This is a genomic window from Exiguobacterium sp. s138 (assembly GCF_018618775.1).
In the GTDB taxonomy this organism is placed as follows: domain Bacteria; phylum Bacillota; class Bacilli; order Exiguobacteriales; family Exiguobacteriaceae; genus Exiguobacterium_A; species Exiguobacterium_A artemiae.
The window spans coordinates 258,516-316,186 of sequence record NZ_JACSMW010000001.1 but is presented as its reverse complement, the minus strand read 5'-3'; the positions used below and the strand labels follow the sequence as shown (position 1 = coordinate 316,186).

Annotated in this window: 54 protein-coding genes, 1 riboswitch and 2 other annotated features (1 of these 57 only partly in view); of the genes, 17 read left to right on the top strand and 37 right to left on the bottom strand. The window is 48.7% G+C overall.

Going from position 1 to position 57,671, the window contains the following annotated elements; all coding sequences use genetic code 11:
- Together KNP91_RS01615 and KNP91_RS01610 are read left to right on the top strand one after the other, a co-directional pair.
- A protein-coding gene (locus KNP91_RS01615) for an ABC transporter permease (protein ID WP_214848279.1) crosses the window boundary here: on the top strand, positions 1 to 818 show its 3' portion. 313 nt of this gene lie to the left of the window's left edge; only the last 818 of its 1,131 coding nucleotides appear in the window; the start codon falls outside the window, past its left edge; its stop codon occupies positions 816 to 818.
- Positions 819 to 964: 146 nt separating this feature from the next.
- Positions 965 to 2,143, top strand: a complete 1,179-nt coding sequence (locus tag KNP91_RS01610; RefSeq protein WP_214848278.1) for an MFS transporter — start codon at positions 965 to 967, stop codon at positions 2,141 to 2,143.
- Between the two features lie 73 nt (positions 2,144 to 2,216).
- Here KNP91_RS01610 and KNP91_RS01605 read toward each other — a convergent pair whose 3' ends face one another.
- From KNP91_RS01605 to KNP91_RS01585, 5 genes are all read right to left on the bottom strand, one after another.
- Positions 2,217 to 3,254: an MFS transporter gene (locus tag KNP91_RS01605; RefSeq protein ID WP_251135869.1), complete on the bottom strand. Its 1,038-nt coding sequence runs from the start codon at positions 3,252 to 3,254 to the stop codon at positions 2,217 to 2,219.
- A gap of 260 nt (positions 3,255 to 3,514) precedes the next feature.
- Positions 3,515 to 6,085 (bottom strand): HAMP domain-containing sensor histidine kinase, encoded by a 2,571-nt coding sequence (locus KNP91_RS01600; protein WP_214848274.1) that lies wholly within the window; start codon positions 6,083 to 6,085, stop codon positions 3,515 to 3,517.
- A gap of 394 nt (positions 6,086 to 6,479) precedes the next feature.
- On the bottom strand, positions 6,480 to 7,010 hold the full coding sequence (locus tag KNP91_RS01595; RefSeq protein ID WP_214848269.1) for a hypothetical protein: 531 nt from the start codon (positions 7,008 to 7,010) through the stop codon (positions 6,480 to 6,482).
- A gap of 70 nt (positions 7,011 to 7,080) precedes the next feature.
- Positions 7,081 to 7,497 (bottom strand): hypothetical protein, encoded by a 417-nt coding sequence (locus KNP91_RS01590; protein WP_012369866.1) that lies wholly within the window; start codon positions 7,495 to 7,497, stop codon positions 7,081 to 7,083.
- Positions 7,497 to 9,614, bottom strand: coding sequence for a DNA topoisomerase III (locus KNP91_RS01585; RefSeq protein WP_214848266.1), 2,118 nt, complete (start codon positions 9,612 to 9,614; stop codon positions 7,497 to 7,499). The genes KNP91_RS01590 and KNP91_RS01585 overlap by 1 nt, the downstream gene beginning before the upstream one ends.
- A gap of 43 nt (positions 9,615 to 9,657) precedes the next feature.
- On the opposite strand from KNP91_RS01585, the gene KNP91_RS01580 reads away from it, so the two are divergent.
- Positions 9,658 to 10,551, top strand: a complete 894-nt coding sequence (locus KNP91_RS01580) for a DMT family transporter (protein ID WP_214848264.1) — start codon at positions 9,658 to 9,660, stop codon at positions 10,549 to 10,551.
- Positions 10,552 to 10,605: 54 nt separating this feature from the next.
- Here KNP91_RS01580 and KNP91_RS01575 read toward each other — a convergent pair whose 3' ends face one another.
- Positions 10,606 to 12,066, bottom strand: a complete 1,461-nt coding sequence (locus tag KNP91_RS01575; RefSeq protein ID WP_214766037.1) for an MDR family MFS transporter — start codon at positions 12,064 to 12,066, stop codon at positions 10,606 to 10,608.
- A 156-nt stretch (positions 12,067 to 12,222) separates the two neighbouring features.
- Here KNP91_RS01575 and KNP91_RS01570 point away from each other — a divergent pair, with 156 nt between their 5' ends.
- Positions 12,223 to 13,035, top strand: coding sequence for an SDR family NAD(P)-dependent oxidoreductase (locus tag KNP91_RS01570; protein ID WP_012369862.1), 813 nt, complete (start codon positions 12,223 to 12,225; stop codon positions 13,033 to 13,035).
- 63 nt (positions 13,036 to 13,098) lie between these two features.
- Here the strand turns inward: KNP91_RS01570 and KNP91_RS01565 are convergent, their stop codons facing one another.
- The 7 genes from KNP91_RS01565 to rnz are packed head-to-tail and all read right to left on the bottom strand — an operon-like array spanning position 13,099 to position 17,881.
- Positions 13,099 to 13,473, bottom strand: coding sequence for a hypothetical protein (locus KNP91_RS01565; RefSeq protein WP_214766038.1), 375 nt, complete (start codon positions 13,471 to 13,473; stop codon positions 13,099 to 13,101).
- Positions 13,474 to 13,505: 32 nt separating this feature from the next.
- Positions 13,506 to 14,072, bottom strand: a complete 567-nt coding sequence (locus KNP91_RS01560; protein WP_214766040.1) for an ECF transporter S component — start codon at positions 14,070 to 14,072, stop codon at positions 13,506 to 13,508.
- Positions 14,063 to 15,028 (bottom strand): ATP-binding cassette domain-containing protein, encoded by a 966-nt coding sequence (locus KNP91_RS01555; protein WP_214848262.1) that lies wholly within the window; start codon positions 15,026 to 15,028, stop codon positions 14,063 to 14,065. The genes KNP91_RS01560 and KNP91_RS01555 overlap by 10 nt, the downstream gene beginning before the upstream one ends.
- Positions 14,991 to 15,689, bottom strand: a complete 699-nt coding sequence (locus tag KNP91_RS01550) for a hypothetical protein (protein ID WP_214848260.1) — start codon at positions 15,687 to 15,689, stop codon at positions 14,991 to 14,993. Before KNP91_RS01550 ends, KNP91_RS01555 begins: the two co-directional genes overlap by 38 nt.
- Positions 15,667 to 16,077, bottom strand: coding sequence for a DUF4430 domain-containing protein (locus KNP91_RS01545; RefSeq protein WP_214766047.1), 411 nt, complete (start codon positions 16,075 to 16,077; stop codon positions 15,667 to 15,669). Before KNP91_RS01545 ends, KNP91_RS01550 begins: the two co-directional genes overlap by 23 nt.
- On the bottom strand, positions 16,074 to 16,970 hold the full coding sequence (locus KNP91_RS01540) for a hypothetical protein (protein ID WP_214766049.1): 897 nt from the start codon (positions 16,968 to 16,970) through the stop codon (positions 16,074 to 16,076). The genes KNP91_RS01545 and KNP91_RS01540 overlap by 4 nt, the downstream gene beginning before the upstream one ends.
- 5 nt (positions 16,971 to 16,975) lie before the next feature.
- Positions 16,976 to 17,881 carry a ribonuclease Z gene (gene rnz / locus KNP91_RS01535; RefSeq protein ID WP_214766051.1) on the bottom strand — a complete coding sequence of 302 codons (906 nt, stop codon included), beginning with the start codon at positions 17,879 to 17,881 and terminating at the stop codon, positions 16,976 to 16,978.
- 108 nt (positions 17,882 to 17,989) lie between these two features.
- Between rnz and KNP91_RS01530 the strand changes: the two genes are divergently transcribed.
- On the top strand, positions 17,990 to 18,169 hold the full coding sequence (locus KNP91_RS01530) for a hypothetical protein (protein WP_012369854.1): 180 nt from the start codon (positions 17,990 to 17,992) through the stop codon (positions 18,167 to 18,169).
- Positions 18,170 to 18,226: 57 nt separating this feature from the next.
- On the opposite strand, the gene KNP91_RS01525 is transcribed toward KNP91_RS01530, so the two are convergent.
- Positions 18,227 to 19,351: a M20/M25/M40 family metallo-hydrolase gene (locus KNP91_RS01525; protein ID WP_012369853.1), complete on the bottom strand. Its 1,125-nt coding sequence runs from the start codon at positions 19,349 to 19,351 to the stop codon at positions 18,227 to 18,229.
- 228 nt (positions 19,352 to 19,579) lie between these two features.
- Entirely contained in the window at positions 19,580 to 20,533 is a 954-nt protein-coding gene (locus tag KNP91_RS01520; RefSeq protein ID WP_012369851.1) for an aromatic acid exporter family protein, read from the bottom strand.
- 78 nt (positions 20,534 to 20,611) lie between these two features.
- On the opposite strand from KNP91_RS01520, the gene KNP91_RS01515 reads away from it, so the two are divergent.
- The 4 genes from KNP91_RS01515 (at position 20,612) to KNP91_RS01500 (ending at position 24,406) form a co-directional block, all read left to right on the top strand.
- Entirely contained in the window at positions 20,612 to 21,697 is a 1,086-nt protein-coding gene (locus KNP91_RS01515) for an N-acetylglucosaminidase (protein ID WP_214766053.1), read from the top strand.
- A gap of 56 nt (positions 21,698 to 21,753) precedes the next feature.
- Entirely contained in the window at positions 21,754 to 22,689 is a 936-nt protein-coding gene (locus KNP91_RS01510; RefSeq protein ID WP_214766054.1) for a manganese-dependent inorganic pyrophosphatase, read from the top strand.
- Positions 22,690 to 22,777: 88 nt separating this feature from the next.
- Positions 22,778 to 23,542, top strand: coding sequence for a 2,4-dienoyl-CoA reductase (fadH, locus tag KNP91_RS01505; protein WP_214766056.1), 765 nt, complete (start codon positions 22,778 to 22,780; stop codon positions 23,540 to 23,542).
- A 150-nt stretch (positions 23,543 to 23,692) separates the two neighbouring features.
- Positions 23,693 to 24,406, top strand: coding sequence for a ZIP family metal transporter (locus tag KNP91_RS01500; RefSeq protein WP_012369847.1), 714 nt, complete (start codon positions 23,693 to 23,695; stop codon positions 24,404 to 24,406).
- Between the two features lie 45 nt (positions 24,407 to 24,451).
- Here KNP91_RS01500 and KNP91_RS01495 read toward each other — a convergent pair whose 3' ends face one another.
- From KNP91_RS01495 to KNP91_RS01470, 6 genes are all read right to left on the bottom strand, one after another.
- On the bottom strand, positions 24,452 to 25,057 hold the full coding sequence (locus tag KNP91_RS01495) for an HD domain-containing protein (protein ID WP_214766058.1): 606 nt from the start codon (positions 25,055 to 25,057) through the stop codon (positions 24,452 to 24,454).
- Between the two features lie 60 nt (positions 25,058 to 25,117).
- Positions 25,118 to 25,840: an amino acid ABC transporter ATP-binding protein gene (locus KNP91_RS01490; RefSeq protein ID WP_041261856.1), complete on the bottom strand. Its 723-nt coding sequence runs from the start codon at positions 25,838 to 25,840 to the stop codon at positions 25,118 to 25,120.
- Positions 25,841 to 25,853: 13 nt separating this feature from the next.
- Entirely contained in the window at positions 25,854 to 26,510 is a 657-nt protein-coding gene (locus KNP91_RS01485) for an amino acid ABC transporter permease (protein ID WP_214766060.1), read from the bottom strand.
- 60 nt (positions 26,511 to 26,570) lie between these two features.
- Positions 26,571 to 27,347 (bottom strand): transporter substrate-binding domain-containing protein, encoded by a 777-nt coding sequence (locus KNP91_RS01480; protein ID WP_012369843.1) that lies wholly within the window; start codon positions 27,345 to 27,347, stop codon positions 26,571 to 26,573.
- Positions 27,348 to 27,650: 303 nt separating this feature from the next.
- Positions 27,651 to 28,076 carry a BrxA/BrxB family bacilliredoxin gene (locus KNP91_RS01475; RefSeq protein ID WP_012369842.1) on the bottom strand — a complete coding sequence of 142 codons (426 nt, stop codon included), beginning with the start codon at positions 28,074 to 28,076 and terminating at the stop codon, positions 27,651 to 27,653.
- A 34-nt stretch (positions 28,077 to 28,110) separates the two neighbouring features.
- Complete coding sequence (locus KNP91_RS01470) at positions 28,111 to 29,295, bottom strand: class I SAM-dependent methyltransferase (protein ID WP_214848258.1); 1,185 nt, start codon at positions 29,293 to 29,295, stop codon at positions 28,111 to 28,113.
- Positions 29,296 to 29,411: 116 nt separating this feature from the next.
- Between KNP91_RS01470 and KNP91_RS01465 the strand changes: the two genes are divergently transcribed.
- Complete coding sequence (locus KNP91_RS01465; RefSeq protein ID WP_214848255.1) at positions 29,412 to 30,185, top strand: sporulation protein; 774 nt, start codon at positions 29,412 to 29,414, stop codon at positions 30,183 to 30,185.
- Positions 30,186 to 30,252: 67 nt separating this feature from the next.
- Here the strand turns inward: KNP91_RS01465 and tenA are convergent, their stop codons facing one another.
- A complete protein-coding gene (tenA, locus tag KNP91_RS01460) occupies positions 30,253 to 30,948 on the bottom strand; it encodes a thiaminase II (RefSeq protein WP_214848252.1) in 696 nt (231 codons plus the stop codon).
- A gap of 74 nt (positions 30,949 to 31,022) precedes the next feature.
- Positions 31,023 to 31,128, bottom strand: a riboswitch (TPP riboswitch).
- A gap of 191 nt (positions 31,129 to 31,319) precedes the next feature.
- Here tenA and KNP91_RS01455 point away from each other — a divergent pair.
- The 6 genes from KNP91_RS01455 to KNP91_RS01430 all read left to right on the top strand — a co-directional run bounded on the left by KNP91_RS01455 (position 31,320) and on the right by KNP91_RS01430 (position 40,200).
- Positions 31,320 to 32,201 (top strand): DUF1002 domain-containing protein, encoded by an 882-nt coding sequence (locus KNP91_RS01455; RefSeq protein ID WP_012369838.1) that lies wholly within the window; start codon positions 31,320 to 31,322, stop codon positions 32,199 to 32,201.
- A gap of 278 nt (positions 32,202 to 32,479) precedes the next feature.
- Positions 32,480 to 34,345 carry a ribosomal protection-like ABC-F family protein gene (gene abc-f / locus KNP91_RS01450; RefSeq protein ID WP_214848249.1) on the top strand — a complete coding sequence of 622 codons (1,866 nt, stop codon included), beginning with the start codon at positions 32,480 to 32,482 and terminating at the stop codon, positions 34,343 to 34,345.
- Between the two features lie 214 nt (positions 34,346 to 34,559).
- Positions 34,560 to 36,035, top strand: a complete 1,476-nt coding sequence (locus tag KNP91_RS01445) for an alanine/glycine:cation symporter family protein (RefSeq protein ID WP_214766068.1) — start codon at positions 34,560 to 34,562, stop codon at positions 36,033 to 36,035.
- Between the two features lie 117 nt (positions 36,036 to 36,152).
- Entirely contained in the window at positions 36,153 to 37,043 is an 891-nt protein-coding gene (locus KNP91_RS01440; RefSeq protein WP_214848246.1) for a diacylglycerol/lipid kinase family protein, read from the top strand.
- Positions 37,044 to 37,369: 326 nt separating this feature from the next.
- Positions 37,370 to 38,086 (top strand): peptidoglycan DD-metalloendopeptidase family protein, encoded by a 717-nt coding sequence (locus tag KNP91_RS01435; protein ID WP_214766072.1) that lies wholly within the window; start codon positions 37,370 to 37,372, stop codon positions 38,084 to 38,086.
- A gap of 125 nt (positions 38,087 to 38,211) precedes the next feature.
- A complete protein-coding gene (locus KNP91_RS01430; protein ID WP_214848244.1) occupies positions 38,212 to 40,200 on the top strand; it encodes a penicillin-binding transpeptidase domain-containing protein in 1,989 nt (662 codons plus the stop codon).
- Between the two features lie 68 nt (positions 40,201 to 40,268).
- On the opposite strand, the gene trpA is transcribed toward KNP91_RS01430, so the two are convergent.
- The 15 genes from trpA to KNP91_RS01355 form a co-directional block, all read right to left on the bottom strand.
- The gene (gene trpA / locus KNP91_RS01425; RefSeq protein WP_214848242.1) at positions 40,269 to 41,048 is read right to left on the bottom strand and encodes a tryptophan synthase subunit alpha; all 780 of its coding nucleotides are present in this window, start codon (positions 41,046 to 41,048) and stop codon (positions 40,269 to 40,271) included.
- On the bottom strand, positions 41,048 to 42,247 hold the full coding sequence (gene trpB / locus KNP91_RS01420; protein ID WP_214766078.1) for a tryptophan synthase subunit beta: 1,200 nt from the start codon (positions 42,245 to 42,247) through the stop codon (positions 41,048 to 41,050). The genes trpA and trpB overlap by 1 nt, the downstream gene beginning before the upstream one ends.
- Positions 42,247 to 42,822 (bottom strand): phosphoribosylanthranilate isomerase, encoded by a 576-nt coding sequence (locus KNP91_RS01415; RefSeq protein ID WP_214766080.1) that lies wholly within the window; start codon positions 42,820 to 42,822, stop codon positions 42,247 to 42,249. The genes trpB and KNP91_RS01415 overlap by 1 nt, the downstream gene beginning before the upstream one ends.
- Positions 42,809 to 43,585: an indole-3-glycerol phosphate synthase TrpC gene (trpC, locus tag KNP91_RS01410; protein WP_214766082.1), complete on the bottom strand. Its 777-nt coding sequence runs from the start codon at positions 43,583 to 43,585 to the stop codon at positions 42,809 to 42,811. Before trpC ends, KNP91_RS01415 begins: the two co-directional genes overlap by 14 nt.
- Positions 43,582 to 44,601, bottom strand: coding sequence for an anthranilate phosphoribosyltransferase (trpD, locus tag KNP91_RS01405; RefSeq protein ID WP_214766084.1), 1,020 nt, complete (start codon positions 44,599 to 44,601; stop codon positions 43,582 to 43,584). The genes trpC and trpD overlap by 4 nt, the downstream gene beginning before the upstream one ends.
- Before the next feature lie 5 nt (positions 44,602 to 44,606).
- Positions 44,607 to 45,173: an anthranilate synthase component II gene (locus KNP91_RS01400; protein WP_214766086.1), complete on the bottom strand. Its 567-nt coding sequence runs from the start codon at positions 45,171 to 45,173 to the stop codon at positions 44,607 to 44,609.
- Positions 45,170 to 46,564, bottom strand: coding sequence for an anthranilate synthase component I (trpE, locus tag KNP91_RS01395; protein WP_214766088.1), 1,395 nt, complete (start codon positions 46,562 to 46,564; stop codon positions 45,170 to 45,172). Before trpE ends, KNP91_RS01400 begins: the two co-directional genes overlap by 4 nt.
- Before the next feature lie 49 nt (positions 46,565 to 46,613).
- Positions 46,614 to 46,856, bottom strand: a binding site (T-box leader).
- Positions 46,857 to 46,903: 47 nt separating this feature from the next.
- Positions 46,904 to 47,137 (bottom strand) — a binding site (T-box leader).
- A gap of 61 nt (positions 47,138 to 47,198) precedes the next feature.
- Positions 47,199 to 48,482, bottom strand: a complete 1,284-nt coding sequence (locus KNP91_RS01390) for a dihydrolipoamide acetyltransferase family protein (protein ID WP_214766090.1) — start codon at positions 48,480 to 48,482, stop codon at positions 47,199 to 47,201.
- A 13-nt stretch (positions 48,483 to 48,495) separates the two neighbouring features.
- The gene (locus tag KNP91_RS01385) at positions 48,496 to 49,479 is read right to left on the bottom strand and encodes an alpha-ketoacid dehydrogenase subunit beta (RefSeq protein ID WP_012369824.1); all 984 of its coding nucleotides are present in this window, start codon (positions 49,477 to 49,479) and stop codon (positions 48,496 to 48,498) included.
- Positions 49,476 to 50,489, bottom strand: coding sequence for a thiamine pyrophosphate-dependent dehydrogenase E1 component subunit alpha (locus tag KNP91_RS01380; protein ID WP_012369823.1), 1,014 nt, complete (start codon positions 50,487 to 50,489; stop codon positions 49,476 to 49,478). The genes KNP91_RS01385 and KNP91_RS01380 overlap by 4 nt, the downstream gene beginning before the upstream one ends.
- Positions 50,490 to 50,502: 13 nt before the next feature.
- Positions 50,503 to 51,924: a dihydrolipoyl dehydrogenase gene (gene lpdA, locus KNP91_RS01375; RefSeq protein WP_012369822.1), complete on the bottom strand. Its 1,422-nt coding sequence runs from the start codon at positions 51,922 to 51,924 to the stop codon at positions 50,503 to 50,505.
- Positions 51,894 to 52,997, bottom strand: a complete 1,104-nt coding sequence (gene buk / locus KNP91_RS01370) for a butyrate kinase (protein WP_012369821.1) — start codon at positions 52,995 to 52,997, stop codon at positions 51,894 to 51,896. Before buk ends, lpdA begins: the two co-directional genes overlap by 31 nt.
- Positions 52,998 to 53,013: 16 nt before the next feature.
- Positions 53,014 to 54,138 (bottom strand): Leu/Phe/Val dehydrogenase, encoded by a 1,125-nt coding sequence (locus tag KNP91_RS01365; RefSeq protein WP_012369820.1) that lies wholly within the window; start codon positions 54,136 to 54,138, stop codon positions 53,014 to 53,016.
- 13 nt (positions 54,139 to 54,151) lie between these two features.
- Positions 54,152 to 55,072 (bottom strand): phosphate butyryltransferase, encoded by a 921-nt coding sequence (gene yqiS / locus KNP91_RS01360; RefSeq protein ID WP_214848240.1) that lies wholly within the window; start codon positions 55,070 to 55,072, stop codon positions 54,152 to 54,154.
- A 145-nt stretch (positions 55,073 to 55,217) separates the two neighbouring features.
- Positions 55,218 to 56,873: a sigma-54-dependent Fis family transcriptional regulator gene (locus tag KNP91_RS01355; protein ID WP_012369818.1), complete on the bottom strand. Its 1,656-nt coding sequence runs from the start codon at positions 56,871 to 56,873 to the stop codon at positions 55,218 to 55,220.
- Between the two features lie 121 nt (positions 56,874 to 56,994).
- Between KNP91_RS01355 and KNP91_RS01350 the strand changes: the two genes are divergently transcribed.
- Complete coding sequence (locus KNP91_RS01350; protein WP_012369817.1) at positions 56,995 to 57,249, top strand: DUF2627 family protein; 255 nt, start codon at positions 56,995 to 56,997, stop codon at positions 57,247 to 57,249.
- Positions 57,250 to 57,671 lie beyond the last annotated feature (422 nt).

Sequence of the window (57,671 nt, the reverse complement as noted above, 5' to 3'; positions counted from 1 at the left end):
TTTCAAAAAATGCAGCAGCGCTCCAAGTCATCCAGGAGACCTTGATCACGATTCAAGGACAACAAGCGTCTGCTGCCAATACGAAACTTACGGCAGCCGTTAAACAGTTACAGCAACAGCTGACCCAGTTGACGAATCAAACGTTTGAAACACCGCAACCTGTCGCACCGGCCGTCACTAAACCCGACATCCAGTTTTTATACGGCAATCCGGACGCTGAATTGTTTGACCAAATCGCTCCTGCCTTAATGGGCTTTTTTATCTTCTTATTTGTTTTCATCATTGCCGGTATTAGCTTTTTACGGGAACGGTCGAGCGGCACACTGGAACGGACACTTGCGACTCCGCTCAAACGGTCGAGCATTGTCTTCGGTTATTTCGTCGGTTTCTTTTTATTCGTCACGATTCAAACGATTCTCATCCAACTGTTCATCGTCAACGTACTTGACGTGACGCAACAGGGGAACTACTTCCTGCTTTTGTTCGTCAATCTTTTGACGGCAAGTGTCGCCTTGTCACTCGGTTTACTACTGTCGAGTTTTTCTCGGACGGAATTTCAATTGATTCAGTTCATTCCTTTAGCAATCGTACCTCAGATCTTTTTCAGCGGACTGTTTGATTTGAGTGATGCGCCGATTTGGGTGGAAGTCATCAACCGGTTGATGCCGTTGACTTATGCTGCGCACGCCTTGCAAAATATCATGACTCGGGGCTACGGATTGCAGGACATTTGGGTCGATCTTGTCGTACTGGCAGGATTTGTTGTGTTATTCGTCGCCCTCAACATGCGGGCTCTCAAAAAACAGCGCCCGGTCTGAGTTCATTGACCTCATTTTCCCGACTCCATTGACAATCCATTTTTTTCCTTATATAATCAAAAAAAACGCGAAATGAGGCTGACCGATGTAAATTCATCTATTTACCCACCCACTAACTAAATACGAACGATGTGGAGGTTTTATAGATGAACCGATTTACAACTTTACTGGTCAGCCAGTGGGTAGCAAATGCGGGAGATGCGCTCTACATCGTCGCTCTCATCGCTACCCTGTATGCTGAAACCGGACTGGCCAGCACTGCTGCCCTATTCCCGATTGCCGTGACAGCAGGCATGACGATCAGCGGATTTTTCTTTGCCGATCTCGCAAGACGGTTCCGTCATGCTTCGCTTTTGTTATCCAGTCAGCTTTTAAAAACGATCAGCCTCGGTCTGATTGTATTTTTTGATTTACCGTTCGGTTATCTGCTTGGATGCGTCGTCTGGATTGCCTTTCTCGACGGATTTGCCCGACCGCTCGAAAGTGCCTTCCTGCCGCGCATCACGGATAATCTTCAAAAAGCCAACAGTCTGGTTCAAGGGACAAACCAAGTTGTTCAACTGGTAATGTGGCCGCTCGGTGCGATTTTTGTCAGCCTCGGCTCCCCCGATCTCGTCCTGACGATTTCATTCGGTTTGTTTGTTTTGGCAAGTCTCTGGACCGGTCTGTTTCGTCATCAGGTCCGTCAACTCGCGGATCCTGTCGAAGAAATGCAGGAAACACCATCGTTCCGGTCGAGCTTCCGCTATACATGGTCGACTGAACCGGCCCGGCTGAATACGACATTGCTCGGCATCGACGCCTTTACCAGTACCGCCTGGATTTCAGCGTTATTCCTTGTTTATATTGATACGCATCTCCATGTATCTGACAGCTGGTGGGGCATCTTAAATGCCTTTTACCTGCTCAGCATGATCGGCGGCAGTTATTACATGCTCCGCCGGACCAAGTCTGCTTCCCTGTTAACACTGAGTGTGGCGTTATCGGTTGGAGCCACCGTCTTATTTGCTTTTGCACCGTCTGTCGTCTTTGCCGTTGTCGCCTGTGTGTTGCAGGGCGCTTCTAGCCAACTACGGGCGATTGAGCTGACTACCCGTTTACAGGAAGCGACGCCAGCCGCCCGCTTACCTTATGTCTACAGCATGCAACAAACCTTCTATACGCTCAGCTTTTGTCTCGGCAGTCTGCTGTTCGGATTACTTGCGGACCGTTTGAGTATCGAGACCGTCTACTGGATCGCGGCCGCGGTCGCTCTGCTGATGTTCCCGGCAGCCCGGCGTTTGCCTGATGCCGTTGCGATCAAGCAGAAACAGCGCATCTCATAAGACAAGCACACAAAAGAGAGGTTTTTTCAGGTATCCCACCTGGAAAAGACCTCTCTTTTTCACCTTTTCGTTGCTATCTTTTTTGATGAAATACCAGCAATCCTGTTCCCATCAACAGACAGACAAGTCCAAGCGAGAAATAGGCTCCGCCAAGACCTGAACTTTGACTGATTTGGCCAAACCCCAATCCGATACCGATCGTCACCACACTCTCAAGCATCGACAGTATTGAACTGCCGGTCGCCCGAACATCATCTGTCAACATGCCCTGCATCCATGTCGTCAGGACTGGTTCCGACCAACCGTAAATCAAAAACAGCCCTATCAAGACAAGGACGGACCATCGACTGTCCATCACAGCGAGTAAGATAAAACCGCCTCCATACACAAGTAGAAGAACGCTGAGCGGGACGAACGGACGGTCCGGTTTAGGCAAAAGATTACCGAGTCCCTGGGCAACCATCAAGCCAATCAAGATAATCCCAAACCAGGAGACGGAAATACCTTGATCCTGAACATACAATTGCCAAAACTCATCCAAGAACGTCAATGTCGCCCCAAACGAAATGCTGAGTAACGTCATCCGGATGAACGAAGGAACAAAGTTCCACCGACGCCAGTTGTAACGCGTAACAGAAACTGCCGGTCGTCCGGATTTGTCCGGTTCAGTCAACAAGTAGCTGACGAAAACAGCCGCCGTCAAGCAACCAAGCGAGAGATGATAATGCACTGTCAGCTCATACGATGTCGCAAGCCATGCTCCAATCAGCGCCGCACTACCGGTTGCTGCAAGGCCTGCCGCGTTTATCCGACCAATCGTTTTCTCAAAATGCTCCCTTCCCCCTAGTTGCTCCATCGTTTCGTAAATCAATGCCTCTTCCGCTCCGCTGACAGCAGTACTTCCGATTCCGGCTAACACCATCGCGAGTAAAAAGGACGACAGGTCGTACGCGTGAAGCAAGATTACAAACGATAACGTTTCAAATAGGGTTCCTGTCAGCAGACTGATTTTCCGTCCCAACCGATCAGCGAACAAACCAAATGGGACTTCTAGCATCATCACCGTCAGGGCAAACACGATTTCAGCATACACGACGTCCTGCACCGTCATGCCACGTTGTTGCCAAAACAACCGCTCAATAACGTAAGCCGGCAGACATGCGGTCAAACAACGATTCAGATACAGCAGTTGAATATTCCGTCGAAGTCGAACTTAGCAAGGCGGTCGTATCTGTTTCACAGTGAATTCCTCCTTTTTGAATAATATTCTGTCACCTGTTTTTTACTTTTCCCGTTACTGTTTCTTCCGAATCGTTTTACACCAAAAAGCAGACAACGGATAGTCCGTTGTCTGCTGCTGTTTCAATCTGCTTATCTTTTATGGTCTTTCGCGTGTTCCGTTCCGGTAATCGTTTCAAGCGAACTGATTTGTTCGAACGGCAGTTCAATCGTAAAGATTGAACCGCTCCCTTCTGTTGATTCCACATGGATCAACCCGTCATGGGCCCGGACGATTTCCTGGCAGATCGCAAGGCCAAGACCGGTCCCGCCGATTTTCCGACTGTCGGAATTATCGACCCGGTAAAACTTACTGAAGAGTTCCGGTAAGGCGTGTTGCGGAATCCCGATTCCTTCATCAATGATTTGGATCCGTAACCGGTCCTCCAGCTCTTCCAGCTTAAGCTCAATCTCTCCGCCGTCCGGTGAATACTTAATGGCATTATTAATCAAATTCCCGAATAATTGCCGCATTTTTGGTTCGTCCGCTTCAATCCAACGAAGCGGCCGGTCCCCGGTTTCGAGTGTCAATTGGTGATGACTCGTTGAACCGGCATGGAATTCGGCAACTTCCTGAATCAAGTTCCGAAGATCGAGTTTTACAAACTGATACTGTTGCTGACTGGATTCCATGCGCTGAACATCAAGAAAATCATTGACGAGACTCGTCAGACGTTGCGTCTCCGAATGAATCGTCGTCAAGTACCGTTGCTGACGATCGACAGGCAAGTCTTTTGCGAGCATCAACTCGGTATAACCAAAGATCGAGGCAAGCGGCGTCCGCAACTCATGGGATACCGTCGACACGAACTCGGACTTCATCCGGTCGATACCGGTTTCGATCGTCACGTCCCGCAGGACAAGCATCGTTCCCCGGAAACGGCCGCCGTATTGAATGCCTTCCGCGTACACTTGAACGAACCGTTCCTCTTTGTTTAAGGATAAAGACAAGCCTTCAGTCGGAATGTCGTGGCGGCAGACTCGGTTCATATATTCGAGAAACGCCTCGTGCTGGTCGACCTGGACAGCCAACTCTTCAATTTTGACATCAAGTGTCATCAACCCCTCGTTAAATTGATCGTGGGACGGATGATGGAATAAGGCCAATAATGGTTTATTGGCAAAAATCTTGTCATCTTCGATATAAATGACCGCTTCACGGATTGAGTGCAACAACTTCGATGTTTTCTCGCGTTCCCGCTCGATTTCATCAAACACCCGCATCCGAAGCAGGGACAAGGCCAATTGCCGGGAGAAGGACCAAATTTCTTCCGTTTGTTCTTCATTGAACTGGTCCCGGTAACGGACCAGATAAATGCTAGCAATCATCGTATTGGTCGACGGATCCATGACCGGAACGACCGTTTCATACATACTGTACGGATACGGCAACGGATGATCACTCGTCACTTGTTTCGTCGAACGGACAGCATGCTTGTGCATCCGTGCCCGTTCCAGTAACGAAATCGAAGAGTGTAACAACTGATGTTGCTGATCCGGTGTCATACCGTACGATACGATATCCGTATAGCGGTCATCGTCAAGGAAAACAATCGCCCCGAGCTCGGCATCTGTAATCGTAATCAACTTTTCAATGATGGCCGGATACGCCGTCAACGTCTCACGGGAAGCGAGCGTTTCCGTCAACTCGTTGCGATACCGCAAATGCGTTTCGTTTCGCAACGTAGTGTCGAGTGCTTCTTCGAGTTCCTCTTGTTGCATCTGCAGCTCTTCCTGCTGGGCAACGAGTTCTTCCTGCTGACTCTGCAATTCATCGTTACTCGACACGAGTTGCATTTTCTGCGAAGAAATCGAGGCAGCCATCTGATTGAAGTTGGTCGTCAGTTCGCCGATTTCATCCCGGGCATTTACGACCTTGATCGGTGTCGCGTCCTCGCCTCGGGCGAGACGGCTGCTTTCCCGGTTCAATTGACGCAACTGGCCGGTCAACCGCGAAACGAACGGTCGGACGAGCAAGGCAATGATCAACAGCAGGACAGCAAGATTAACAAATCCCAATATCTGTGAAGCGTTAACCTGTTTTCCGAGCTTTTCTTGGGCCGCGAGCTCTTGTTTATTTAATGAGTTGCGGTACTTTGTAAAGACGGTCTCCATGTCGACGATACTTGAGCTCATATCAGCCGCACTTTTCGTCTTGATGTTGAATTTCCGTTTCGGATCGAGCTTAGGCGCCTGCGTGACTTTTCCGAGCGTTGCCATCTGCAGGAACGGTTCGGTTACGTCGCCGTCTTTTTTGGCAGCAACGTAGTTCGTCAGACTCGGCATGACACGTTGTGTGTACGCCGTGTACAGCGATCGGGCGTCTTTTGCATACTGTTTTTCTTCTTTAAAACGGGCATTTTTCTCAAACCAGGTCGTTTGTTGATTGATATTATCCTTTTTCCGTTCAATTTCTTCGAGCATTGCTTCATCGCCCAGTAAGACGAATCCGCGCATTTCATACTGAAGACTTTGCCATGATTCATATAAGTTCGTCGCACGTGTCCGATGATCGTTTAATGTCAGCAGTTCCTGACGTGATGTCTGAACCTGACTTTTCGTATAAAAATAAACGCCGGCTGAGGTCAGCACGAGTGTCAAGATAACCATATAGAAGGCAGACATAATTTGGCGTCCAATCGTTCGATTAAGCCATGACTTCATCTATTCATCCCCCTCTACTTGTAAAAATTTAAACTAATTGTTTCTAAACCTTATTCTAAAGGTTTTTTAGGCAAAACCACTAAATATGCTCAAAAAAGATTACTTTTCATCTAACTTTAATCTAAATGCTTGTATGTTACAAAGAGATTTCAAAAAATGGGGGATTTTAGGACGATTTGTTAAAAGGAGCTGATTCCAAAAGGCATCACTCGTTCTTTCACGCCCTTTTCTCAGGCGAGATACAAGCCGGTTTGTCTCTGACAGCCCAACTTGTACTTTTTCCTGCAGGAGTCGCGTGAACCGGGTGATCTTTTTTAACGAAAAAAGAGTGACGGAATTGGAATCCGTCACCCTTTTCTTTGTAGAGACTGACTCGTGAGTCGGCTCCAAACCATTAAAAATTAGAATGATTGGAGTGATCGTTCTGTTGCTGATTGACGTGCATCTGATGGTGGTCATGATGATGCATACTCGAATGACGGCGGACAGGTTCTTCATCCGCGAGCGGATCCCCCATCAACACACCGAGTCGTGCATATTGTGCCGCGATGTCTTTTTTCGTTGCCTCCTGTACCTGATCCGTCTGTTGAATCAACGATAGAATCCCTTTCGCCAAACGAATCGGTTCGAGATTCGTCTTTTCGACCGGAAACGATGACAAGGAGCGGAGATAATCCAGATACCGCTGTGCACTTTCCTCCGACGGTGTCACGAGTTCCGAGGCATGATGCCGGAGCGACTTCGTCAGACTGTGTGTCGAGGCACCCTGTGTAATCATCGCAAACAGACCGATGACGAAAATACATACGATGATTCCAAAAAAGATCATCATAAAAACCGGCATTCCGGAAAAAAAACCGTCACCTTCGATATACAGCAACAGTCGGTTGCCGTTAAGCAATGAAGCGATTCCTGAAAACGACATAAAAGCCCTCCTCGTTTCGTGTGATAGTTACTCTTACGCAACACGAACCAGGAGGGTTTCCGTTTTTTTGTTAAGTTTCTAAGGAAACTTCCGCATTAAACCAATCTTCGACGAATAAAAAGCCATCCGGCCGGTCAATCCGGTACGAATAGAGGACGGCGAAATCACCGTCTGTCATCATCGGCAAGGTCAATTCCCGTAAGACTGCTTTCACCTCTTCCGTCATCACCGTTTCGTAACGGACGAAATCGTCTTCCCGGGTTTCCTGCTCCGTTAAATACGGCAACAGCAAGGATTTTCCGAACGATTGCGGATCATCGATGACTTCGGCCGTCACCCCGAACAATTCCTCCGCTTCTTCGATCAAAGCATCCGCCTGCCCGATCGTCACTTCGTTCGGAAACCAGACCGTCAGCTTTGTCCCCTCTTTTAAAAATTGTTCAAACATCGGGATAAAGGTTTTATTCTCCATTAAATCGTAATACATCAAGCTTCTCCCTTCACGAACTCAAATTTCAATTGGTGTTGTTCCAAATACAGCATCGCCTGGAAAGTCCGCCCGTTCTTTTTCATCTCAAGCGGTTTTGTTTTTCCGTTCGCGAGCATTTTTTTCAGCTCGGTTTGTGTCAGACGCGCCCCGAGTATCGTCTTCGGCAGGGTAAACCCGCAATTGTTTTTCTGATAGGCACTGCACCCGTAAAACTTTCCACGATCAAGCAGTTCCGCCTGACAGACGGGACAGATGCCGACCGGCCGGTTCGTGGCGCCGCGCGCCCGTTTAGCCGGAACTTGCGTCGGATCGACTTCCAGTTGTTCCACCCGTGTTTTCGCATCCTGGACTAAATGCTGGGACAGCTTCTTCGCCTGATCGACAAATTGGGCCGCGGATGCTTCCCCTTTGCCGATTTGGTCGAGCCGGCTTTCCCACTTTGCCGTCATCTCCGGGGAAGCGAGGATACTGCCGCTGACGGCTTCAATCAAAATCCGCCCTTTTGCTGTCGGATGGAGTTCTTTTTTCTTGACTTGAATGTATTCCCGGCGTTTCAGTCCGTCGATGATGCCGGCGCGTGTCGCTTCTGTTCCCAGGCCTTCGATTTCCTTCATGATGGCTTGCAGTTCATTTCCGAGCACTTTCCCGGCTGTCTTCATTCCGAGAATCAGCGTCCCTTCCGTATAGCGTTTTGGCGGTTCCGTCTGTTTCTCGAGCAGCTTTGCTCCTTTGATTGGTACCGGCTGACCGACTTCCACTGCCGGCAGCTCCTGCTCTTTTGCTTCGATTTTCAAGACTTTCTTGAAGCCGAGTTCAAGCGACCGGCTGCCTTTCGTCAGGAAACGGTCCTGTTCCCGTTCCGTGATGATTTCCGTTTTTTCCGACCGGGCATCCGCTGCAAAGGCAGCTAAGAAACGGCGGACGATTAAATCATAGACTTGCGCATCGCGTCCGGACAGTTTCGCAACGGCTCCCGCTTCTTCCGTCGGGATGATGGCATAGTGATCACTGACCTTCGCGGAATTGACGTACCGTTTATTATTCATCAGATTGTTCGTCACGAGATCCGTCAGTTCGGTATACTCCGGCTGTTTCAGGAGCCGGTTTAAAATCGCCGGAAACTGGCTCGCCTCGTCTTTTGAGACGAAAGACGAATCCGTCCGCGGATAACTGATCCAGCCCCGGATATACAGTTTTTGCGCGATATCGAGCGTTTCCTTTGCCCCGAGTCCGAAACGGCGACTGGCTTCCGTTTGCAACAGCGATAAACTGAACCAGAACGGCGGTTTTTCGACTTGTTCCGTCTTTTCGACCGCTGCAACGGTACCGGTTCCTGTTGTTCGGGCAACGATTGCTTCCGCAAGGCTCCGTTCCGTAATCTTCGTTTGTTTTTTCGGATTGATGTACTTTCCGGTATACCGGGTAAAATCGGCCTCGACTTCAAAAAACGTTTCCGGACGGAAGTTCTCAATTTGTTTTTCCCGTTCGACGATCAATGACAATGTCGGCGTCTGCACCCGTCCTAGTGAAAAGACATCGGCGATGCCTTTTTTCTTGAGCAGCGTCGTATAGGCCCGGGAAGCATTCATCCCGATTAACCAGTCGGCACAGGCGCGGCTCATCGCCTCATGAAACAGATTCTCGGTTTCTTTGCCGTCGAGCAGGTTCGCGAAACCGTGATCAACGGCCTGTGGTGTCAGACTGGAAATCCAAAGGCGCTGAATCGGTTTTGCGTTATTGGCCAATCGGAGAATCAATCGGACGATTGCCTCTCCCTCTCGCTCGGCATCCGATGCTATAATGATGGAAGTTGTCGTCCGTTCGTTCAGTAACTTCTTGATGACTTGAAAGGTTTTGCTTTTTCCCCGGGATAACCGGTAGTCGAACCGTTCCGGGATGATCGGAAGATGGTCATAGTTCCATCGTTTCCATTTGGCATCGTAATGGGCCGGTTCCTGGAGTTCACATAAATGGCCGACGGCATAAGCAAGCTTTGCCCCCGCCGGAAACCGGTCACACGGTTTGATTTCAATATATCCGTCCCGCTTGACCGATGGATACGGTGCTGCGAGTTTTTCAGCTTGTTTTGGTTTTTCCGCAATGATTAATTGCATTGGTTCACCCTCATTTCCTTACTTCAGACACGCGGAGGTTAACATGCCCTATTTCACTTTATTCATGGCACTCTTTTTTATCTCGACATCTGCAATTTTCGTTAAATGGGCCGAAACCCCAATCGAAGCGGTTGCTTTTTACAGAATGTTGTTTTCGACACTGTTACTGTTACCGTTGATTCACCTGAAAGAATTACTTAGTCTCAGTTCAACGACCATCCGACATATGATTTTAAGCGGAATTCTCTTAGCCGGTCATTTTTGGCTGTGGTTCCTGTCCCTTGATTATACGACAGTTGCCAGCTCGACGCTCTTCGTAACCGCGAGTCCAATTTTTGTTTTGATCGGCAATGCCGTCTTCTTCAAACAGCATCCGTCGAGAAAAGCTCTCTTTTTCGTCGGTGTCGCTTTAATCGGCGGCGGACTTGTCGCTTATGGTGACATCGCGGTTGGTCCAAGAGCACTGATCGGAGATGGACTCGCCTTGCTTGCGACGATTCTTGTCGCCGGTTACTGGCTGCTCGGTCAACACGTCCGGACAAGCGTCTCGACGAATACGTATTCATTCGGCGTCTATGCCGTGTCTTCCGTCGTTCTGTTACTGTTTTCGCTCATTCAATCGGTCAATCTAGTCGGTTCATTCCAAACCGATTGGAAAATCTATATTTTACTCGCTGTTTTCCCGACACTGCTCGGCCACAACTTATTCAATTGGGCCTTGTCACGTGTCAGTGCCAGCATCGTCAGTATTACGATTCTCGGGGAAGCCGTTTGGGGAATGATTTTCGGATACTTCCTGTTCCAGGAATCATTGACGTGGATTCAAATCACCGGTGCTGCCTTACTGCTCGTCGGAATCGGTCTGTTCCTGCGCCGCAATGAACGTGATATCCGGGAACAATTTGCCAAACAAGATGCCGCGACGACTGCGGAATAAAAAATAAATACCAGTCAGCAGTCTTCTGTTAGAAGATTGTCTGACTGGTATTTTTTAATTGGTCGGATCTTCCGGACGGACTTTCGGCAGTCGGAAGGTCATGAAAAAGGCAAGAATGGCACAGACGAGGCCCCCGATGAAGACGAGATGCAGTCCGTTTGCGAGTGCTTGTTCCGCGGCCGATTGAACGTCTGCTCCGTAACGGGAGGCCGTACCCGACTGGAAAAACGGATCAATCGAGTAGCCAGAAAGCAGTTTCGAGTCGGAAAATGCCTGGATGATCGACACATTAAACAAGGTGCCGAAGATCGCCACACCAAGCGTTTGTCCGGTCGTACTCAAAAACGAGTTGACGGCAGTCGCTGATCCGCGGAGCGACCAGTCGACCGAAGTCTGCAGGACGACCATAAAGACGGGTTGCGCTAGTCCGAAACCGATTCCGATCAACGAAACGGCAAGGTAGATAAAGACATCACTCGATTCCCGGCCGATTCCAATTAAAATCGCCATCCCGATGACGAGTAAACCCATTCCGGTCATCGTCCGGTAGCGCGGCGAGGCAATTCCGATCGTCCGTCCGCCGACGATTGCCGTCAGTGTCCAAAACAACGACAGCGGCATCAGCATAAAACCAGCTTCCGTCGGACTTTTTCCGAGCACGCCTTGCGCGAAAATCGGGATGTAGGCCGACATCGAGACGAGTACCCAGGCAGAAAAGAAGACCGCCAAATTGATGACGAGAATGACCGGATGCCGGATGACCGCCGGTGGCAACAGCGGATCCGACGCTTTTTTCTCGACCCGGTAAAACCAGAACAGCAGGATCACACTGACTGCAAAACTGATTAAAATCAGCGGCTCGGCAAATGATTCGGATTCACTTCCCGATAATAATCCGTACAGTAACGCGCTCATGCCAGTCGCAAATAAAATGGCTCCCCGGTAATCAATCTTCCGTGACGTCTCGGTGACATTTTCTTTATAAAACAAAACAATCATGATGAATGAAATCAGAGCAAACGGTACATTTAATAAAAAGATGTAACGCCACGATAACGTCTCGACTAAAAAACCGCCTACGAGCGGACCGGCGACACCCGAGATTCCCCAAACCGCACTTAAAACGCCTTGAATTTTTCCGCGTTCCTCGTATGTATATAAATCCCCGATGATCGTCATCGCAATCGGCAAGACGGCTCCCGCTCCGATTCCTTGCGCGGCACGGAACAGAATCAGCATTTCCATCGATTGCGCCAATCCACAGGCGAGCGACGCGACCGTGAAGACACCGATTCCGAATAACAGGACACGTTTTCTTCCGTACAGGTCTGCCATCTTCCCGTAAATCGGTGTTGAGACGGCCATGAACAGTAAGAAACCGGCGAAAATCCAGCTGACGAGTTTCGCGCCGTTTAACTCACTTGCCATGACCGGTGTTGCCGTCGCAACGATCGTACCTTCAATCGCCGCTAAAAATGTAGCTAATAACAAAGCAATCGTGACATTTTTTCTCAAGAGACTCAGCTCACTTTCTGTAGATGTATCCTTTCTTTATCATACCTTGAATCGGCGGACTTCTAAAAGGAGATGCTTATCGAGCAGGAATCAAGGGAACAATAGGGAATGATAAAGATTAGAGAATGAGTCATCAATTGAATGGAGGAGTATGAGATGTTACGAAAAACCGCTTTGATTACAGGTGCTTCCGGTGGAATCGGTCTTGATTTGGCTGTTTTGGCGGCACGCGACGGGTTTGATTGTGTATTGATTGCCCGCAATGAAAAGAAACTGACGGAGCTTAAGCATGTCCTTGAAAAACGTTACCAAATCAAGGCTTATACATTCGCAGCCGACCTTTCAAAACCGGACAGTGTCTCGCGGATCCTCAGTTTCCTTGAGGAACATGAGCTGACGGTCGATCTGTTGTTCAACAATGCCGGTTTTGCGACATCCGGCCGCTTTGCAGAAATCGATCCGTCCGAAGATTTAAATTCCATCCATGTCAACGTCGTCGCCCTGACGGAACTGACGAAACGGTTGGTGCCGGGAATGCTTGACCGCGGATTCGGCCGGATCTTGAATGTGGCCTCTGTTGCTGCCTTCATGCCGGGACCTTACATGAGTGTCTATTACGCGACAAAAGCGTATGTCCTGTCGCTGTCCGAAGCACTCGCTTCTGAACTGGACGGTTCGGGTGTGACGGTCACCTGCCTTTGCCCGGGACCGACGGATACGAACTTTTTTGACCGTGCACAGATTACGTTACCTTTCAAAAGCATGCCGTCCCACCTCGTCGCCTTTGCCGGATACCGGGGAACGTTGAAAGGCAAACGGGTTGTCGTACCGGGAGCGAGCAACCGCGCCATGGTGACATTTGCAAAATTCCTGCCGCGCCGCCTTTTGACGGAAGTCACGGGACGCATTCAAAATCCGGATCAGCAACAACAAGAAACGCCGGTTGAAGAATTCGCAGTCTCCAACTGATCCAGACATTAAAAAAGACGTCCGTTCTTTCCATACCGGAAAAGAACGGACGTCTTCTTTGATTCAGTTCGGTTTCGGACGATGCATATGATCCGTCATCCATTTTTGAACATTTTTCGGAATCGAGGTGTAGCGGTATACATACCGAAGCGTGACGGCTCCCGTCACCATGACCAAATAACCGCTCGACAGGACTAATAACCAGGCGACAATCGACAAGAAGAGATCCGTTTCAAAAAAGAGATGCCCGACTAATCCGCCTTCTGCAGATGTAATCAGCATCGCTCCGGGAAAAATGGCTGCTGCCAGTAAATAAAATCCTGCATACCGCCCCCGAATCGTTCCCTTCAACAATAAAATACTCCCAAATGCCAGACCCAAACCAGCGATAAGTAACAACCCGACGAGATACGTTATGGACAGCGGCGAACTCAGCATCACGTTTCACTCCAATCGAATGGGATTACTTATCATTTACCCTTTTTTCCATCAAACGAGTGCAGAATCCGTAAAAAAATCGGATACAGCAACCAGATGAAAACAGCGTTCGAAACACCGTGCAACAAATCAAAAAAACCGCCTGTCAAAAGGAGTGTAAAAAACGCTTCCCGCGAAAAGTCCGTAAAGATCAAAAAACCCAAATTGCTGATCCATCCATAAAAAAAACCTGCCGCCAGTCCATAAGCCGTTAGAATCCACCGCGTCTGCATGCCCGGCAAAATACAGAAAAGACTGATGACCGAATAGGCAATGATTTGAAATAATACGAAAGGACCACTTCCTAAAAATAAACTCGTCAACACGACTACAAGCATCCCGACAATGGCGCCGGTGACCGGTCCTACACAGGCAGCGACCAAAAGGACCAGTGCCGTCGCCGGCTGGACGTTCGGAATACTCGCAAAAATCAGCCGTCCGACAATCGCTGCCGCTGTGACCAGCGCAATGAACCGAAGCATCGCCTCTGACATCGGACGCTTTTCAAAAGATAAAACAACTACACTAATGATGAGGACTGCTGCTCCGATCAGTTCCATTCGTATAACCTGCTTTGCTCGATGAAAGTCGAAGTTGGACCGTCAAAAGCAATTTCCCCCTGAACCAGATAGACGACTCGGGTCGCATAAAAAATCAAATCAGGATCGTGCGTAGCGAATACAATCAATTGATCCGGATGATCGAGCATATTTTGAATGAACGCAGACCGTTGCCGATTGGTTAATCCGGCCGTCGGTTCATCAAAATAACAGGCTACTTCCTTCCAGGAGAGCCGTTCCATCAATTGTTGTTTTTGTTCGGAAAACGTAGCGGTCGGCTCATCGAGAACAGGTGCAAGCGCCGGATGCGCCGGAACATAACATTTTTCGCCGGTCCGCTTGACCTTTCCATACAGCGGCCGTTCCACACCGAGTAACAGACGGAGCAAGGTTGATTTTCCACTCCCGTTGGCTCCGATCAGTGCCACCCGTTCCCCCAGGTGAAAGGACATTCGTTCAACCGACAAGGCATACTTTTCCTGTAACGGATAGCGGTGCCGGATGCGCCATATCTCATCGATGACCTTTCCTTTGACCGGTTCTATTCCATCCAGCTTTTCAAGCGGCTGCTGTTGAATGACGGAATAGGTGATATGGCAGGAAAAACGGCGCTCGATTTCCTCGAACAACAGCATCAGCCGGGTTTTGCGGACTTGATCTAAAAATAAAAATGGCTCTGCCAAGAAGATTTTTTCCGGTAAGCCGGACAAGGTATACCCGAGCGAGACCAGTTGCTGTTCTCCCGAGGATAATTCACTTGTCTCCCGGTCAAAGAAAGCTTCTAAGCCGAGTAACGTCGCCAGTTCTCCAGCGACGAACAGACTGGTTGTCGCCAACATATCGCGGACACGGCCATGCAGCAGGCGATCCGGTTGAATCACTTCTGTCCCGGCCGCATAAGCCAGTTGTTCCAGACGCTTACGTGACCCTGTTTCGTCGGTAATAATGGTAGGCATCGCGTATCCCTCCTTTCGAGAACATCAACAGTCCGGGTAACACTAAAGCGGCTACTACTGCTACAGGAGACCAGAAGGCAAGATACATTCCTGTAATTAAAAGCCCGGTCATCCAATCAGAACGCGTCAAACGCCGTAACGAACTGGGGACCGCTTCGACGGGCAACAGATGGTACAGTGCCACCCGTTCCATCTTTTCCGCCAGCGGTTGTTTGGCATGGCTCATTTTCACTTCCGGCCACGTCCGGAGCAATGAAGGTAAGATTGCCAAAACCATTCCCGTCAAACGGGTCAGGCGCGGTAAAACTCGGAATAACGGCCCCATTTGATCGAGCCGGACCAGGGTGAAGGTCAGTTGACTGGATGTTACGAACAATGCCACCGTCAGACCGGTCAACCAAATTCCGTATGGATCAACGGAAGCACCGACAAGCAAAGGAACATACATCATTCCGATATAAATCAAGGGTAAGGTTAAATAACGCAGGACATTCCATTGCCGAATCCACGTAAAGAACAGTAGATGTCCGCTCAAGACAATCAGAATGCTGACATGCGTCTGCAAAAAAAACGGGACCGATAACATCGCCACTAAAAAAAGAGCGACATTCAGTGGATGAAGTCGCTCCCGTTCCGCCTTACTGAAAATAAGCCATTGCATCTTTTTCAAATCGCCATTCCAGACGGTCGCCGTCTTTTAATTGATACGCCCCTGCCCCGACTTGTGCCGGTTTTTCATTGACGCCGAACACCCAGCCGCTGCTTGCTCCGGCTGATTTTTCACGGATGCCGTCAACGGCCGTCACGTATGCCATCTCACCCTTACCGGTTTTGACGACTGGAAGATCCGTTTCTTCTAACGCATCAAGTGCCGTCTCTGATTTCTTGAGACACATGTCTTTTTCATATAATGTCTTATCACTTGCATGATTGACGACCGATACTTCTACCAAACGTTCACACTTCTTTGATTCAGCAGCTTGATCTGTCGGTTGTTCCGCACATCCTGCCAGGAGGAGGACTCCCCCGATCAATATCCATTTTTTCATCGTACGACTCCTTTTCGTCTTGAGGTCTCAAAACTGTAATTGTATAAAAGTATGGTTTTTTCCCGTAACGATTGACCGTCAGAACGCAAGTACGTCAATCGAATCGCGTTGGCTAACACATCGTCTCCCGTGTTGACATACGGAATCAGTTCGCCTTGATCGTTAATCAAGAGAACTGTCGCATCCTGTAAGCTGAACGTTTCATACAACCCGTCCAAATCCATCTCGACATACGGAGTCTTCGATTCATGAAGAATCTGTTTGATGGATAACGTCTTCAATGTCTGAAACGAGGTTGAAGCATCAATTAATTTTTGATAATAAACCTCGAGCGAACGCGTCAGGACTTCTTCCCGGGGACGATACGTTAATGTGCCCGTCACTTCCTGATACGACACTTCGTACCGGATGAACCGTTTCGGACTTTTCGCAATCAACTCAAATGTCGCATTCCGCAAGTTACCTCCCTGATCAAATAACAACTGACTTTGTTCAAGTCGCAAAGAGTCATCTCCGATCCGCCGGTCAATGTGCGTCATCAGCGTATCAAAGGATTCATCCGTAATCGTGACCTGTCCCATTTGTTGCGTTTCTTCCCGCAGCGTAAACGTATCAAACGGTCCCATGATGAGCTGAAGCAGAAAAAAGAGGAATCCGAATAAGGCCATATATCGTTTGTACCGTGAATTTTTTTTCGGATGCAGGACAATCAGAAACAAAATAATGCCAAGCGGCAATTGAATATCGTAAACAGGAAACGACACTGATCCTAAGCAAGCATAAAAAACAAACTTCAGGTAAAGATATTGTTCTTTTTCCGTCCGTTTTTCTAAAAAGAAACCGAGCAGGATACTTGCTAACAGAAACAATGACCATTGGATAAGAAAGTCCATGTTGGTTACCCCTTAATCACGACAGATTGATGATCCGTCATGAGGTATGACTCTTCAAATACTTCCCGCGCCTCCGCTTCCAACCGTTGTTCCTGATCGACATACCGCGCCGAAATATGCGTCAACAACAGTTTCTTCGCCCCTGCTTTCAAAGCGATTTCAGCCGCTTGTCTGGCTGTTGAATGACCGAATCGTCCTGCATGGTCCTGTTCCGAATCGGCAAATGTCGCCTCGTGGACAAGAACATCGACTTTTTCCGCCAACCGAAGGCTTCCTTCACACGGTACCGTATCTCCTAATACCGCCAACTTGATGCCCGGCTTCGGTTCTCCGAGAAAATCCGTTGACTGATATTCCGTTCCCTCGAAAACAAACGTTTCCTCCTGTTTGATTTGTCGATAGAGCGGTCCTGAAGGGACACCCAGTTGTTTCAGCGCTTCAACGTGCAGAGCTCCTTTTTCTTCCTGACCTTCAATCCGGTAACCGTAGGCTAAAAAGCGATGTTCCAACGCTTCAACGTGAATGTGAAATCCTTCCTGCTCATAGGTCTGACCGGCTTCGACTTCAATGACATCAAGCGGATAACGTAAGTACGTACCGGTGATACGCAAAGTTGCCTCGAGCCATTCCTTGATTCCTTTTGGACCGAAAATCGTTAATAACGTCGTTCCTTCGAGTGCAGCCCGCGTACTGATGAAGCCGGGAAGACCGAAAATATGATCTCCATGCAGATGTGTAATAAAAATCGTACTGACTTTGCGCGGTTTAATCGGACTGTGCAACATTTGGTGTTGTGTCGCTTCTCCACAGTCAAACAACCAGGTCATTTTCGGATGTAAGAGCGCAATCGCAGACACATTCCGTTGTTTGGACGGCATTCCTGCACCGGTCCCTAAAAAATAAAATTCCATCTTTTTCCCCTTTTCGTAAAATTAGCATTTTTTATACATAAAATACACCTTTCTCGGTCCGAAGCATGCTAAAATGGGCCTATACTGATTCGAAAGGTGGTTTTTTCCATGACCAAAATCGAACGGACTTATGCACGTGTCGTACAAGCTGCTCGTTTATTGAACGAGAACTATCGGCAACAGTACGGAAAATCGATTCAACTTCAAGAAATCGCAACGACTTTACTCTGTACCGAGGAACTCATTCTGGAGTCGATGGAATTTTTCGAACGTCCTCAATTAACTTAATCGTAAACGAACAAAGAGTGTACCGCAATGTCGCGGTACACTCTTTTTAGTCTGTCATCATTTATTTGTGATGTAATCGACTAACGTCACGCACAATTCTGCTGTTTTCACGAGTTCTTCAATCGGCATTTTTTCGTTCGTTGTATGGATGTCTTCATAGCCGACAGCCAGGTTGACAGTCGGAATACCGAAACCGGCAATCACGTTTGCATCTGATCCCCCGCCAGAGTGCAAGAGACGTGGTGTCCGACCGAGTTGTGTAATCGCTGCTTTCGCAACCTCGACAACTTGATCACCGTCTTCAAATTTGAAACCAGGATACATGACTTTAACTTCGACTTCGGCACGTCCGCCAAATTCAGCGGCAACCTCTTCAAACGCCGCTTTCATTTTCGCTGTTTGAGCTTCCATTTTAGGCGCAACGAGCGAACGGGCCTCGGCAAAGATTTCCACGTAATCACATACGATGTTGGTCGATGGACCACCACCGCTGAAGCGTCCGATATTTGCTGTCGTTTCTTCATCGATGCGGCCGAGCGGCATTTTGGCAATCGCTTTTGCTGCAATCGTGATGGCCGAAATTCCTTTTTCAGGTGCCACACCGGCATGAGCGGTTTTACCGTAAATTTTGGCATTTACTTTCGCTTGGGTTGGTGCAGCCGTAATGATGTCTCCGACTTTACCGTCCGAGTCCAAAGCAAAACCGTAATCCGCATCAATCTTCGAAGGATCGAGAACCATAGCGCCGACTAAGCCTGATTCTTCCCCTACCGTAATGACGAATTGAATTTTCCCGTGCGGCTGGTTCGTTTCGTTTAAGACATGGACCAGTTCGATCAACGAAGCAAGCCCCGTTTTATCATCTGCCCCAAGAATCGTCGTTCCGTCCGTCTTCACGTAACCGTCCTCGATGATTGGTTTGATTCCCTGTCCCGGGAAAACCGTATCCATATGGGAAGTGAAATAAATTTTATCGACGCCGTCTTTTGTTGCCGGAAGCGTGATGATTAAGTTGTTCCCTTTATGCTCGGTTTTCGATGAAGCGTCATCTTCGAATACGTCACACCCCAGTGCCGTAAACGTCTCTTTCAAATGGGCACAAATTTGTGCCTCTTCTTTTGATTCCGAATCAATCTGGACCAGTTCTAAAAAGGTGTCGAGCACACGTTGCTCATTAACCATGTTGCATTCCTCCTCATTTTTTCAGTTCATCTAGCGCTTTTTTAGTATACCATCTATAGGCAGATTTGCACTTCGCAAGCGTTGTTTGTACAATGGCTATAATCAATGGAAGTATGAAAGGAGCGGTCTTGCTATGGCAAAACCATCAAAACAACAACGAATCATTAAGTGGACGACGATTACGATTTTGACGATTTTCCTGCTCGGCACCTTTGCCTCGACGATGTTTTACCTCTTCTGATTGACGAATCGTTGCTTTAATTGCAAATACTGCTCTGCTTCCTGCAACATATGCAGTAATGCGGACCGGACTTCAAACTCATCCCGTGTCTTCGGGAGCGGTGACTCGCGAAACTCTTCGAGCAGTCGTTCGAGTTCCGCTAAAAATAACGTTGCGTCGGCATCGGGTCGGACATTGTCACCAATTGTCCGGAACAGGCCGGCGACTTTTTTTCCTTCTTCTACGACGAGGACAAGATCATCGACGTTGCGGACGATTCCGTTTAATAATTCAAACTGTTGTTCACGCATTCGGAAATACAGGTAGTCTTCATCATCATTCCGTCGGCCGATGGCATTGCCCATCCGTTTCAGCGAAGCATCCTTTCCTTCCTTCAACAGCCGTTCCGTCTCGTGCAGTGTCAACGAATGCCGATTGATCCATCCCGTTTCAATCGCGGCTGCGACTTCAAAGAACAAGGCGGCAATCCGTTGATCGATCTGCAACCGTCGCTCGGCAATCGTCCGGTCGAGACTCGGCATATACATGTTCACGAGTAGTCCTACACCGACACCGATCAGCAGCAAATAAATTTCGTTTAAAAAGATGGCCAGATTCAATTGCTGTGCGACGTAAAGATGGGTGAGAATGACGACACTCGTGATAAAACCGTCCTGCAGGCGGAGACGTTGCGTCAGTGGAAGAAATAGAATGAAATAAAGTGCAATTGCAATCGGACGGTAGCCGATGACTTCGAAGATGACAAAACCAAGTCCAATCGCGAGAATGGACGCCATGATCCGTTCATATGACGACCGAAATGATTTTTTTCTTGTCGCTTGAATACTCAAAATGGCGATGATGGCTGCAAAGACGTAGTAATCCAGTTGCATCTTTTCCGCAATCCACATCGCCAGTGCCGCTGCAACAGCGGTTTTTAACGTTCGATATCCGATAAACACAGACTTCCCTCCATTCTTTGTTAGGTTACCTATTCTTTACCCAGGTTGTCGATTGATTTTTTTGAAGGACGTGATTTTTTGACTAAACGTACAATTCGCCCCGCCCGCCCGGTCCGTCGAACGGGTTCTTTCAAGGGGCTTGTCTTCTTTTTCTTACTCGGTTGCGGATTGTTCCTGCTGTTACGGGAGAAACCGCAAACCATTCTTCCTCCGGCTTCTCCTTATGTTGCGGAATTATATCGGGACGGGAAAGTCATCCGGGAAGAAGAATTCGATTCTGCCGAAAAAGCGAAGGCCTTTATCGACGGACGCCGCGGGGCCGTCAAACGGACGGCGGATGAACGTTATATCTATTTGACCGGCAGCGGGATCGGCATCGTCAAGCCGAATCAGACGCTGAACATCTACACCGACCGCGCTCTAAAAAAACGACATACGTATATCGCCCCCGGCAGCCGTCTTTCCCTGCTTGCGTACACAGATTCCGTCAGCCGGGTTGAAATTGCCGGTCTGACCGGTTACGTTGCTTCCGATCGGCTGACTCTTTACCCGCTTGAACAATCCAGTAACCGGTCCTACTATGAAAAGCAAGGCGATCGTCTGTTGCATTACATCGTCGCCGATGCCGGACTCGGCGGTTTGATCACAGCCGGGGAAGCACCAGCGTCGTTAGATGACCGAACGATGCAGTACGTTGAATCGAAAACACTAACGCAGGATTTACGGAAACCGACCGCTTTGACAGCGAAACAACTCGATGCCTACATTAAAAAAAATGCTCCCGACAGTCCGTTGATCGGGAAAGGAAAGACCTTTAAGCAAGTTGAACGCACCTATCGAATCAATGCGGCTTATCTGCTTGCCCATGCGATTCACGAGTCCGATTACGGACGGTCGGATATCGCAAAAGACAAGTTCAATCTGTTTGGCGTCAATGCAACGGATATTGCTCCCGGTCAAAATGCGACGGCCTATGATTCGTTTGAAGACTCGATCCGGAAAACAGGCCGCTTCATTGCCCGCGACTACCTTTCGAAAGACGGGAAATACTACCGCGGTCCGTTTCTTGGAAACAAGGCACGTGGAATGAATGTTTTTTACGCATCCGATCCGTATTGGAGCGAAAAAATCGCCGGCATCCTCTTGAAAATGAACGCCGTCTAAAACGGACTTATGGTACACTAATGGGCGAGACATCAATCATTTAGGAGTGAATACACATGGAAAAAGTTTTAGTATTTGGTCATAAAAATCCGGACACGGATACGATTGCATCGGCAATCGCCTATGCCGAATTAAAAAAAGAGCTCGGTGTTCATGCTGAAGCCGTTCGTCTTGGTGAAGTCAACGGGGAAACACAATTTGCCCTCGACTACTTTAAAGTCGCTCGTCCCCGCCTCGTAACGGAAGTATCAAAAGAAACAAAACACGTCATTCTTGTTGACCACAATGAACGTCAACAAAGCGCGGATGACATCGATGCCGTCAAAGTAACGGAAGTCATCGACCATCACCGGATTGCCAATTTCGAGACATCTGATCCGGTTTATTACCGTGCGGAACCAGTCGGTTGTACGACGACGATCTTAAACAAAATGTACAAAGAACACGGTGTTGCAATCAAACCGGAAATTGCCGGTTTGATGTTGTCAGCCATCGTTTCCGACTCCTTGTTGTTCAAGTCGCCGACATGCACGGAGCAAGATGTGTTAGCCGCACGTGAACTGGCGACGATTGCCGGTGTCGATGCCAACGTTTATGGTCTCGACATGTTAAAAGCAGGTGCTGATCTATCGAAGAAAACCGTCGATGAGCTGATCTCACTTGATGCAAAAGAATTCTCAATGGGACCATTCAAAGTCGAGATTGCCCAAGCAAACACGGTCGACACGGCAGAAGTCTTGCTTCGTCAAGAAGAGCTCGAAACGCGGATCGAAGCCTTGATTGCCGAAAAAGATTTGGATTTATATATGTTACTCGTTACGGATATCCTGACGAACAATTCGGTGGCGCTCGTCCTCGGACCTGAAGCATCACTTGTCGAACGGGCCTTCGGACTTGAAGCGACGAACCATCTCCTTTATCTCGAAGGTGTCGTTTCACGGAAAAAACAAGTTGTTCCTGTCTTGACAAATACGGCAGCAGCTGTCGAATAATTTCTGTCCAAAAGAAGGAGTTTACTCCTTCTTTTTTGAATACTTATATTGAATGGCTATTCATTCAGTTTATAAGGGGGTTTTGGAAATGGCAAAAACAGTACTTGTCACAGGTGGTACGAGCGGAATGGGGAAAGCGATGGCGATCGCTTTAAAAGAGGCCGGGTGGAATGTCGTCGTGACCGGTCGGAATGCCGAGCGGTTGCAGCAAACCGATCAGGATTTACAAGCGATTGGTGGACACCACAGTGTCATTCAAATGGACGTCCGGGATCCGGATGCCTGTATCGCTGCTGTCAATCAAACCCGACAACAGTTTGGACAACTGGAAGCCCTCATCAACAATGCTGCTGGTAACTTCATCTGTCCGACGGACGAACTCTCACCGAACGGATGGAAAACGGTAATTGATATCGTCTTGAACGGGACATTCAACTGTTCCCATGCCCTCGTCAAAGGCTGGCAGGAAGACAACGTATCGGGCGGACAAATCTTGAATATCGTTGCCTCATACGCGTGGCAGGCAGGTGCCGGTGTCGCACCGAGTGCTGCGGCAAAAGCTGGTGTCCTGAACCTGACACGAACACTTGCTGTCGAATGGGGATACAAATACGGAGCCCGCATCAATGCAATCAGTCCGGGACCGATTGAACGGACCGGCGGCGCCGATAAACTTGCCATGTCACCGGAACATGCGGAACGGATTCGCCGCAACGTCCCGCTCGGCCGATTCGGCACACCGGAAGAAATCGCCGGACTAGCGACCTGGATGTTGTCCGATCAAGCGAGTTATTTAAATGGGGAATGTATTGCCCTCGACGGCGGGCATTGGTTAAATAAACAACCGTTTTGATCATACAATACGCCTCTCGCCTTTTCAGCGAAAGGCGTTTTTCCTTGTTTCCGGATTACCTTTTCTGCTTTTTTAACTAGCTATGTTTATCAATCATTTTTTTAGGAAAATAGTAATACAGATAGGGAAAGAGCTAAGGAGGATGTTTACATGGGAATCGCTTTTATGTGGGGGGCCATCGCTGGAGGAGCCGTCGTCATCGGAGCTTTGATTGGTTTGTTTCTCCCTCTTAAACAACGGTTGATCGGATACGTGATGTCGTTTGGAACAGGGATTTTAATCGGGGCGGCAACGTTTGAGTTATTGGATGAAGCCCTAAATAAATCCACGACGAAGATTGTCGGCATCTCCTTCATCGTGGGGGCACTCGTGTTCACTGCTTTTGATATGTTTGTTTCCTCACGTGGGGCCAGTAAACGAAAACGCTCATCCGGCGGAAACGAAGGGACAGGAACTGCCATCTTTTTCGGAACGATTCTTGATGCGATTCCGGAATCGATCATGATTGGTGCCAGTTTATTATCGGGAAATGTCAGCGCCGCGCTTGTCGCAGCCATTTTCGTCAGTAACATCCCGGAAGGTTTGTCGAGTACGACCGGCTTACAAAAAGACGGTTTCTCGAAGAAAAAAATCCTGGTCATGTGGGGAGTCGTCTGGTTGATTTCCGCGCTCGCCTCCCTTGCCGGGTATTCGATTTTATCAGAATTGCCGGATATGCAGTTTGCGATGATTGGTGCTTTTGCCAGTGGCGGTATCATTGCCATGCTCGCTTCAACGATGATGCCGGAAGCGCATGAGGAAGGCGGAGCCATCGTTGGTCTGTTCGCTTCTCTCGGCCTGATTACAGCTGTCATCTTAAGTTAACGAACAGGGATCCGCTCTATCAGGAGCAGATCCCTGTTTTTATCATTATTGATCGTTCCATTCCTGCTTGAACCGTTCGACGAATTCCCGCATATACTGATGACGATCTTCAGCAATGATCTTCGCTGTCTTCGTATTCATCAAATCTTTTAAACGGAATAATTTTTCATCGAAATGGTGTAAGGCACTTGTCGTCCCTGTCCGTTCACCCGGCTCGCGGGGAGCGAGTCCCGGTACATACATCGGTTCCTGAAAGTGACCGGCAAATTGAAATGTCCGGGCAATCCCAATCGCACCAATCGCGTCCAAGCGGTCCGCGTCCTGGACAATCTTCCCTTCCAGTGTCTTCATCGGCGGACGGTCACCCCCTTTAAACGATAAACTGTTGATGATGTCGAGGATATGCAGGCGGTCCTGCTCCGAGACACGTGGTCTTAAATACTGGTCGACATTTTCACTTGTCCCGCCGAGTTTACTGTCCGCGACGTCGTGCAGCAGTGCAGCGAGTTCAATGATACGGACATTCCCGCCTTCGATTTCGGCAATCCGTAAGGCCATCTTCCGGACACGTTCGATGTGGGAAAAATCATGTCCGGAAAAATCATTTGCATGGAATTCCTGAACGAACCGTTCCGTCTCTTTGTTAAGCATAAAAAACCTCTCCCTGTCTTAAAAAAGCGCCTACTCATTGAATCGAGTCGGCGCTTTTCGTTATAACACTTTTTCCAAGAATTTTTTGGCGCGATCGGTTTTCGGATGATCAAACAGTTCCACCGGACTGCCTTCTTCCATCAGAATGCCTTCATCGAGGAACAGGACGCGGTCGGCAACTTCTTTTGCAAAGCCCATCTCGTGCGTAACGATGACCATCGTCATGCCGCTTTCTGCCAGTTGTTTCATGACATCCAGCACTTCGTTGACCATTTCCGGGTCAAGCGCTGATGTCGGTTCGTCAAACAACATGACGTTCGGTTCCATCGCCAGTGCCCGGGCAATCGCGACCCGTTGTTTTTGACCGCCCGACAGCTGGTTCGGGAAGTTATCGCGTTTTTCGGCCAAACCGACACGTTCGAGCAGGACTTCCGCCCGTTTGACAGCCGCATCTTTCGAGAGACCAAGCACGTTAATCGGTGCATAAATCAAGTTATCGAGAACCGATTTATGCGGGAACAGATTAAACTGTTGGAATACCATGCCGATATTTTGACGGGCCTTGGCAATGTTCGCTTTCGGTTTCGTAAGTTCAAACCCATCGACGTTAATCGTGCCGCTTGTCGGCTGTTCCAACAAATTAATGCATCGTAAGAACGTTGATTTCCCGGATCCCGACGGACCGATGACGGCCACGACTTCGCCGCGTCCGACCGTCGTCGTAATACCTTTTAAGACTTCTAGTTTTCCAAACTGCTTATATAGATCAGTAACTTGAATCATAGGTTCCATCTGATTACCCACTCTTTCTCATAGCTTTTTCGACTTGTTGACCAATCAAGGACAATCCCATGACAAGTACGAAATAGACGAATCCTGCAAACAATAACGGTTCAAAATACAAGGCCTTCTCTCCACCGACGACTTGCGCCCGGCGCATGACGTCGAGGACACCGACCGTCGAAATCAAAGCGGATTCTTTTGTTAATGTGATCAGCTCGTTCATGATTGCCGGCAGGATATTTTTGAACGCTTGCGGCAAGATGATCGACCGTAACTGTTTCATGTAAGGAATACCAAGGGCATCTGCTGCTTCCCATTGTCCGCGGTCAACGGCTTGAATGCCGGCCCGGATGATTTCCGAAATGTAAGCCCCCGAGTTTAAGGAAAAGGCGATGATGGCGGATTGATACCCCGTCGTCACATACCCCGTCAACTGCGGTAACCCAAAGTGAATGATCGCCAGTTGTAAAATGAGCGGCGTTCCACGGAAGACCGCCGTATAGGCATGACCAATAAATCGAATAAATCCGTTTTTCGTGATTTTTAACGCCGCGACGACAATCCCGATTAACATACCGGCAATCGCGGCGACGATGACGACTTGAAATAGAACTGGAATTCCTTGCAGAATATATGGGATTGAATCTTGAATCTTTGTAAAGTCTATCATAACCAATCTCCTAACGTCGCACAAAAGGGATGAGGTTACCCCCACCCCTATGCACTACTCTTATTTTGCTTCTTTTTGGAACCATTCTTCCGCGAGTTTATCGATGTCGCCGTTGTCGATCATCTTCTTCAACTCTTTGTTGAAGTCGTCACGCATTTTGTCCCCTTTTTTGAAGGCGACGGCAGAACCGGTTGGCCCGTCTTCTTTGATTTCATACGTTTTTAATGCTTTGTCCTGATCCATGTATTTGACGGCTACTGCGTCTTCAATGATCAAAGCGTCGATCCGGCCCGTATTCAACTCCTGAATGATTTCCGGAATTTTATTTAATGAAACAGCTTCACTGTCTTTGTAACGGTCCTTCGCCAACGCTTCCTGGATCGATCCGAGCTGGACACCCAGTTTCTTGCCTTTTAGCTCGTCATCTGACGCGATCGCTTTATCTTTCGTCATGACCAGGTTTTTGGACTGGAAATAAATATCCGTGAAGTCGGCGTTTTTCTTCCGCTCGTCGGTCGGCGTCATTCCCGCCATGACGAAATCAACACGTCCCGCACTGAGCGCTCCAAGCAGACTGCCGAACTCCATGTCCTCAATTTTCAAATCATATCCGAGGTTTTTTGTGACTTCTTTGGCGATTGCCACATCAAATCCGACGATGTCATCACCTTTTGCTGTATCGATATACTCGAATGGGAAGTAATCCGCTGACGTTCCCATCGTCAATACTTTATCGTTCTTTTTTGTCGTATCCCCTGTCGATTCCTCCGAAGCGCCACATGCTGCCATTGTGACTGCTAGAATGCCTGCCATTGCCGTTGCTGCTAATTTCTTCATCAATAAATTCCCCTTCCAACGCTCAATTGTCAGAACTTTAACAATAGTATGACTTATGTTTTTTTCTAATTCAATACTAAAAAGTTCGACCTGATTTATTGCTTTTAGAATATACGAATATTTATTCATTGTAAAGCATAATAATCTGTAAAAATTGCATAAAATGCGGATTTATTCATATTTGATGAGTAATCACTTATGTTGATAACGCTTACATTTATTTCAGGACAAGCGACTTTCGTTCAACGGACGGTGTTTCATAAAAAAACCTGCCCCTCAAGCAGGGGCAGGTTTTTGATTTACTTAAGCGTAGATTTCAATCAGTGACTCTAACTTCTCGACGACTTCTTCCGCTGTAAACGATTCGATGTCAAACCGTTCGACCATCGACAGGATGTTTCCATCCTGCATCAAAGCGAATGATGGCGATGACGGTGGATATCCTTCGAAGTATTCACGGGCCCGATCGGTTGCTTCCCGGTCTTGTCCTGCAAATACCGTTACGAAATGATCCGGTTTGACACCTTCCATACGGTTGACATAGGCAGCTGCCGGGCGGGCAATACCGCCGGCACATCCACAAACGGAATTGACGAGGACAAGCGTCAGTCCTTCGCGCTTCATTGCCTCATCGACGCTCTCAGCCGTCGTCAATTCTTCAAAACCGGCTGCCGCTGCTTCTTTACGTGCCGTTTGAACGACATCTTCAAAATACATTTGGAAATCCATTGTATTTGTTTCCCCCTTTAATTCGTTGTCTTCTTTATTGTACGAGTTTCGATGAAATCTGTCCAAGTCTGCCGCTCAATTCACGTTCTAAATACGGCTTTGCATGCAACAGCTCCCGGAAAGCGATATACCGGTCGATTTTTTCTTCTGTTGGCCGTTTCGGATTTTTGTAAGCCCGAATCAGGATGTTTTTCGGCGTGTTTTCTAAATCGATGAATTCAAGCAATTGCGTCTCGTATCCGACAAGTGTCAATAACTCGGCCCGAATCGAATCCGTCGCGAGTGAAGCAAACTTTTCTTGAATCAACCCATGTTGCAGCATGACGTCAAGCGGTGAACAATCCAGTTGACGGTTTAATTCCTTTTGGCAACACGGAACGCTGAGAATCACTGATGCGTTCCAATCAACGGCACGGGCAAGTGCGACATCGGTCGCGACGTCACAGGCATGTAACGTCACCATCAAGTCAACTTCTGTGTCCTGGTCGTAATCGTGGACATCACCGACACGGAAGGACAAATCATCATACCCTAAATCAGCAGCGATCGCCGCACAGTCCTCAATGACTTCTTTTTTTAGATCAAGACCGGTGACATTTAAATCAAAACCTTTGACGATCTTCAAGTAATGATAAAGAGCAAACGTCAGATACGATTTCCCGCATCCAAAATCTAAAATCCGTAATGTACGTCCTTTCGGCAATACGGCGATACTGTCTTCGACAAATTCCAGAAAACGATTGATTTGTTTGAATTTGTCGTATTTTTGGCGTTTGACCTGTCCTTCTTCCGTCATGACACCTAAACGGATTAAAAAAGGCACCGGTACACCATCTTCTAACAAGTGACTTTTCTTGCGGTTATGCGACAACTCTGCCTGAATCGTTTCTTTGACGGTCGTTTTAATGGAGACTTTCATTTTCTTCGAGAGTTGAAACTGGACTTCTTCCGTTTCGAACCGGAATAAAAATTGACGGAATTCGTCAAAGAATTGGTCCATTCTTACAATAAATTCTTCTATACTTAAATTCTCATGCTTAATGATCCGTTCATGTTGAAACTCTAACTGGATTGCATACGTATCTCTAAGTAGAATCGGTTTTACCTTGATTCGGCGGAGATCATTTGATTTCAGACGCGGAGCGCTGATTGTCGCGTGTATGAGTGAAGTCGCCTGCAGTTTTTCCGTGAGCAAGTCATTTAATTGATGTAGTTCCAAGTATCGTCCCGTCCTTTTTTGTTTGGTCTTTCGAAACTGTAGCAAATTCATCCGTGTTCGACAAGCAAGTCAGCTTTCTTTTCAGTCGTCATACTTAATTTAAGGAGGAACACAACATGTTTAAAAAAATCCTTTCCCAAATCGGTATCGGTGCCGCAACGGTCGACACGCGCCTCGAGCAAGAACACTGTGAACCCGGCGGTACGATTCAAGGAGTCGTCCATATCAAAGGCGGTAACGTCGATCAGGAAATCGCACGGATTTATCTCGCCTTCAACACCCAGTACAAACAGGAAGTTGGGGACAGCAAGACATTCACGACATTCACACTGGATCGGTTTGTGTTAAATGAAGCACCGTTTACCATCGAAGCCGGTGTCGAACGCGAAATTCCGTTCACGCTGCAGGTTCCTTTTAATACACCACTCTCCGTCAGTCAATCGAAATCCTGGATTGAGACCGGTCTTGATATCGCGCAAGCGGTCGATCCGTCCGATCATGATGCGGTCGTCGTCAAGGCAAACGACTATCAATCCGTCATTCTGGAAGCGATGGAAGATCTCGGATTCCGCTTGAAAAAAGCAGATACAGAAAAATTACCGGGCCGCTTCCGAAAAGATTTACCGATCGCGCAGGAACTCGAATATTCTGCCCGCGGTACGCATTATGCGCATAAACTGGATGAAATCGAAGTCATCTTGCTGCAGGACCGGTCCGGAATCGATATCGTTCTTCAAATCGACCGTCGTGCCCACAGCCTCGGCTCTTTGTTCAGCGAAATGGCGGGTACGGACGAAACGATGACGAAACTTTCATTATCCAATCAGGAGTTAACCAATCCGTCGCTGGTGAAACAACGCCTCGCAGATTTGATTGAACACCACAGCTGATTGATCTTTTCTATATAAAACACCGGATCCGCCAACAAGCGAATCCGGTGTTTTACGTTGTCTCGTCTTATTTCAATGATGTCGCTGTAATAATCTGTGCCAGGCTTTTTTCAAATGTCTCTTCCGTCCAGCCCATTTCCCAAAACATCAATTCGTAATAACAGCTTCTGACGAAATGCTGCTTCATCCGGGTGCGTTCTTGATCACTTGCTTGCGCTGCCAGCTCATTCAAACGCTCGATCTGCTCAAAGACTACCCGCTCGAACCAGTCCGAACTGTATGTCGCAATCCATTGTTGATAAATCGGTGAAGCCGGTACAGCGGTCTGTAACTGTTGTCCGATTTCATAATAGAGCCAGTAACACGGTAAGATGGCAGCAATCGTCTCTCCGAGCGTCCCTTCGCTCGCATGGTGCATATGTGAAATATAGGCGTATGCGGTCGGGGCCGGCTCGAACCGGGCTAATGTTTCGTCCGAAATCCCAAGCGGTTCAAAAAACGACTGGTGCAGACTCAGTTCTGCGGCATAGGTCGATGTCGCATGTTCCGCGAGCTCTGCAATCGTCACGAAATCCTGTGCCTTGGACGCGGCACGGGCCTGAATTTTCGCGAAATGTTTTAAGTAATAGGCGTCTTGGAGTACGTAATGTCGGAATTTCTTTTCCGGCAATGTCCCGTCTGCAAGACCGGTCACGAACGGATGCGTAAAACTGCTGTCCCAATACTGTCCTGCCGCTTGCCGGATTTCTTCACTGAATTTCATATTTCTTCCCCCTTTTGTCATCAAAAAAACGCCACACCTGATGTCAGGTATGACGTGAAAAGACCAGAAAAAGAGGATCTGTCACGCCACTTCCCTCCGTAAGTCCAAACTTAATCAGGTTCAAAGGGTCCGCACGTCTCCGTCGTCTCAGTCAGCCTACTGACTCCCCTAGTGGTCGCTATTTGATTTGTTTTAAGTGTAACATGATTTCATTCAATTCTGAACCTGCTCCCCTTCTTTCCATTGTTTTTCTGTACAATGAACATGACGGAAGGTCGATGTCGGCTCGTCCTTGAGACCGATTCTCTTCCGTCACCGGTCGATTAGACTGAAATTAGTACCTGATACTTAACTTACGGAGGAATCTGACAATGAATAAAACCATCACATGGACTGCTTCGGCATTACTTGCCACGACGTTATTACTGCCTACTGCTGCATCTGCCGAGCAGGTCGTCGACAAAACGATCATCACACTCGGAGAATCACTCGGAGCAAAGGATAAAGCATGGGTCTTGTCCCGCCTCAATGCACCGGAAGGTATCACCCCGATCATCGCGACATCTGCCGATGAGGAAAAATATCTCGGGAAAAACATTCCCCAGTCCCAGCGCGGCGGCAATATGTATTCCTCCGCCAAGATCGAATTGGCTGAAAAAGGCGACGGTCTGTCCGTCGCAACCGAAAATATCACATGGGTCACAAAAGACATGTATTTGAATGCGCTGGTCACGGCCGGTGTGACCGATGCCGACATTACGATTACTTCCCCTTATAAAGTAACCGGTACATCTGCCTTGACTGGTATCATGAAAGCCTATGATCAAACGTCAAGTGAGACCGGTATCAAACTGACGGATGAACGGAAAGATTTAGCCCAACAAGAATTATCGGTCACATCAGATGTCGGAAAAACCGTCGGGACGGATAAAGTCGCCGACTTGATGAACGAAATCAAAGCCGAAATCGCGAAGCAAAAACCGGAGACGAAAGTCGAAATCGAGAATGTCATCGTCCAAGTCATTCAAAACAATAATATCAATCTGTCCGATGCCCAAATGGAGCGCTTGACCGGTCTGTTTAACCAAATGGAAAAAGCTGATCTTAACTGGGGACAGATTGAGACGGGACTGAAGGATGCCGGACAAAACATCCAGTCCTTTGCGACATCGGAAGAAACAAAAGGATTTTTTGCCAAACTGTTTGACGGTTTAAGTGCCTTCTTTAATTCCATCGCCGGTTTATTTAAATAATCTGCTCTTCCTTTCATTCCCGGTGGCATGGTAAAATAGAGTCATCGAATGAGAAAAGGTGGTGTGGAAAGATGGGTTTTGCTGCGTGTAAGCATTGGTTGATGGAACAACTGTATCTGTTGCGCGCGATTTTTCATGGAATGGCGTTCTAAGGGACTAGTCTGTCCTTTTTTGAAGAACTCTATACTTGAAAAATAAAGCAAAGCGCATCTTCCACTGGTGAAGGAGAGTGCTGTTTGCGCTCTCCTTTTTTTGATGCGTCAGAGAGGAAAATTCATATGATGATCTGCGACATCCAACACCTGTCCAAACAATTCGGAGGCGACGATATTTTAACGGATGTGTCCCTCTTTATCCAGTCACATGACCGCATCGGCTTGATCGGACGTAACGGGAGCGGGAAAACGACTTTCCTGCGTTTACTGGCCCGGCTTGATTCACCTGACACCGGAACCATCTACCAAAAAAGCGGGCTATCCATCGGTTATTTGGAACAATTGCCGGTATTCGATCCCCACATGACCGGTCTTGACGTCCTCTGGACCGCGTTCGCCCCGCTGCTCGACTTACGGCAATCGTTGCACCGGCTCGAACAAGAGATGGCAACGAAAACCGATCAACTCGAGTCACTGCTTGCCCAGTACACGAAGGTGACCGAAGCATTCGAGCGGCAAGGCGGCTATTTACTGGAGTCTAAAGTCGACCGGATGATTAACGGTTTACGGCTTCATCCGTTACTTGATCGTCCGTTCGATCAGCTCAGCGGCGGTGAACAAACAAAAATCTGTCTCGGACGGATGCTGTTGAGTGAACCCGACTTGTTGATTCTTGACGAACCGACCAACCATCTCGATCTGGAAGCCGTCGAATGGCTTGAGTCATTTTTAGCACACTACGCCGGTTCCGTCTTACTCGTGTCTCACGATCGCGTTTTCCTTGATACGGTCGTGACGAGCATCGCTGAACTCGAAGATGGTGAAGTCCGGCTTTACCAAGGAAACTATACGTACTACATGATGGAAAAAGAACGTCTTTTACTTGAACAATTCCATGCCTATCAGGAACAGCAAAAAAAGATCAAGCAAATGAAGGACGCGATCCGCCGTCTCCGGCAGTGGGCCAATGAAGCTTCTCCCCCAAGCGAAAAGCTGTTCCGGAAAGCAAAATCAATGGAACGTGCGCTGGATCGAATCGAACGGATCAAACGTCCGAAGCTTGAGGCCGAGACACCGGATCTTACGTTTACGGCACAAGGTAAAACAAGCCGGACGGTCTATCGTCTGGAGGACGTCGGCGTTTCCTTCACCGAGTCACCGTTGTTTCACTCCTTAACCGTCGATATCGTTGCCAAGGATCGCTTGGCCATCGTCGGTGCCAATGGAAGTGGGAAAACGACTCTGTTGCAATTGTTGTTAGGTCATATTCAACCGACGAGCGGTCTCATCTCCCAAGGTCCTTCGGTCAAAATCGGCTATTTATCCCAACACATCGACTTTCCTGACGATCAACGGTTAATCGATGTCTTCCGGTCAAACATCGTATGTGATGAAGGGACAGCCCGTAAACGGCTCGCCCAGTTTTTATTTTTTGGACCCCGTGTCTTTTTACCTGTGACCGCTTTAAGCGGAGGCGAGCGTATGCGGCTGATGCTCGCAATCCTTGTCAACTCGGAATTAAACGTCTTGATCCTTGATGAACCGACGAACCATCTCGACATCGAATCACGGGATGCCCTCGAAGAGGCGCTTGAATCGTTTAACGGAACGCTGATCGCTGTTTCGCATGACCGCTACTTTTTAAATCGGCTGTTTACGAAAACACTTTGGCTCGGACAAACACCGACACTGTATCACGGCCCTTATGCGTATGCAACAAGCAAACTGACTGTCGCGTCCCCTGCCGCTGAACCGACACAACTTTCTTCAAATAAAAAATCATCTCAACCGTCACCTTCGATGATCCCGTTGCAAACCTCCCGGCAACTCGAAGAGACAATTCAGCAGGCAGAGCAGGAGCTTTTTCTACTGGAGTCACGACTGGAACAGACAAGCGATTACGAAGCATTGATGAAACTTTCTACCAGTCGGGAAGAGCTGGTTCAAAAGATTGACGAACTCTATGAACAATTCCTTGCTGTGGAATGATTGTTTTGACGCAGAATAAACTGTTTTGACCTGTCATAATCATCGACAGGTCTTTTTTTACTTATTCTGAATCAAGTTTCCTTTTACATTCTAAATAATTAATTTGATTAGTTTTTGAAAAAAAGTTTTAAAATTTTTCTTGCTAATTATCTGAAAATTCGTATAATTTAGCGTATAGCCATTTTACCACAACACATGAGGAGGAATTTTTCAGATGGATGCCTTTCAGCAAGCAGTACAATCAGGAGTCGATTTTGCCAACAACTTATTATGGTCTTATGTTTTAATCGCGGCATTAATCGGCGTCGGCATCTACTTCACCATCCGGACAAAATTCATTCAGTTCCGGTACTTAAAAGAAATGTTCCGCGTCACACTCGATAAAAATGAGAAAACAACGGATGATGAAGGAGAAAGCATCACTTCGTTGCAATCGTTCTTCATCGGTGCCGCTACCCGGATCGGAACAGGTAATTTAGCCGGCGTTACGATTGCCATCACGCTTGGCGGTCCCGGTGCCGTCTTCTGGATGTGGATGGTCGCTTTGCTCGGTGGAGCAACGGCTTTGATTGAAAGCACGCTCGCTCAGGTCTACAAAGTCCGCGACAGTAAAACCAACGCTTACCGCGGCGGACCAGCCTACTACATCGAAAAAGGATTGAAAAACCGTGCGCTCGGCGTTATTTTCGCCATCTTGATCGCCGTCACATTTGGTCTGATTTTCAACTCGGTCCAATCGAACACGATCGCTGCGGCCTTTGACAATGCCTTCGGGATCAACAAAGCGGTCATCGGCGGTGTTCTCGTCGTCTTGACAGGACTCGTCATCTTCGGCGGTGTTCACCGCGTTGCGAAATTCTCTGCCGTCGTTGTCCCGATTATGGCGGGTCTTTATCTGATCGCTGCCCTCTTCGTTGTCATCACGAACTTCACGGAACTCCCTGCTGTCTTCATGATGATTCTCAAGAGCGCATTCGGCATCGAACAAGCCGTCGGCGGATCTGTCGGAGCAGCTATCTCACTTGGTGTTAAACGGGGTCTCTTCTCGAACGAGGCCGGAATGGGTTCAGCACCAAATGCTGCTGCTGCGGCTGAAGTCTCGCACCCTGCAAAACAAGGGTTCCTCCAGACACTGGGTGTTTTCCTCGATACACTGATCGTCTGTACAGCAACTGCTGCCATCGTCTTGTTGAGTGACAGCTATGCTGCCGGAAACGGTGAAGGAATTGCGATGTTACAAAATGCTTTAGGCGAACAGCTTGGAGCTGTTGCCCCGGCTTTCATCGCAGTCTGTGTTTTCCTGTTTGCCTTCAGTTCTATTGTCGGCAGTTATTACTACGGCGAAACGAACATTGAATTCATCAAAAACAGTCCGGCTGCCGTCTTCGGATTCCGGATTGCGACAATGGCTTTCGTTTTCATCGGATCTGTTCTCAGTCTCGGAATGGTCTGGAGTTTTGCCGACCTCTTCATGGCCGGTATGACCTTGATCAACTTGACAGCCATCTCACTTTTAGGTGGCATCGCGCTGAAAGTCATCAACGATTACCAGGAACAACGGAAAAAAGGACTTGATCCTGTTTTCTCGGCGAAAGCTCTCGGTATCGAAAATACAGAGTGTTGGGACGAAGAAGAAATCGTTCGTCCGGCAGCAGGAGAAGCATCCCCACCACCAATCGCTCGCCGCTAATTTCAGGATTGCCTTGGACATCGACAGAAGTCATGTCCAAGGTTTTTTTCTGCCCAGGATTATGTTTATGCAATCTTGGGAAAATAGGAACAGGTAGAATTAAAGGAGGAATCATTCGTGTCAAAAGTCATGCTCATCATCAATCCGTCGTCCGGTAAAGAACTCGGTAAAAAACATGCGGAACTCGCGGAAGGAACATTGGCTCAACGATTTACGGAAGTCGATGTACGCTTCACGGAAAAAGAACTCGATGCAACTGAATTCGCAACACAAGCTTCACTCGGCCACTATGACGCTGTCGTCGCCATGGGCGGGGATGGCACAGTGAATGAAGTCATCACTGGTATCGCGGAACAGGCGCATCGTCCGACACTCGGAATAGTGCCTCTCGGGACGGTCAATGATTTAGCGCGTGCCTTACACATCCCGACGGAACCCGAGGAGGCGATCAGCGTCTTAGAGGATGCCCCTTCCCGTTCACTCGATATCGGAAAATATGATGATCATTATTTCATGAACGTCATCGCGGTCGGGTTAATCGCTGAAGCTGTCGAAGAAGTCAGTGTCGAACAAAAAACATCACTCGGTTCCGTCGCCTACTTCATCGAAGGATTAAAAGCCTTTAAGGATCACAGCCCCTATCCGATTCGCCTGACGGCGGAAGAAAAATCGTTTGACGGTGAAACTCCTCTTCTGATCATTTCCTTGACTAATTCTGTTGGTGGTTTCGAATCATTCGCAAAAGATGCCCGTGTGGATGATGGACTGTTACATGTCTTCATCGTGAAACAGCTTGGTTTCTTTGATGCCTTACAGGCCTTACCGAAATTATTGACCGGAAAAATTTCCGATGCCGATCAAGTCGAATACTTTACGACAAAAGAAGTTCATGTCGATTCAAAAGAACGTCTTCCGATTAATGCTGACGGCGACACAGCGGGTCATCTTCCCGTTACGGTTCAGGTCTTAAGTCAGCATTTAACTGTTTTCGCACCCGTTTCCAACTAATTCTTTTTGCCTATAGCCCATGACGATGTGAGACACACATCGTCATGGGCTATTAATTTTTTTCATAAAAAGGTCTATATATTCTATTTTAGTAAAAATAAATTCAGATAATAAATGAAAAATATTCCATTACAATATATGTTATACAACTATAATCTTGCAATGAAACTGAAATATTTTTGTGTTATTCGCAATGCTATAATCATTCTATCAAGAAAATATTTATACATATTAAATACATATGCTTTGCATCTTACAACTTTGAAAGGGTCTTGTTCCCTTACATAATCGTCCGTCGTCTTTCACACTTTAGGAGGAACTTCTACATGAAACGCATGATTACAACTATGACAATGACAGCACTGATGGTTTCTGGTTTCGCTACAACGGGTACAGAAAAAGTTGAAGCAGCAACAACGTACAAAGTAAAAGTAACTGCAGACGGGTTGCGGGTTCGAACGGGTCCTTCGACTGCTTACAAAGTTGTCGGTAGTGTCAATTCTGGTCAAACCTTCAATTATTTAGGAGTGTCCGGATCTTGGACAAAAATTTCTTACGGCGGCACATCCCGTTACATCTCTTCTACATATGCTAAAAAATACAGTGTTACGACATCTACAAAAGCATCTAGCGGATTTTCCCGGCCGGCAAGTGGTCCGATTACTCAGGGATACGGCGGAGCAAGCGGTGTCTACGGCTATACCTTCCATAACGGAATCGATATCGGCGCACCAACAGGCACACCGGTCTATGCCTCTGCCGGCGGTACCGTCATCACTTCCCGGTATTACGGGGCCTACGGTAATCACATCATGATGAAAAGTACTGTCAATGGTGTCTCATATACGACAGTCTATGCTCATTTAAACAGCCGTTCCGTGTCTGTTGGGCAAACGATTGCCAAAGGCACAAAGATCGGGACGATTGGTGCAACAGGCAATGCTTTTGGTGCTCACCTTCACTTCGAAATGCATCGCGGTAGTTATGTCTACAGCGGTACATATGCAGCAAACAGCGTCAACCCGCTCAACTACTTCAATTAAGATGTAAACTCTACTCACACGAATGTTTGTCTTCGTGTGAGTTTTTTGTCGTTCGTTCAAGATGAAATCCTTCCGAAAGAATGGTACGGTTGTAAAACAGACTGTTCGCAAAAGGAGGATTTCCCTTGAAGAAGACACTCCCGCTTCTGCTTTCAACCAGCTTCGTGCTGACGATACTTGCCGGATGTCAGGATCAACCGACACCGGAAGAACGATTGGACGCCTATATTAAGTTATGGGAAAAACAGGATTATGAAAAAATGTACGCGGAGTATGCCAGTACAGAAACGAAAAAAACTTATGGTAAAAAGGAATTCGTGGATCGGACGAAAAAACTAGCAGAATCTCTTGCGATTAAAAATATTTCCGTCAAACGGACGAAAACAGACAAAAACGAGGATAAGGAACAGGCAAGTTTACCGGTCACGATTTCTTTTGAGACGTTGGCCGGACCCGTTTCTTATAAAAAAGAAATTCCGTTGACGTTTGAAAAACAGAAAGATACGGAAAACTGGTACATCAACTGGGATTCTTCCTTTGTTCTAAAGGATTTTAAAAAAGAAGACAAGATTCAATTGACGACACTCGAGGCGAAACGCGGTGATTTGCTTGATACGAAAAAGCAACCTCTTGCCACGACTGGAACCGGATACGAGGTCGGTGCAGTCGCAGGTAAAATCAACGATCTTAAAACGCTCGCCAAACAGTTGAACCGTCCTGTCTCAGCGATTGAAGAGGCCCTCTCCGCCAGTTGGGTCAAAGACGGACAGTTCGTTCCGTTGAAAACATACACCGTAAACGACAAAACACAAATCAACCGTCTGAAACAGATTGATGGCGTCAGCGTCAAGGAAACAGAGGTCCGGGCCTATCCGTTCGGCAAAGCAACTTCCCATCTGATCGGCTATACCGGTTCGGCGACGGCGGATGATATCAAACAATCGAAACAAACGATTCAGGCCGGTGAACAAGTCGGAAAACGCGGGCTCGAGCAGGTACTCGACGAAACATTACGCGGGAAATCGGGTGCCCGAATCGAGATCGTTAAACCGGATCAGTCCACGGTTGACGTCGCAGAGACAAAAGCGAAGGATGGACAAGACATCCAACTGACGATTGACGGCAAGTTACAGCAAACGACTTATGCGACGATGAAAGATGATCCGGGAACCGCAGCCGTCATCGACCCACGGACGGGTGAAACACGGGTCCTGCTAAGTTCACCGGGATTTGATCCGTCCGAGTTTACGACGGGCATTTCCCAGGCTCGACTCGATACATTGACGAACGATCCCGACCAACCGCTTTTAAACCGGTTTACGAGTGCCTTCGCACCCGGGTCGACCCAAAAACCGTTGACGGCAGCGGTCGGCTTAAACAGCAAGACACTTGATCCGGAAAAAGCTTATACGATTGACGGGTTAAAAACGAAGATCGACGGGTTTAACGTTACCCGGATTCATGAAACACCGGATCCGGTCAATCTGCATAATGCGCTCGTTTACTCGGATAATGTCTACTTTGCAAAATCAACACTCGAACAGATCGGGACCAAAACGTTTACTTCGGGTCTTGAAGCACTCGGATACGGTGAAAAGATTCCCTTCACCTATCCGATGCGGGCATCACAAATTTCAAACGACGGCTCGATTGCTTCCGACGGACAGCTGATGGATACGTCTTACGGTCAAGGACAAATGCTGACGAACATCCTGCACCTTGCGTCGATGTACGAAATCTTCCTGACGGACGGAACGATTTACCGACCGACATTGCTCGCTGAGGAAGAAACCAAACAGGTCTGGAAAAAAGATCTCCTCGAAGCAAAAGATGCCGCCATGATCCGCGACGATCTGTATGACGTCGTCCATGCCGGTTATTCCTTACCGGCCGAAATCCCTGAGATTAAAGTCGCCGGTAAGACCGGTACGGCCGAATTAAAAAAAGCAGGAGAAGAAAACGGGCAGGAAAACGGCTTTTTCGTCGGTTATGACAATGACAGAAAAGATCTGCTCGTCGCCATCATGATTGAATCGGTCGAACAGGAAGACCGGGGCAGCCCGTATGTCTCGGGACTCGTCGCGGACGTCTTAAAAAGTCATGCCAATAGGTAAAAACTGAGTCTAAAAAAATAAGGGTGCCGGAAATCAATCCGGCACCCTTTGATTTTGATTGTCTGATCTTACACCGTCACGTCCGGCAGACGGGCCGCCATCAACTGTTCGATGGTCGCTTCATCTCCCTGTTGCAACAATTCGACGATCTTACTACCGACGATGACACCGGCAACGCTTGTACTCAGTTGACGGACATGTTCCGGCGTACTGATTCCGAAACCGGCCATAACCGGCACCGGACTCAGCTGTGCTACTTTCGCCAAATGCTGTTCGAGCGAATCCTCGAAGTTAGTTTGTCCACCGGTCGTTCCATTGACAGTCACAGCATAGAGGAATCCTTCACTGTGCGCCGCCAGTTTCTCAATCCGTTCCATCGGACTTGTCAAAGACACCAGTTGAACGAGTGCGATGTCCTGTTTATTGCGTCCGGCAAAAAACTGATCGCTTTGCTCGAGCGGTAAATCAGGAATAATCAGTCCGTCGACGCCGACTTCACGACAGGTCGATAAAAAAGTATCAATGCCGAAGCGGAAAATCGGATTCAAGTACGTCATGACGACAATCGGCACGCTCGTCGACTGACGGGCAATCCGGATTGCTTCGAGAACATCCTTCAGACTGATATTATCTGCCAGTGCCCGCAAACCTGCCTCCTGAATGACTGGACCATCGGCGACTGGATCGGAAAACGGGACACCGACTTCAATTGCCGTCGCACCCGATCGTTCGAGGAACGCTAAAATATCTGGCAGACGGTCGATGCCTCCGTCTCCTCCCATCACATACGGGATAAAGGCTTTTTCACCACGTGCATTGACTGTGCGAATCGCTTGTTCTAATCGCATCATGCTTCCCCCTTTAAGGCATTTCTGACGGTCATGACATCCTTATCGCCGCGTCCTGAGAGACAGATGACGACGACTTCTTCCGGTTGCATCCCTCTCGCAAGTTCCGTTGCATGGGCAACGGCATGAGCTGATTCGAGTGCGGGAATGATGCCTTCTTTTTGGCAAAGCAGTTGCAAGGCATCCAGTGCCTGCTGATCTGTCACCGCTTCATACTGGACGCGGCCGATGTCTTTTAACAGGCTGTGTTCCGGTCCGACGCCCGGATAATCAAGTCCCGCTGAAATCGAGTGTGCTTCCGTCACTTGACCGTGCTCATCCTGCAACAGGTACATCATCGAGCCGTGTAAGACTCCGACTTCACCTTTCGACATCGTCGCGGCGTGTTTCTCCGTCTCGAGTCCGCTACCGGCTGCTTCGATTCCGTACAAGGCAACCTCTTCATCATCGATAAACGGGTGGAACATTCCGATTGCATTACTGCCGCCGCCGACGCAGGCGACGATAGCTTCCGGTAACTTGCCTTCTTTTTCAAGGATTTGTGTCCGGGTCTCTTGTCCGATCACTGCCTGGAAGTCACGGACGATTTCCGGAAACGGGTGTGGTCCGAGAACGGAGCCCATCAAGTAATGCGTATCGTCGACATGTTTGACCCAGTAGCGCAATGCTTCATTGACGGCATCTTTTAACGTCCGGCTTCCTTGGGTGACGGACACGACTTTCGCGCCGAGCAACTCCATTCGGAAGACGTTTAGTTCCTGGCGGCGGATATCCTCTTCGCCCATGAAGATGACACATTCGAGATCAAGCAGTGCACAAACGGTTGCTGTCGCGACACCGTGTTGTCCCGCTCCGGTCTCGGCGACGATTTTACGTTTCCCCATCCGCTCAGCGAGTAAGGCTTGCCCGATCGTATTGTTGATTTTGTGCGCTCCGGTATGATTTAAGTCTTCCCGTTTCAGGTAGATTTTGGCGCCGCCGATTGTCCGCGTCAAATGTTCCGCATAATAAAGCGGAGTTTGCCGGCCGACGTAGTTTTCCAGCAAATCATTCATCCGTTCACGAAATGCCGGGTCCTCCTTCACTTCGGCATATGCTTGTTCCAGTTCGAGAACAGCCTGCATCAACGTTTCCGGGATGTAACGTCCTCCGTAAATCCCGTACTGACCTAAAGCGTCCGGTTGTGAATAACGTGTCATTAGAAAGTCTCCTTTACGGCATCATGAAATGCCTGCATTTTTGTTTGATCTTTTTGACCATCGGTTTCGATACCGCTCGAGACATCGACGGCAAACGGTTCGTATCGATTGATTACTTGTTTGACATTATCCGAATTCAGACCGCCTGCAACAAACATCGGTTGATCGATCTGTAACTCGGTCGTCCAATCAAAGGTTTGTCCGCTGCCAGCTTCCGGCGCATCAAACAAGACATAATCCGCTTCCGGATGAATCATAGCCTGTGATCCGGCTGCGAGTGCCTGAATGACCGGCACCTTTTTTTCGTGATAGACCTCGTCGGCGACCGGACCATGAAGCTGAATGAAATCGAGTCCGACTTGTTCCACCGCTTCTTCGACTTCCTGTTTCGTCGGCGAGACGAACACGCCGACGACCTGAACCGTCTCTGGAATTTCTGTCCGAAGCCGTGCTGCTTCCGTCACTGTGACCTGCCGTTTGCTCGGGGCAAAGACGAATCCGATATAATCCGCCAGCCTTGCAGCGTACCGGACGTCTTCCGCCCGCTTCAGCCCGCAGAATTTAATACGTGTCATGTTTGACTCCGTTGACGGCTTCAATGAAATCTGCCGGGTTCTCCGCCCGCATCAGTGTTTCTCCAATCAGAATTCCGTCCGCCCCTGCTGCATGAAGCATCTGTGCTTCAGCAACGGTCTTGATGCCGCTCTCACTGATATAGCGGACATCGCGTGACTTCGTCTTCAGCAATTCGAGTGATGTGTCGAGACTCACTTCGAATTTTTTCAGATTCCGGTTGTTGATTCCGATGATTTTCGCCTGCAACCGCTCTGCCCGTTTGAGTTCTAGCGCATCGTGAACCTCGACCAACACTTCGAGACCGCTTGCATAGGCATACGCGTATAAATCCTCTAACGTCTCGTCATCAAGCGCTGCAACAATCAATAAAATCAAACTCGCACCATGCGCTTTCGCAAGATCAATCTGAATCCGGTCAATCATAAAATCCTTGCATAGGACCGGGACGTCGACTGCTTTCGTGACAGCCGCCAAATCTTCCATGCTTCCTTTAAAATAGGTCTGGTCGGTCAGAACGGAAATGACTGTCGCCCCGCTTTCGGCATATCGTTTCGCCTGTGCCACCGGATCAACGTTTAATGAGATATCGCCCTTTGACGGGGATGCCCGTTTGATTTCGGCGATGACGGACAAATCGGTTCCGCCGAGTGATTGATGAATCGATTGGTTGAGTTGTCGCGCCTCTGCTTGCGCCACACCGTCGATCTTCAAGCGGGCGACTTCCTGTCGTTTCGTTTCAATGATACGGTCTAAGATATTCATCCGATTGCCTCCTGTTGTTTCATCCGTTGTAAATACTGTAATTTTTCAAGTGCTCGGCCGGAATCGATGCTTTCCGCCGATCGTTCAATTCCTTCCCGGATCGTTTGGACCCGTCCTTCGGCAAACAGGGCGATTCCGGCATTGAGTAACACCGTATCCCGGTATGGACCTGCTTCTCCTCGCAGAACCCGTAACAGAATTTCTGCATTTTCCGCTGCCGTTCCGCCGCGGATTGCTTCGATTGGAGCGACCGATAATCCGACTTCTTCCGGGTGCAGACTGAACCGGATCAACTCACCTTGATCAAGCAACACCAATTGATTGGTTCCGGCGAGTGAAGCTTCATCCATGCCGCATGCGCCGTGCAGGACGATGGCACGTTTTCGTCCGAGACGATGCAATGTCAAAGCCATCGTCTCCAGTAAATCTTCCCGGTAAATACCGAGCAACTGTGTTTTAAGGGGTACCGGATTCGTAAGCGGACCAATCAGATTAAAAATCGTCGGAATCCGTAAATCACGGCGGACTTTCATGATTTGTTTGACACGGGGATGCATCCGTTGGGCGAACAGAAAGGCAATCCCGTTTGTCTCAAGTAATGTCGCAATTTCTTCCGTCGAGACATCAAGCGGGACACCAAGTGATTCCAGGACATCGGCACTGCCGGTCTTACTCGATACACTCCGGTTTCCGTGTTTCGCGACCTTCGCCCCGGCACCGGCTAAGACAAACGCCGCTGTCGTGCTGATATTAAAGGACTGGGATCCGTCACCGCCTGTACCGCAATTGTCGATGAAATCTGTTCCCGATACCGGAATGTCGACGGCGACTTCACGCATGATTGAGGCGAGACCGGCCAGTTCTTCCGCTGTTTCCCCTTTTGCTTTTAAGGCAATCAAAAAAGCTGCGATTTCGCTGTCCGTGACGTCTTCCGCAAACAGTTCACGGGCAGCTTGTTGCATTTCTTCAAAACGAAGATGATTGGCGTTTGCCAGTTTTGTTAATACGTCCTTCATTCCTGTCACTCCTTCGTCAATTCGATAAATCGTTGAATCATGTCTTGTCCAAATGGTGTTCCGATCGATTCCGGGTGAAACTGAATCCCGTAGGTCGGATGGTCACGGTGTTCGAGTGCCATGATTATGCCGTCATCCGTCGTTGCCGTTACTTCAAGTACTTCGGGTAAGGTCGTCCGGTCGACAATCAACGAGTGGTAACGCATGACATCGAATCGTTCCGGAAGACCGGTAAACAGGCGTCCGGTTTGTTTGATGGTTGAGGTTTTCCCGTGTCGGATTTCATCCGCTTCAATGACGTGTCCGCCAAAGGCTTGACCGATCGCCTGATGTCCGAGGCAGACACCGAGAATTGGGATTTTTCCGGAATAGGTCTTAATCACGTCGAGACAGATGCCGGCGTCATTCGGATTTCCCGGACCCGGTGATAAGATGATACCGTCGGGATGCAAGTCAGCAAGTGCAGTCACTTCAATCGCATCATTTCGGATGACCTGGATGTCATCGTAGACAGCCGCATATTGATACAGGTTATAGGTAAAAGAATCATAGTTATCAATCAGTACAATCATTTCCAAACCTCCAGTAGTGACTTCGCTTTGTGCAACGTCTCTTCATACTCCAAGGTCGGATCAGAGTCATACACTATACCCGCTCCGGCCTGAACATACGCTTTTCCGTGCTGGATGACCATCGTCCGGATCGCAAGCGCAAAATCAAGATTCCCGCTGACATCAAAATATCCGACGGCTCCGGCATACACTTCGCGCTTTTTTGTCTCGTATTGATTGATCAGTTGCATCGCCCGAATTTTCGGAGCTCCGGAGACCGTACCTGCCGGCAGACAAGAAATCAAGGCGTCTGCCCCTGTCTTTCCTTCCGCCAGTGTCCCTTCGACGACGGAAACGAGATGCATGACATTTTTAAAGCGTTCGATTTCCATTTGCCGTGAAACATGAATGCTGCCAATCTGACAGACTTGACCGAGATCGTTCCGGCCCAAGTCAACGAGCATCCGGTGCTCAGCCTGCTCTTTTTCGTCGTTCAGTAACTCATCCGCCAGTTGTATGTCTTCCTGTTTTGTTTTGCCGCGGGGGCGTGTCCCGGCAATCGGATTCGTCGTGACATGACGGCCTTTGACTTGAACCAGGCTTTCCGGGGATGCGCCGAGGACGATGACTTCTCCCAAATCAATGTAAAAGAGGTACGGGCTCGGATTGTCCTGCCGCAACTTCCGGTAAAAGTGGAACGGATCACCGGCGAATGTTGCGTCTAACCGCTGTGACAGCACCAGTTGGAAGACATCACCCTGCCGAATATGCTGTTTTGCCTGCTCGACGAGCGAGATGAACGTTTCTTTCTCAATCTGCGGTTGGTAGACGATATTTTCAAGCGGCCGTTCGATCCGCGTCTGTTGACCGGTTTGTTCGAGCTGCGTTTTACGGATATGCAGCTTCCGTACCATCTCCTGCCGGTCGGTCAGCCCGCAAAGTGACGTATGAATCAAATGCACGCGGTGTTCCAAATGATCGTATAAAATGATTTCGTCATAGACCGCAAGCAGTGCGTCCGGTAAATTCCGATCACTGTCCGGCACAGGTCCGATGTTTTCATAGGCCCGAATCGCATCATAGCCGACATAGCCGATTGCGCCGCTTAAAAACGGAAACTCGAAATCCGTTGTTCCCCGTGTCACAGACTGTTGCAGAAGTTGGACCGGATTTCCTGTCATCGTTACGGTTTCTTCCGTCTGAAGATGATGTCGTGTCACTTGACTGCCTTCCGCCCGAAGCAGTTCAACCGGATTAACGCCGATGATCGAGTAGCGACCGTTCCCGCCGCTCGCCGAACTTTCAAGCAGACATTTCCGGTCTCCTTCCAGATGTAAAAAGATCGAAATCGGTGTTAACTCATCGCCGTTCATTTCGATTTGTTCGATTATCAATTGTTCTGTCTCGATCATCCTGTTCGCCTCCTGATATAAAAAAAGTCCTCCATACAGCAAATGCCGTATGGAGGACGATAGACTCGCGGTGCCACCTCACAATTGGAACAAAAACGTTCCCACTCTTTCCGATGCGTCTTGACGAGACATCGTAGCCTGAGATAACGGGGGCTTCCGTCACGACCTACTTACCGTTCAGTCCTGCTCTCATGAGACCATTCATCACACATCCTTGTACGGAAGTCCCACCATTCTTCCGCTCTCTGAAACAACGATTTGTCTGATTACTTAACTCATTCATCGATTTATTTATTCAATTGAATACGAAAAGGGTTTCCCCATCCATTCATGATAAACATGAAGGACGGGAAAACCCGCGGTACCACCTTCGTTGACTAGTGCTAGTCCCCTCGAACGAACCCGGTCACCCTGATTCGTCGTCCCTGATAACGGAAGGTACCCGTCAGAGCCTACTGTAAGTTCGGTCTGATGCTCAGAAGTCCATTCACCTGCTTCCCGATACTGATTCGCACCACCCATCAGCTCTCTTGAATCGTTTCATAGGTTACTTCTCTTCGTCATTGCGTCTGTATTGTTTAATTGTTTTTTATGTTACGTTGGAAACCGTTTTCTGTCAACAGATTTGTCTGAATCAATATAAAGACAGTTGATTCGGGTCAATTGATTCGAGTGACTGTTTGACTGTCTGCAGGAATTGACCGGCCACGAGTCCATCGAGCACCCGGTGGTCAATCGACATACAGAGGTTGACCATATCGCGTGCTGCGAACATACCGTTGATCCAGACCGGACGTTTAACGATCGATTCGACGGATAAGATTGCCGCTTGCGGGAAGTTCAGAATCGGTGCTGACTGAATCGATCCGAATGATCCGGTATTGTTGACCGTAAACGTTCCGCCCTGCATTTCGCTTGATGACAAGCGTCCGGCTTGCGCGCGTTTACCGAAATCATCAATCGACCGGGCAAGTCCTTTAATGCTGAGCTCGTCGGCATTTTTGACGACCGGTACGAATAGTGCTTCCTGTGTTGCGACTGCCAGTGACAGGTTGATCGCTTTTTTCTGAATGATCTTGTCACCCGCCCACGTCGAGTTCATGATCGGATGTTTCTTTAAGCCTTCAACCGTTGCTTTCATGAAGAACGGTAGGAATGTCAATTTTACGCCTTCTTGTTTGAAGAAGGCGTCTTTATGACGGTTCCGGGCTTCAACCAAGTTTGTCACGTCAACTTCAATCATTAACCAGGCATGCGGTGCTTCGTGCTTAGAACGGACCATGTTCGTTGCGATTGCCTGACGGACACCTGCTGTCGGAATTTCGATGTCTCCGTCTTCCGTCGTGCTTGCTGTTGATTTAGCTGTTTGCGGACGTGACGGTTGCGCCGATTCCCGTTGCTCAGCCGGTTTTGCTGCCGGAACCGACTCAATCGTCGGTGCTTCGACTGTATCCGGTTGCTTGATTTGTCCGGTTTCGACGATTTTTAACAAGTCTTTCCGGGTAATCCGGCCGCCGGCACCTGTTCCCGAAACCTGTTCCAAATCGATGCCGTGTTCAGCCGACAATTTCAAAACGGCTGGTGAATAACGTTTCTTCATCGACTGATCACTCGAGACCGGCGTTTCTTCAATCGCCGGAACAGCTTCTTCCGTTGCCGCGACTTCTGTCGATCCGCCGCTGACTTGCAAGGTTACGATTGCTTCCCCGACTTGCAGCGTATCCCCTTCTTCAGCAAGCAGTTTGTCGATGACGCCGTCAAACGACGACGGTACTTCTGCCGTGACTTTATCAGTAATGACTTCCGCAATCGGATCATACTTTTTGACCGTATCACCTGGTTTGACGAGCCAAAGGGAAATCGTCCCTTCCGTTACACTCTCACCAAGCTGTGGCATCGTTAATGTTTCGGTTTTCATTGACGTTTCCCCCTTAGTACGCGTGCAGCGTCCGGATTTTGTCCTCGATTTTTTCACTCGAGACGTTAAAGAATTTCTCCATCGTCGGAGCGTATGGCATCGCCGGTACATCCGGACCGCAGAGACGCTCGATTGGTGCATCGAGATCAAACAACGCTTCTTCCGCGATGATGGCAGATACTTCACTCATGACACTGCCTTCTTTGTTGTCTTCTGTAACGAGCAAGACTTTTCCGGTTTTCCGGGCTGCCGCGACAACCGCTTCCCGGTCAATCGGATAAACCGTCCGTAAATCAAGAATATGAACATCGATACCGTCTTTCTCAAGACGCGCCGCTGCTTCAAGGGCAAACTGAACACAAAGACCGTACGTGATGACCGTTAAATCTTCACCTTCCCGTTTGACATCGGCTTTACCGATTTCAACAGTATAGTCTCCTTCCGGCACTTCACCTTTGAGCAGACGATAGCCGCGTTTATGTTCAAAGAACAGGACAGGATCGTTTGAACGGATGGCTGCTTTCAGCAAACCTTTCGCATCATATGGATTAGACGGAATGACGATTTTTAAGCCCGGCGTCGAATTGAACATCGCTTCGACGGATTGGGAATGGTAAAGGGCACCGTGAATCCCGCCGCCGAATGGTGCGCGGATGACGATTGGGCATGACCAGTCATTGTTCGAACGGTAACGGATTTTTGCCGCTTCACTGACGATTTGGTTGACGGCCGGCATGATGAAATCCGCAAACTGCATTTCAGCAATTGGACGCATTCCGTACATCGCTGCGCCGATTCCGACTCCGGCAATTGCACTTTCAGCGAGTGGCGCGTCGATGACACGTTCTTCCCCGAACTGCTCCAGCAATCCTTGTGTCGCGCGGAAAACACCGCCGCGGACGCCGACGTCTTCTCCGAGGACGAAGACGGATTCATCGCGTTCCATCTCTTCTTTGATCGCACTGTTAATGGCTTCGATTAAACTTAATGTCGTCATTTCGTTTCCCCCTCATCGTACACGTAACGGAGTGCATTTTCCGGTGCATCGTAAGCTGCCGCTTCCGCATACGCCGTCGCTTCATCGACTTCTTGTTCGAGTTTCGTTTCGAGTTCCTGTGCCGTTTCTTCTGTCAGGACACCCATTTGAATCAGTTTTTCGCGGAACAGTTTGACACCGTCGCGTGTTTTCAGTTCAGCCAGTTCTTCTGCCGAACGGTAAGATTTATCATCATCATCGGACGAATGCGGTACGAGACGTTCGACTTCAACTTCAATCAGTGTCGGACCGTCACCGCGCAGACCGCGTTCACGTGCCTCTTTGACCGCTTTGTAGACAGCAAGCGGATCGATGCCGTCAATCGTCACACCCGGCATCCCGTATCCGATCGCCCGGTCGGCAACGTGTTTCGCCGATAATTGTTTCGAGAGTGGTGTCGAAATCGCATATTTATTGTTTTCACAGAACAGAATGACCGGTAATTTGTGAATGCCGGCAAAGTTTGCTCCTTCATGGAAGTCTCCTTGGTTCGACGACCCTTCACCAAACGAAACGTAGGCGACAAGCGGTTCCCGACGCATCTTCGCAGCAAGGGCAATCCCGACCGCATGCGGTACTTGCGTCGTGACCGGACTTGATCCTGTCACGATGTTCAGGGCACGTGAACCGTAATGACCCGGCATTTGACGTCCACCTGAGTTCGGGTCTTCCGCTTTTGCGAAAGCGGACAACATGATATCACGTGACGTCTGTCCAAAATGCAGGACAACTCCGAGATCGCGGTAGTACGGCAAGATATAGTCTGTTCCTTTTTCAAGCGCGAAGGCAGCACCGACTTGTGCTGCTTCCTGCCCCTGACAGGAAACGAGAAATGGAATTTTACCCGCCCGGTTTAATTTCCACATCCGTTCGTCGATTTTCCGTGCGCGGACCATCGTTTCGAACATTTGAATCGCGTCCTGCTCCGTCAAACCCAGTTCGACGAGTTCTTTGAATTCTATTTTTTCCATCTGTTTTTCCTCCTTAGGCGTGAACCGCTAATCCGTCGACTGCCAGTGCTGCTTCCCCGAACGCTTCTGAAAGTGCAGGGTGTGGATGGACAAGCTGTCCGACTTCCCATGCCGTTGCATTCAGCACAAGCGCAAGACCACCTTCACTGATTAATTCCGTTGCTTTAGGTCCAACGATATGAACGCCGACCAGATCATCCGTCTTGGCATCGGAAACGAGTTTAATGAATCCGGCTGCTTCCCCTTCAATCCGTGCTTTTCCAAGACCGTTAAACGAGAACATCCCCGTTTTGACATCGAGTCCTGCTGCCTTTGCTTCGGCTTCCGTCAATCCGACGGAGGCGGCTTCCGGCACACTGTAAATACAACGCGGAACAAAGGCATAGTTCAGCGGTGTCGTTGAACCGTTGACAATCGTTTCGACCGCTTTTGCCCCTTCTGCTGACGCGACGTGTGCGAGTTGCAGGCGTCCGATGACATCACCAATCGCAAAGATATGATTGTCCTTCGTGCGGAACTCATCATCGACTTGGATGAATCCGTTTTCGACGATGATATTCGTATTCTCAAGTCCGATTCCTTCGACATTTGCCATCCGGCCGATTGCGACCAGCAGCTTGTCTGCTGCGAGCGTCGTCTTGTCCCCGTTACGGTCGACATCGATCGTCACACCGGACTCGGTCAGCTGGAAGCTGTCGCTTTGCGCCGCTGCACTCGTCATGATTTTGACACCGCGTTTTTTGAGCTGACGGGCCACTTCCCGACTGACAGCTTGATCTTCCGTCGGTAAAATCCGGTCGCTGAATTCAACGACTGTAACCTCGACGTCAAAGTCCGTCAACATCGACGCCCATTCGATTCCGATGACGCCGCCGCCGATGATGACAATTGATTTTGGTAAAGCGTTCATGTCGAGTGCCTCATCCGAGCTGAGCACATATTCGGAGTCAAACGCCAGACCGTTTAACGGACGCGGTCGTGAACCGGTCGCAACAATCAATTGGCGCGGTAAAATCAATTCGCCGTCGCCTTCTTCCGGCTCGACGCTAATCGTTCCCGGCATCGGTGAAAAGATGCTTGGTCCGAGAATCGAACCGCGGCCGTGAAAGACTTCGATTTTTCCTTTTTTCATCAGGTGCTGGATACCAGATTCGAGACCATCAATGATGTCCTGTTTCCGTTGTTTGACCTGTTCGAACCGTAAAAACGATTCCGGTACGTCGACGCCGTATGTAGCGGCGTGTTTTACTGTCTGATAGACGGCAGCCGACTTTAAAAATGCTTTGGATGGGATACATCCACGATGCAGACAGGTTCCCCCGAGTTTTCCTTGTTCTACGATTGCTACCGTCTTCCCGGCTTGCGCAGCGCGGATCGCTGCGACGTATCCACCGGGTCCACCACCTAGGACAACGACGTCGAATTCTCTAGCCATGTTAATTCGCCTCCATATTCCTTCACTTGTTCCTCTTGACGCAGTACACGTATTACGCCTTCTGCAAGCGCCCGTAACTCATCTTCTCCCGGTATCCGGATGATAGATCCGATATGGGCAATCCGTTCTTCAATCGCTTTCGTCAACCGGTCACTGTATGCGAGACCGCCCGTTAAGATGACAGCATCGACTTGACCGTATAAAACAGCACTTTGGGCCGCGATTTCTTTTGCAACTCGATACGCCATCGCCTCATACAGTAGAGCGGCTTTTTCATCTCCGTCGTCAATCCGACGTTCGATTTCAACCGCATCATACGTGCCTAAGTGCGCGACAAGTCCGCCTGACCCAACGACCAGACGCTTCATTTCCTCGAGTTTATACTTGGTACTATAACATAGTTCTACTAGTTGACCAACAGGCAGGGATCCGCTTCGTTCCGGTGAAAAAGCCCCTTCTCCGTCGAGTCCATTGTTGACATCAATCACGCGTCCGTTCAGATGGGCACCGACCGTGATCCCGCCACCCATATGGGCAACAATCAGCCGTAATTGCTCGTAGGGTATTCCATTTTCTTTCGCATACCGTTTCGCGACTGCCTTTTGATTTAAGGCATGGAAAATACTTTTCCGTTCGAGTTCAGGCAATCCTGTAAGACGGGCAATCGGCTCCAGTTCATCGACGACGACCGGATCAACGATGAATGCCGGAATCGATAACGTTTGACCAATCTCATCTGCAAGCAGTCCACCGAGATTCGAAGCATGAATTCCGAATGTGCCGTTCAGTAAATCCTCACGCATTTCCTGATTGACGCGGTATGTCCCGCTGACGAGCGGACGAAGCAGACCACCGCGACCAACAATCGCCGTAAGCGCTTTCAAATCAATCTGTTCTTGTGCCAGCACATCGAGGACGACTTGGCGTCTGATGTTCAGCTGATCTGAAAGCGGTCCTCCGACCGCTTCAGCTGAATGGCGCAACGTTTTCGTAAACACTTGCTCTGTTCCATCAAAGATTCCGATTTTCGTTGAGGTTGAACCCGGATTGATGGTTAAAATACGTTCGCTCATTGAACTCCTCCTCTGATTAACCGCGTGATCCTAAAATGTTTTTATCCCGGCGTAAGAACTGGCTGCGGGCACTGCCCATTGTCGCGATCCGTTCTTCTGCCATCTTCTCTGCTGCCCGGTAAGTCGGCAGATGGTCACGTTTGGCAATTTCGATGACTTTTGCTACCGCATCATAGACGAGTTCGACTTTTTTCATCGCCCGCTCACGGTTGTACCCGTCGAGTTCGTCGGCCACATTGATGACACCTCCTGCGTTGATGACGAAGTCCGGTGTATATAAAATACCGCGTTCCTGGAGCATATCTCCGTGACGATCTTCTTTGAGTTGGTTGTTTGCTGCTCCGGCAATGATTTTCACTTTCAGTTGTGGAATCGTCTCATCGTTCAATGTCGCACCTAAGGCACACGGCGCAAAGATATCGGCATCGACGCTGTAAATTTCATCCGGTCCGACGACGAGAGCGCCAAACGCTTCTTCTGCACGGCGTAATGCATCTTGATTGATGTCTGTGACAATCAATTTTGCGCCTTCTTCATGCAAGTGACGGCATAGGTTGAAAGCAACGTTACCAACACCTTGAATCGCAACTGTTTTTCCTCCGAGTGAATCTGTGCCATATACTTCTTTAGCGGCTGCCTTCATCCCGCGGTAAACGCCATAAGCCGTGACTGGTGACGGATTGCCGCTTGATCCGAATGCCGGGCTGACACCGGTTACGAAATCTGTTTCCATGTGGATATAATCCATGTCGGCGACTGTTGTGTTGACGTCTTCCGCAGTGATGTAACGTCCGTTTAACGACTGTACGTAACGACCGAATGCACGGAACAGAGCTTCTGATTTTTGCGTTTTCGCATCACCGATGATGACCGCTTTCCCGCCGCCAAGGTTCAGACCGGCTGCCGCATTTTTATACGTCATGCCTTTTGCCAAACGAAGCGCGTCGATCAATGCTTCCTCGTCAGACGCATAGTTCCACATACGGAGTCCGCCGAGTGCTGGTCCGAGTGTCGTATCATGAATCGCGATAATCGCCTTTAATCCTGAGACTTTATCGTGACAAAATACGACTTGTTCGTAATCTTCCATTGCCATCGTTTCGAAAATACTGAATCGTGCTTCTACGTTTGTTTCAACCATTGTTAGTTCCCCCTTAGATTGTTTGTTTGATTTTTTTGGTAGGTTGCGCATTAAGTAAAGCAAAGGCTAATGAATAGAGTTTCGCTTCCGCCGTGTCGGCTCGACTTGTTAAGACGACAGGTGCTTTAGCCCCGACTAAAATCGCTGCAACCGATGCCTGAGCAAAGTACATCAGGGATTTATAAATTACGTTTCCGACCTCGATTTGTGGCACGACGAGTAAATCCGCTGCCCCCGCAACGTCTCCTGTCAGTCCCTTTTGTTTCGCCGCTTCTAAATTGACGGCGTTATCTAGAGCAAGCGGACCGTCAACAAGGCAATCCTTGATTTGTCCGCGTCGATTCATTTGTGTCAGTAAGGCGGCATCAATCGTCGCCGGCATCGTCGGATTGACGACCTCGACAGCAGCAAGTACTGCCACTTTCGGCAAGGAATATCCGACGGCTCGAAGTGCGGTCACACCGTTTTCAATGATGTGGACTTTATCCTCCAGCGTCGGAGCGATATGAATCGCAGCATCCGTCAATCCAATGGCGGTCTCCCGTCCCGGTACTTCAAACAAAGCGACATGTGACAACACTTTTCCTGATCGTAAGCCCGTCTCCTTGTTCAAGACAGCTTTCATGAACGTCGCTGTCGGAACGAGTCCTTTCATCAAGACATCCGCGTCCCCTTTGCGGACGGCATAGGCGGCACGCTCTGCTGCTTCTTGTGCCGTAGCCGTATGCGTGATGACGAACTGTGATTCGCTCAACTGTCGATCATGAATCATTTTTTGAATACGTGTCGCATCCCCGAACAAATGAAAACGGGCTAAATCATTCTCAATCGCCAACGACACTGCATCCATTACCTCTTCATCATCAGCGGATGCAATCGCAACGACTGCATCTTCAAGACCTGCTGCTTGTTGAACCATTTGTTTAAACCTCAAGCCATTTCCCCCCTTACCTGTCGTTCTCTTTATTTAATAGCAATTTCCATGCCAACTCTAAACCGACGGTATACCAACATCTTCGTCTTTATTTTTGCATGGAATTGCATTTATTTGCAATATATTGCACGCAACATTTTGCAAATCAACATTGGATGTTAAACCGTTCCACTTTGTAATAGAGTGCCCGTAAAGAGATGCCTAACTGTTTGGCAGCTTCGGTCTTATTTCCATTTACGACATCAAGTGCTTCCCGAATCAATTGTTCTTCGACGTAGGACATCTCATCCGACAGATGCTTGATTTCTTTTTTTGGACGTTCCGACCGTTTAGACGGTGTCGGGGAAACGAGTTGCAGGTGGCCTTTGCGTAAAACCTGTTCCGTTTTATCCGTAAAAATCAACGCGCGTCCGATGACATTTTCGAGTTCCCGGACGTTTCCTTTCCACGTCTGTTGTCGGATCGCTTCCAATGCATCTTCAGAAACACGTTCGACGGACCGGCCGTAACTTTGGTTCAATTTACGCAACAGATGTGTCGACAGCGGAGCAAGATCATCCGGTCGTTCGCGAAGAGCAGGAATATGGATCGGCAGCCGGTTGATCCGGTAATACAAATCTTCCCGGAACTCCCCGGTGATGATTTTCTGTTCAAGATTGGCATTTGTCGCGGCAATGATTCGGACATCGACCGGAACCGCTTTGGCTCCACCGACGCGAACGACTTCATTTTCTTGCAGTACCCGTAATAATTTGGCTTGGACATCAAGCGGCAGTTCACCAATCTCATCTAAAAACAAGGAGCCGCCATGCGCCTCTTCAAAATAGCCTCTTTTTCCGCCACGGCGGGCGCCGGAAAAGGCGCCTTCTTCATAACCAAACAATTCACTTTCAAGTAGGCTCGGCGCAATCGCTGCACAGTTGACCCGGACGAATTGTTCGTATCGGCGATCGCTTGCAGCATGAATCGCATGGGCAAACAATTCCTTCCCGGTACCGGACTCTCCCCGGATCAAGACATTGACCGGCATCGTCGCGGCAAGCTTCGCCTGATCGACGACAAAACGCATTGACTCACTTTCGGCAATGATGTCATCAAACGTGTATTTCGCCTCCAGTGTCCGGATTTTTTGTTTGGCCGCCTTCAATTCTTTTGTTAACGCTTTCATTTCCGAGATATCGCGAATGACACCGACTGATCCTCGTACTTGACCATCCACGACGACCGGTGCGGCATTGACAATGATATCCCGTCTGTCTTGACCAATCTTCATCCGGGCATCCCGAACACTTTCGCCTGTTTCGAGCACCCGTAAATGGACCGATTCCTGCATCCCGATATCTGCGCTTGCCGGCTTACCGATGACGTCTCCCTCTGTATACCCGGTCATCCGGGTATACGCAGGATTGATCAGCATCGTTTCCCCCGCCTGATTGGCTACTGAAATCGCTTCACTCGTACAGTGAATGATAGCTTCGAGCATCCGCTCTTTTTCTGCCAAACGCTCGAGTAACACACGGACAAACTCTCCCGGTAAAACCGCGGCTTCCGGAAAATAATGAATCAATTGCTCGAGCACACCGTGTTCTCCGGTCGCATCAATAATAAAGTCAATGGCCGTGCCTTGAAAAGCCGTCCATGTTTTTTCCACCCGGATATGTCCCCGTTTTGCGAGTTGAACGCCAATCGCGTGTTCGTCTGGATCGACGACCCCGATTACCGTCAACAAAGGCGAACGTTGAAAAGCATGTAATACTTCTGTTCCACCGCGCCCCGCACCAACGATCAAGAGATGATGCATTCTAATTCCCCCTTTGAAACTGCTTACATCTTTATCCTACCTGTATTAAAACAGGAGGGCAAATCGAATTCGCAGTCATATGGATTTTCTGATACAATACGCTTGGAAAGGGGTCACAATCATGCGAATCATCGGTCTATTATCTTTACTCATTCCGGGTATCATCGGTGCCATCGGCATCAAGCTGATGCGGGACAGTGTTTTCTTAAAAGCGCAATTCCCCTTCCGGTATCTAGGGGATTCTGCCTATGTATATGTATTACAAGGATTTTCCGGCCTGGCGTTAGCCATCGGCGGAATCGGCTTCGTCGCCGGTTATGTCTTTTACCGCGATCGTAAACGAGGCAAAGTATCGGAGCGCTATCAAAAAAAATAAACACACAAAAAGGTCCCCATCTCTTGAACTCATTTCAAGCGCGGGACCTTTTATTCATATAAAGTTGGTTTCACTTACGGATGAACTCCTCTCATAGCAGAACTATTCGTGTACTTCAAAACCATAGGTTGTCCTCTTAATGAAGAGGTTGAAAGAAATCAGATTTGGCTATCGAGCGATCGATAGAAAGGTAAAACTACTCCAGTATCTGACTTTACTTGGACCTAGGTGAAGCGTAATGTCATCCGCTTGTTGCAGTCGATCATTCGGTTGCTAACATTCACTGCTAGACAACACTCCTTTTCACGAACTGTACTTGTTACTGGTCTTGCTTGGTCTTGCTTGGTCTTGCTTGGTCTTGCTTGGTCTTGCTTGGTCTTGCTTGGTCTTGCTTGGTCTTGCTTGGTCTTGCTTGGTCTTGC

What these genes read in the sequence shown, in the direction of transcription:
- trpD (WP_214766084.1), bottom strand. Translation starts at nt 44,601, where the DNA reads ATGAAGGACGTATTAACAAAACTGGCAAACGCCAATCATCTTCGTTTT.
- KNP91_RS01415 (WP_214766080.1), bottom strand. Translation starts at nt 42,822, where the DNA reads ATGACACGTATTAAATTCTGCGGGCTGAAGCGGGCGGAAGACGTCCGG.
- KNP91_RS01465 (WP_214848255.1), top strand. Translation starts at nt 29,412, where the DNA reads ATGTTTAAAAAAATCCTTTCCCAAATCGGTATCGGTGCCGCAACGGTC.
- KNP91_RS01475 (WP_012369842.1), bottom strand. Translation starts at nt 28,076, where the DNA reads ATGGATTTCCAAATGTATTTTGAAGATGTCGTTCAAACGGCACGTAAA.
- KNP91_RS01380 (WP_012369823.1), bottom strand. Translation starts at nt 50,489, where the DNA reads ATGGAAAAAATAGAATTCAAAGAACTCGTCGAACTGGGTTTGACGGAG.
- KNP91_RS01590 (WP_012369866.1), bottom strand. Translation starts at nt 7,497, where the DNA reads ATGTATTACGATTTAATGGAGAATAAAACCTTTATCCCGATGTTTGAA.
- KNP91_RS01530 (WP_012369854.1), top strand. Translation starts at nt 17,990, where the DNA reads ATGACCAAAATCGAACGGACTTATGCACGTGTCGTACAAGCTGCTCGT.
- KNP91_RS01400 (WP_214766086.1), bottom strand. Translation starts at nt 45,173, where the DNA reads ATGATTGTACTGATTGATAACTATGATTCTTTTACCTATAACCTGTAT.
- KNP91_RS01350 (WP_012369817.1), top strand. Translation starts at nt 56,995, where the DNA reads ATGCGAATCATCGGTCTATTATCTTTACTCATTCCGGGTATCATCGGT.
- KNP91_RS01570 (WP_012369862.1), top strand. Translation starts at nt 12,223, where the DNA reads ATGTTACGAAAAACCGCTTTGATTACAGGTGCTTCCGGTGGAATCGGT.
- KNP91_RS01385 (WP_012369824.1), bottom strand. Translation starts at nt 49,479, where the DNA reads ATGACGACATTAAGTTTAATCGAAGCCATTAACAGTGCGATCAAAGAA.
- KNP91_RS01435 (WP_214766072.1), top strand. Translation starts at nt 37,370, where the DNA reads ATGAAACGCATGATTACAACTATGACAATGACAGCACTGATGGTTTCT.
- KNP91_RS01485 (WP_214766060.1), bottom strand. Translation starts at nt 26,510, where the DNA reads ATGATAGACTTTACAAAGATTCAAGATTCAATCCCATATATTCTGCAA.
- KNP91_RS01490 (WP_041261856.1), bottom strand. Translation starts at nt 25,840, where the DNA reads ATGATTCAAGTTACTGATCTATATAAGCAGTTTGGAAAACTAGAAGTC.
- KNP91_RS01610 (WP_214848278.1), top strand. Translation starts at nt 965, where the DNA reads ATGAACCGATTTACAACTTTACTGGTCAGCCAGTGGGTAGCAAATGCG.
- KNP91_RS01525 (WP_012369853.1), bottom strand. Translation starts at nt 19,351, where the DNA reads ATGGTTAATGAGCAACGTGTGCTCGACACCTTTTTAGAACTGGTCCAG.
- KNP91_RS01550 (WP_214848260.1), bottom strand. Translation starts at nt 15,689, where the DNA reads ATGCAATGGCTTATTTTCAGTAAGGCGGAACGGGAGCGACTTCATCCA.
- KNP91_RS01500 (WP_012369847.1), top strand. Translation starts at nt 23,693, where the DNA reads ATGGGAATCGCTTTTATGTGGGGGGCCATCGCTGGAGGAGCCGTCGTC.
- KNP91_RS01455 (WP_012369838.1), top strand. Translation starts at nt 31,320, where the DNA reads ATGAATAAAACCATCACATGGACTGCTTCGGCATTACTTGCCACGACG.
- KNP91_RS01605 (WP_251135869.1), bottom strand. Translation starts at nt 3,254, where the DNA reads ATGACGGTGCAGGACGTCGTGTATGCTGAAATCGTGTTTGCCCTGACG.
- KNP91_RS01555 (WP_214848262.1), bottom strand. Translation starts at nt 15,028, where the DNA reads ATGCCTACCATTATTACCGACGAAACAGGGTCACGTAAGCGTCTGGAA.
- buk (WP_012369821.1), bottom strand. Translation starts at nt 52,997, where the DNA reads ATGAGCGAACGTATTTTAACCATCAATCCGGGTTCAACCTCAACGAAA.
- lpdA (WP_012369822.1), bottom strand. Translation starts at nt 51,924, where the DNA reads ATGGCTAGAGAATTCGACGTCGTTGTCCTAGGTGGTGGACCCGGTGGA.
- KNP91_RS01580 (WP_214848264.1), top strand. Translation starts at nt 9,658, where the DNA reads ATGCCCTATTTCACTTTATTCATGGCACTCTTTTTTATCTCGACATCT.
- fadH (WP_214766056.1), top strand. Translation starts at nt 22,778, where the DNA reads ATGGCAAAAACAGTACTTGTCACAGGTGGTACGAGCGGAATGGGGAAA.
- KNP91_RS01365 (WP_012369820.1), bottom strand. Translation starts at nt 54,138, where the DNA reads ATGGTTGAAACAAACGTAGAAGCACGATTCAGTATTTTCGAAACGATG.
- KNP91_RS01585 (WP_214848266.1), bottom strand. Translation starts at nt 9,614, where the DNA reads ATGCAATTAATCATTGCGGAAAAACCAAAACAAGCTGAAAAACTCGCA.
- KNP91_RS01480 (WP_012369843.1), bottom strand. Translation starts at nt 27,347, where the DNA reads ATGAAGAAATTAGCAGCAACGGCAATGGCAGGCATTCTAGCAGTCACA.
- trpB (WP_214766078.1), bottom strand. Translation starts at nt 42,247, where the DNA reads ATGACACGTTATTCACAACCGGACGCTTTAGGTCAGTACGGGATTTAC.
- KNP91_RS01510 (WP_214766054.1), top strand. Translation starts at nt 21,754, where the DNA reads ATGGAAAAAGTTTTAGTATTTGGTCATAAAAATCCGGACACGGATACG.
- KNP91_RS01595 (WP_214848269.1), bottom strand. Translation starts at nt 7,010, where the DNA reads ATGTCGTTTTCAGGAATCGCTTCATTGCTTAACGGCAACCGACTGTTG.
- trpA (WP_214848242.1), bottom strand. Translation starts at nt 41,048, where the DNA reads ATGCGATTAGAACAAGCGATTCGCACAGTCAATGCACGTGGTGAAAAA.
- trpE (WP_214766088.1), bottom strand. Translation starts at nt 46,564, where the DNA reads ATGATCGAGACAGAACAATTGATAATCGAACAAATCGAAATGAACGGC.
- tenA (WP_214848252.1), bottom strand. Translation starts at nt 30,948, where the DNA reads ATGAAATTCAGTGAAGAAATCCGGCAAGCGGCAGGACAGTATTGGGAC.
- KNP91_RS01565 (WP_214766038.1), bottom strand. Translation starts at nt 13,473, where the DNA reads ATGCTGAGTTCGCCGCTGTCCATAACGTATCTCGTCGGGTTGTTACTT.
- KNP91_RS01560 (WP_214766040.1), bottom strand. Translation starts at nt 14,072, where the DNA reads ATGGAACTGATCGGAGCAGCAGTCCTCATCATTAGTGTAGTTGTTTTA.
- KNP91_RS01600 (WP_214848274.1), bottom strand. Translation starts at nt 6,085, where the DNA reads ATGAAGTCATGGCTTAATCGAACGATTGGACGCCAAATTATGTCTGCC.
- KNP91_RS01540 (WP_214766049.1), bottom strand. Translation starts at nt 16,970, where the DNA reads ATGGACTTTCTTATCCAATGGTCATTGTTTCTGTTAGCAAGTATCCTG.
- KNP91_RS01390 (WP_214766090.1), bottom strand. Translation starts at nt 48,482, where the DNA reads ATGAAAACCGAAACATTAACGATGCCACAGCTTGGTGAGAGTGTAACG.
- KNP91_RS01445 (WP_214766068.1), top strand. Translation starts at nt 34,560, where the DNA reads ATGGATGCCTTTCAGCAAGCAGTACAATCAGGAGTCGATTTTGCCAAC.
- abc-f (WP_214848249.1), top strand. Translation starts at nt 32,480, where the DNA reads ATGATGATCTGCGACATCCAACACCTGTCCAAACAATTCGGAGGCGAC.
- trpC (WP_214766082.1), bottom strand. Translation starts at nt 43,585, where the DNA reads ATGAATATCTTAGACCGTATCATTGAAACGAAACGACAGGAAGTCGCC.
- rnz (WP_214766051.1), bottom strand. Translation starts at nt 17,881, where the DNA reads ATGGAATTTTATTTTTTAGGGACCGGTGCAGGAATGCCGTCCAAACAA.
- KNP91_RS01545 (WP_214766047.1), bottom strand. Translation starts at nt 16,077, where the DNA reads ATGAAAAAATGGATATTGATCGGGGGAGTCCTCCTCCTGGCAGGATGT.
- KNP91_RS01355 (WP_012369818.1), bottom strand. Translation starts at nt 56,873, where the DNA reads ATGCATCATCTCTTGATCGTTGGTGCGGGGCGCGGTGGAACAGAAGTA.
- KNP91_RS01495 (WP_214766058.1), bottom strand. Translation starts at nt 25,057, where the DNA reads ATGCTTAACAAAGAGACGGAACGGTTCGTTCAGGAATTCCATGCAAAT.